The following is a 53,234-nucleotide window of genomic DNA, read 5'->3' as shown; positions in this document are numbered from 1 at the left end:
ACTGTACAAACAACAAAGACCCCGAAGGGCCTTTGCTTAACTTACTGGCATTGCCTCTTTCGAAGCCCTTGCATCCCATCAATCCTCACCTCGCGCCCGTGACTCGCGCGCCTTGCGCGCCCAGTAGCGGGACTTGGCCGCATCGCGGGCCACGCCTTCGCCGCGTGCGTACATGACAGACAGGTTTTGTTGCGCATCGGCATCGCCTTGCTCGGCGGCCTTGGTGTACCAGTGCACGGCCTGCTTCTTGTCTTGAGCCACGCCCTCGCCGTCGTCATAAGAAACCGCCAGGTTGAACTGTGCGCGCACATGGTTTTGTGCAGCCGCCTTGCGGTACCAGGCCACGGCCTGCTGGTGGTCTTGCGGCACGCCTTCGCCTTCGTCGTACGCCACACCCAGGTTGTATTGCGCGTCAGAGTCGCCCTGGTCCGCCGCCTTGCGGTACCACTGCGCGGCCATCTGGTGGTCCTTGGCTACGCCTTCGCCCTTGTCGTACGAAACGCCCAGGTTGTACTGGGCCTTGGCCAGCCCCTGGTTGGCGGCCTGGGTGTACCAGTACACCGCCTGTTCAAAGTCCTGCGGCACGCCCTCGCCGTCGTCGTACGAAACGGCCAGGTGGTATTGCGCATCGGCATGGCCTTGTTCGGCGGCTTTGCGGTACAGCGCGGCGGCCTTGGCGTGGTCTAGCTGAACGCCTTTGCCAAAGTCGTGCATCAGCCCCAGGTGAAATTGCGCCTCGGGGTCGCCTGCCTGTGCGGCGGGCTGCAGTTCTTTGGCCGCCAGGGCGAACTGGCCCCGGTCGTAGGCGCGCACGCCTTCGGCGGTGTCGGCCCAGGCCGCGCCGGCCAGCAGCGCGGCGCCCAGGCAGGCTGCAGAAATCCAGGGAAGAAAACGTGAACGTTGGAAGTGCATGGTTTGAAGCGGCTTGGCGCTCCTCGCGCTGCCGCGTTGTTGTGAAGGATGTGAACGCCCTGGTGTTGCCACCCGCGCACGCTGGCAGGGCCCTGTGGCTGCGGCGTGGTGGAAGTGTGCCCGCGCCGTGGCGTGGCGGCGCAGCGGTTGCCAACCGTTACATGCGCAGAAGCGCCCTGTGTTGCCCGGGCGCAGCGCATGGCGTGGTTTGACGTGCATGGATGTGCTCCCTACGATGGCCCTTCTTCCCGCACCCAGGAGCCGCTCCCATGCCTTCACCCCATTGGATTCCCCCTGCCGCCAGGCGCTGGGCCTGTACCGGAATCGCGCTGGCCGCCGCCGCCTGCGCACCCTTGTCGCCCAAGCCTGAGAAAACGTCAGAAGCCCCGCCCGTGGCTGCGGCCTGCCCACCGGCGCTCGCGGCCCTGGCCCGCTGCCTGGCGGGGCAGGATTCTGCGGGGGCCTACTACCTTATTGCCATGCCCCGCCAGTGGAACGGCCACCTGGTGCTGCACGCCCACGGTGGGCCAGCCCTGGGCGCGCCTCGGCCCGAACGCTCGGCGGCAGACCTGGAGCGCTGGGCCATCATGGTCAAGGCCGGTTATGCATGGGCGGGCAGCACCTTCCGCCAGGGCGGCGTGGAAGTGCGCGCTGCGGCGGAAGACACCGAACGCCTGCGGCAGATCTTTGTGGGCCATGTGGCGCAGCCGCGCCGCACCATCCTGCACGGGCAGTCGTGGGGTGCCAGCGTGGCGGCGCGGGGGGCCGAGATGTTCACTTCCACAACCCAAGGCCAGCGCCCGTATGACGCCGTGTTGCTCACCAGCGGTGTGCTGGCCGGGGGCTCGCGCTCGTACGACTTTCGCACCGACCTGCGCGTGGTCTACCAGTACCTCTGCAACAACCACCCCCGGCCCACTGAGGTGCAGTACCCGCTGAACATCGGCCTGCCCGCTGATGCCACCCTGACCCAGGCCGACTTGACTGCGCGCGTGAACGAATGTCTGGGGCTGGACAAGCCCGCATCTGCCCGCACGCCAGAGCAACAGCGCCGTGTGAAGGTGATCACCGACGTCATCCGTATTCCGGCCAGTTCCATCCAGGGCCACATGAATTGGGCGACGTTCCACTTCCGCGACGTGGTGCAGCACCGCACCGGGGGCGCCAGCCCGTTTGGCAACGAAGGCGTGCGCTACCGGGGCTCTGATGACGATGCAGCGCTGAACGCCGGTGTGCTGCGCTACCGGGCTCACCCGTCAGCGCTGGCCCGCTTTGCGCAAGACACCGACCCCACTGGCCGCATTCCGGTGCCGGTGCTCACCGCTAAAGGCATCGACGACGCGACCGCGTTCGTGGAACTGGATGCCGCTTTCAAAACCACGATGGAGCAGGCGGGCACCAGCGGCCATCTGGTGCAGACCTTCACGCGGCACAGCAGCCACAGTTACCTGAGCGACCCGACTTACCCCACGCTGATGGCGGCCCTGCTGCGCTGGGTGGAAGAGGGCACCCGGCCGACGCCCGCCAGCATTGCCAGCGAATGCCCGGCGCTGGAGGCCACCTTTGGCAAGGGCTGCGCTTTTGTGCCGGAATACCGCCCTGCGGCGCTGAACACCCGCGTGCCCGAAAGGACGTCGCAGTAATCCATCAACCGCCGGGCACCTGCACCACCCGCGTGCCGGCAATGGCATAGGCCTGTGCGCCCGCGGGCAGGGCGTTGGCGTGCGTTCCGGTGAAGGCGCCGAATGCGGGCAGTACCAGCAGCCCTGGTGGCCCCGGCAGCCATGCAAAACAGGGTAGGCGCATGCGGTCTCGCGCCGGGCCGTGCAGCACCACCGAGGGGTGCAAATGCCCCGCCAGCACGGTGTGCCCCGCCACGGCCTGCGGGTGGTGCGCTGCCCGCAAGGGCACGCCAGGCACTGGGGCCCAGGGCTCTTCCTGCAAGGCAATGTTCAGGTCAGCGGGCGGGGTGCCCGCATGGCGGTCATGGTTGCCCAGCACCAGGTCCATGGCCACTTGCGTGTGCCGCACCCGCCAGGCGCGCAGTTGCTGCCACAGGGCGGGTTGCGCGCCGCCGCGTGCATGCAAAAAGTCGCCCAAAAACACCAGCCGTTGTGCGCCGGTGGTGGTGAGCAGCGCATCCAGCCGGGCGATGTTGTCGGCCGTGGTACCCGTGGGCACGGGCTGGCCCGCATGGCGAAAGCTGGCTGCCTTGCCAAAGTGCACATCGGCCACGAACAGGCTGCGGGCCTCGGGCCACCACACGGCGCGCCCTGGCAGCAGCCACAGCACTGTGCCGCAGGGCAGCGTCAGGGGGCACGCGCCCGCTGGATTGGCATGTGTGGGCGGGCTGGGCGTGGTGGTGTGCGATGTCAGGGCAGCCATGGAGCGCCGAGCATACCGACGGCGGTGGCTGTGTGTGCCGGGGTGGCGCAATGGCCCCGGCTGCAGGGTCAGAACCCGTGCCGCCCCCGGCGTGGGCGTTTGGGGCGGGCGCGGGCGGGCAGCTCGGGCGCATCGCGGTGCAGGTCCCAGTGGGTGGTGTCGCGCGTTGGTGCCAGGTGCGTGCCCATGGTGTTGTCTGCGGCCACTTCCAGCGCCTGCACCATGCGCTCCAGCCGGTCGCCCAGGCTCTCGGTGCTCAGCCGCTCGCGAAAGCGCTCCACCATCAGCGGCAGGGCAAAGGGCGTGGGGCGCTCCAGCGTGTGCACCGACAGTTGCTGGCCCTTCATGCGTTGCAGGGTCTGGGCCAGGCGGTCAATGTCCAGCTCCTGCACCAGCAGCTCGGCGCGGGCCTGGGCCAGTAGCAGGTTGTCCGGGTCGTACTGCGCGAACACGTCGTAGTAAAGGGACGACGAGGCTTGCAATTGCCGGCTGCTGCGCTGCTCGCCGGGGTGGCTTTGAAAGATAAGCCCGGCGATGCGCGCAATTTCGCGAAAGCGCCGGCGCGCCATCTCGGTGGCGTTCAGGCTGGCCAGCACCTCGGCTTCCAGTCCTTCCCCCACGGCGCTGTGCGTGGCCTTGCCAATCAGGTGTGGCAGCAATGCGGGCCAGTCCACGGGTTTGGCCGACAGCAGCTCCAGCCCGTAGTCGTTGACGGCAATCGAAAATGTGTTGGGCACCTGCTGCGATGCGCGCCACGCCAGCAGGCCCGCCAGCCCCAGGTGCACCAGCCGCCCGGCCAGCGGGTACAGGTACAGGTGCCAGCCCTCGCGCGTGTGCAGCACCTCAGCCACCAGGCGGCTGGGTGTGGGCAGGGCCGACCACGCATCCTGCAACGCCAGCAAGGGCTGCGCGCAGCGCATCTCGGGCGATGCGAACACGCCGCGCTCGGCCTGCTCCAGCTGGCGCAGCATGGCATCGGCCAGCGTGTTGGACAGCGGCATGCGCCCGCCGTTCCAGCGCGGCAGCGCAGCGCTGCCTTTGGGGGCCGTGCGCACATAGGCCGTCATCTGCTGCGTGCGCACCAGCTCCAGCAAGCGGCCGGCAAACATGAACACATCGCCGGGTTTGAGGCGCGCGATGAAGCTCTCTTCCACCGAGCCCAGCTTTCCGCCACTGACGAACTGCACCTGCATGCTCGCATCGCTCACGATGGTGCCGATGTTGCTGCGATGCCGCCGCGCCAGCCGCGCATCGGGCATGCGCCACACACCGTCCTCATCCGGCACCACCCGATGAAAGTCCGGGTAGTTGGCCAGCGATGCGCCGCCCTGGCGCACAAACTGCAGCGCCCATTGCCAGTCGTTGTCGGCCAGTGTGGCGTAGGCCGGGGCACGGCGCACCTCGGCCAGCAGCGCATCGGGCACAAAGCCGCCACCCAGGGCAATGGTGACCAGGTGCTGTACCAGCACGTCCAGCGGCGCGCGGGGCGTGTGCCGGTCTTCAATGCGGCCTTCGGCCAGCGCCTGGCGGGCGGCGGCGGCCTCCACCAACTCCAGACTGTGCGTGGGCACCAGCGTGATGCTGCTGGTGCGCCCCGGCGCGTGGCCCGACCGGCCCGCGCGCTGCACCAGCCGCGCGACGCCCTTGGCCGACCCGATCTGCAGCACCTGCTCCACCGGCAGAAAGTCCACGCCCAGGTCCAGGCTCGATGTGCACACCACGGCCTTCAAGGTGCCAGCCTTGAGCCCTGCCTCGACCCAGCCGCGCACTTCGCCGCTGAGCGAGCCGTGGTGCAGGGCAATGGTGCCCGCCCAGTCGGGCCGCGCCTCCAGCAGCGCCTGGTACCAGCGCTCGGCCTGCGAACGGGTGTTGGTGAAGAGAAGTGTTGCACCACCCCTCGCATGCCGGTTGCCACTTGCCATCGCCCCACCTCGCGGCGTTGCAGTCCTTGCCAATACTTGCGGTATTGGCGGCGGACTGCGCCTTGCGCCGTGGGCCGGTGGCGGCGTGCCATCTTCGGCATCCGAAGGGTGCTGCAACACCAGCGTCGACGCGGTGGCTTCGATCGATTGCACCACCTGCGGCAGCAGCGACAGGCCCATGTGCCCGGCCCAGGCAAAACGCTCCACGCGTTCGGGCAGCAGCACCTGCACCTGCAGCGCTTTGTCGATGCGGCCCTGCACCAGCAGCGGCTTGGCGCGGCGCGGCGCACGCGGGGGCAGGGCGGGCACCAGGGTGGCCAGTGCTTCGGGCAGGTTGCCCAGCGTGGCCGACATGCCCCACACCAGCAGGCGCGGGTTCCAGCCCGACAGGCGCGCCAGCGCCAGTTGCACTTGCACGCCGCGCTTGTTGCCCACCAGCTCGTGCCATTCGTCCACCACCACCAGTTGTACGTGGGCCAGGCGCTCGTGCGCGTCGGCGCGGGCCAGCAGCAGCGACACGCTTTCAGGCGTGGTGACCAGCACCGTGGGCAGGCGCCGGTCTTGCGCGGCGCGCTCGCCGCTGGCGGTGTCTCCTGTGCGCAGGCCGCTGCTCCAGTGCGGGGCCAGGTCGGGCAGGGGCTCTTGCAGGGCGCGCAGCGAATCGGCCGCCAGCGCGCGCATGGGGGTGATCCACAGCACCGTGAGCGCCGGGGGCTTGTTTGCTTCTTTTTTAGGAGCTGCTTGCGCACTATCCACGGGCGCCAGAGCCGAAAAACGCTCCAAAGCGCCGAGCCACACCGCATAAGTCTTACCCGCGCCGGTGGTGGCGTGCAGCAGGCCCGAGCGGCCCTCGGCCATGGCCTGCCACACCTGTTGCTGGAAGGCGAACGGCTGCCAGCCACGGGCGGCCATCCAGCGCTTTGCGGCCCCTTCGCTCATGCGCTGCTTTCTGGCAGCAGCGCGGCCAGCGTCTGCAAGGTGTCGGCCTCAGCCACGGGTTTGTCTTGCCGCCAGCGCAGCATGCGCGGAAAGCGCACGGCAATGCCGCTTTTGTGGCGCGGGCTCTTCGCAATGCCTTCAAAGCCCAGCTCGAAGACCTGCGTGGCCTCCACGCTGCGCACGGGGCCAAAGCTCTCGCGCGTGGTCTTGCGGATGATGGCGTCCACCTGCGCAATCTCGGCGTCCGTCAGGCCCGAGTACGCCTTGGCAAAGGGCACCAGTTGCCGGTCGGGGTCGCCCGGTGGGCCGTTCCACACGGCAAAGGTGTAGTCGGTGTACAGGCTGGCGCGTCGCCCGTGGCCGCGCTGGACGTAGATGAGCACCGCGTCCACGCTCATGGGGTCGATCTTCCACTTCCACCACACGCCCACGTCTTTGGTGCGGCCCACGCCGTAGTGGGCGTCGCGGTGCTTGAGCATGAAGCCCTCGGTGCCCAGACTGCGCGCAGCCTCGCGCTGGCGGGCCAGGTCTTGCCAGTCAGCGCCTTGCAGCAGCGGGCTCAGGCGCAGCGCAACCGCAGGGGTTTCGCCGATGGTGGTGGAGGGCGGCTGCAGCAAGGCCTCCAGATGCGCACGCCGGGCTTGCTGGGGCTGCTCACGCACATCGTGCCCCGCATGTTCCAGTAGGTCATAGGCCACCAGCACCACGGGCAGTTCGCGCAGCAGCTTGGGCGTTAGCGTCTTGCGGCCCAGGCGTTTTTGCAGGTCTGCAAAGGCGCGCGGAGCGGGTTCGCCGGGCAGCCACACGAGGATTTCGCCGTCGATCACCGTGCCGTCTGGAAGGCTTTGCAGCGCGGCGCTGGCCAGTTCCGGGAAGCGGTCGGTCACCAGTTCTTCGCCGCGCGACCACACCCATACGGCCCCGGCGCGCCGCACGATCTGCGCGCGGATGCCGTCCCACTTCCACTCTACCTGCCAGTCTGCCACCGGGCCCAGCAGTGGGGGCATGTCGGCCACTGGCTGGTTGAACGGGTGCGCCAGAAAAAACGGGTAAGGGTGCCCGGCAGCGCCATCGGTGGCTTGGCCTGCATCGCCTTCGGCTGGCGCCACCAGCGCGGCGTAGTCGGCGGCCTGCGGCTGGCGGCCGATTTGCGTGTAGCCCATCAGCCGGTGGGCGATGCGCTTGGCGTCCAGCCCGCTCACGGTGGCCAGTGCCTGCGTGACCTGCAGGCGCGACACCCCCACGCGGAAGTTGCCGGTGATGAGCTTGAAGTACACCAACCGCTGCTCGGGCGCGAGCATGTTCCACTGCGCGCGCAGGTGGGCGTCGGCTTCATCGGGCGGCAGTGCGCGCAGTGGCAGCAGCTGTGCCATCCACTCGGCCAGCGGCACATCAGCGGGCGCGGCGGGCGGGGGCAGCAGCAGGGCGATGGTTTCGGCCAGGTCGCCCACGGCCTCGTAGCTTTCGTCAAACAGCCATTCGGGCAGACCCGCAGCCTGTTGCGCCAGGGCTTTGAGGCGCTTGGTGGGCACCATCTGGCGCGGCTTGCCACCGGCCAGAAAGTACACGGCCCAGGCCGCATCGCCAGGGGCGGCCACCCGCAGGTAGGCCACCAGCGCGGCCAGCTTGGCCGACTGGGCGGTGGTCGCATCCAGCGCCTGGAAGAGGGCGGCGAACTGCTTCATGGCGCGGCCTCGGCGGCAGTGGCGCTGGCCGGCTGCTCGGCCGCAGCGTCCGTGTCGTCTTCGTTGTCGTCCCCACCGTACTCGGTGGCGAACACCTGCGCATCCAGGCCTTGCTCGCACAGCCAGCGCACCATCACCTCGGTGCTGCCGTGGGTGACGATGATGCGCTCTGCCCCCGTGGCGCCAATGGCCTTTTGCAGGCCGGGCCAGTCGGCGTGGTCGCTCATCACGAAGCCGCGGTCCACACCCCGGCGGCGGCGGGCGCCGCGCACCAGCATCCAGCCGCTGGCAAACGCGTCGGAGTGTTCGCCAAAGCGCTTGAGCCACGGTGTGCCAGCGGCCGAGGGTGGGGCGATCACCAGAGCGCGGCGCAGGTCGGCCTTGGTGATTTGCGGGTCCGTCACGCGGTGCGTGGGCGGCAGCGGCACACCGGCTGCGCGGTACACGGCGTTGAGCGGCTCTACCGCGCCGTGAACCACGATGGGGCCAATGCTGCTATCCACCCCGTACAGCAGGCGCTGTGCTTTGCCAAACGCATAGGCGTAGAGCACGCTGGCCTTGCCCGCCGCGGCATTTGCGGCCCACCAGGCGTTGATGTCGGCAAACAGCACGGGCTGCGCAGGCCAGCGGTAGATGGGCAGGCCAAAGGTGGATTCGGTGATGAAGGTGTGGCAGCGCACGGGTTCAAACGGCGGGCAGGTGCCGTCGTCTTCGAGCTTGTAGTCGCCCGAGGCCACCCACACCTGGCCTGCATGCTCAATGCGCACCTGGGCCGAGCCCAGCACATGCCCGGCCGGGTGCAGCGACACCGTCACGCCCTGGTGCGTGATGGCTTCGCCGTAGGCCAGGGTCTGCAGGGTGATGTCTGCGCCCAGCCGGTTGCGCAACGTGCCCGCGCTGTCGGTGTGGGCCAGGTAATGGGCCGAACCGCGCCGGGCGTGGTCCGAATGCGCGTGGGTGAGCACGGCGCGTTCCACCGGCCGCCAGGGGTCGATGTAGAAATCACCCGCTGGGCAGTACAGCCCCTCTGGGCGCAGGACGACAAGATCGTTGGGCATGGTGACGGGGCGCAGCGCGCAGCCGCGCGGGGCATGGCCGGGCAAGGCTGCAACCGGCCAAGCCATCGTAGCCGCCGCTGCGCCGCCGCGTGTGGGCCAGCGCCGATTCTTGGTGAAGGTGCGCGGATATGTACGCGAACAGGTACGCGCACAGCCCCCGTGGGTCCCTCGCTTGCCTCAGGCGGGGGAGGGAGTCTGGTTCGCGGCGTTTATTGGCTGTCAGCGGCCGAGGCAGCGGCTTCCGTGCGCTGCGTGGCCTCGGCCAGGCCCGCTTTGATCTTTTCGGCCTGCGCTGTGGCCTGCTTGGCTTGCTCGGCCTGCAACTTGGTGGCCGTGACGGCGGTGCTGGCCACCTCGGCCCCGCAGGCGGTGAGCACGCCGCACAGAAGGGCCAGGAAAGCGCTGCGGTGCAAGCTCAGGGGTGTCATGCGTAACTCCGTGGAAAAAAGCGGTGTGGATTGTGTTGCGGATTGTTGCTACTGTTTTAATAGCTGCCTGCGCAATCAGGGTAAGCGCTACAGGGTATTTTGGTGCATAAGCCCTGCACGCCGCTCGCCCTGCGGTGTGCAGTGTAGCCGGGGGCGCAGCGCAGCGGTGGCGCCTACCCCAGCGTGGGTTTGCGTGCAATCAGCTACCTTGCCAAGACACATTCTTGCCACACTGGGCGTGCAGGGGCTTGGGCGCTGGGGCGGGCTGCTGCATATTCAGCGTTCCTTTCATTCAATCCTCCTTACCAAGGAATTGAGGCTATGCAATTCAAGCGCTCTGTGCTGACGGCGGCGACCGTCGCCCTGGCAGCCAGTGTTCTGCCCGCCATGGCAAAACCGTTCAAGTGGGCTGGTTCCAGCGATATCCAGACCATGGACATCCATTCGCAAAACAGTGCCCTGGGCAACGGCATCCACGGCGCGGTGTACGAGTCGCTGGTCATGTTCAACAGCCGCACGTTGAAGGTGGAACCGGTGCTGGCCACCTCGTGGCAGCAGGTCAGCCCCACGCAGATGCGCTTCAAGCTGCGCCAGGGCGTGAAGTTCAGCGACGGCTCTGCCATGACGGCGGACGACGTGGTCTATTCGCTGCAACGCGCGATGAGCAAGACCTCCACCTACGCCATCTACACCCAGGGCATGGACCGCATTGCCAAGGTGGATGGCGAGACCATCGACATCTTCTTGAAGAACCCCAACCCCGTGCTGCTCAACCAGCTGACCGAGCTGCGCGTGATGAGCCGTGCCTGGGCCGAGAAGCACAACTCGGTGGAGCCCAAGGACATCAAGGGCAAGGAAGAAACCTACTCTCACCGCCACGCCATGGGCACCGGCCCGTTTGTGCTGAAGGAATGGGTGCCTGACCAGAAAATCGTCTTGACCGCCAACCCCCACTGGTGGAACGCGGGCAAGACCGAAGGCAACGTCACCGAAATCACCTACACCCCCATCAAGTCCGAAGCCACGCGCATTGCCGCGCTGCTGTCGGGCGAGGTGGACATGGTGCGCGACACCAGCATCCAGGACCTGGCGCGCATCAAGGCCAACCCCCAGCTCAAGGTGATGGAGATGGTGGAAAACCGCACCGTGTACCTGGCGCTGGACCAGTTCCGCGACGAGCTGCCCGGCAGCAACATCAAGGGCAAGAACCCGCTCAAGGACCTGCGCGTGCGCAAGGCGCTGTACCAGGCCATCGACACCGCCGCGCTGCAGCGCGTGACGATGCGGGGGCTGTCCAAACCCACCGGCGCCATCGTCTCGCCCCTGGTCAACGGCTGGACAGAAGCCGTGGACAAGCGCCTGCCTTTCGACGCCAATGCCGCCAAGGCGCTGCTGGCCGAGGCGGGCTACAAAGACGGCTTTGAGGTGGACTTTGCCTGCAGCAACAACGCCATCATCCAGGACGAAGAGCTGTGCCAGGCCATCACCTCGATGTGGTCGCGCATCGGCGTCAAGGCCAAGCTGCGCACGCTGCCCGCCGTGACCTACTACCCCATGGCCCAGCGGCACGAGGCCAGCATTGCGCTGCTGAGCTGGGGCGTGCCCACGTTCGATGCGCTGTACACCCTGCAGTCGCTGGCGCGCACCAAGACCACCGGTGCCGATGGCAGCTACAACCTGGGCCGCTACAGCAACCAGCGCATGGACTACATCGTGGACCGCGTGAAGACCGAAACCGACCTGCCCGTGCGCAACCGCCTGCTCACCGAAGGCCTGCAACTGCACAACGACGAGGTGGTCCACATCCCGCTGCACAACCAGATGCTGGCCTGGGCCATGAAGAAAAACGTGGAGCTGGTGCAGCGGCCGGACAACCGCATTGACTGGCGGCTGATAAAAGTGAACTGAGGCTGTAGTCCACGCAGCCTTTGCGGCGTGCGCTGCCCCGACCAGCGCACCCGTGGAACCGGCTCTGCCGGGCCACCGGGTGCGTCCCCTTGGGGGGAAGGCGCCGAAGGCGACTCAGGGGGGCTCTCAATACTCTGGCTGCAGCATGATGATCGCCATGCCTGCCAGCGCCACCAGCACCCCCGCCACATCCCACGCCGTGGGGCGGATGCCGTCCACCGCCCACAGCCAGGCCAGCGCCACACCGATATACACCCCGCCATAGGCCGCATACACCCGGCCTGCGCCCGCCGTGTCGTGCAGGGTGAGCAGCCAGGCAAACAGCGCCAGGCTGGCCGCCGCAGGCAGCAGCAGCCACACCGGCTTGCCCTGCTTGAGCCACAGCCAGGGCAGGTAGCAGCCGATGATTTCGGCCAAAGCCGTGGCGATGAAAAGCAGCAAGGTCTTCATGGAGGAACGGGGGGAGCAGGGAGGGCGCGGAGAGAGGGCGCTGCGCTGCGCGCCCCCAGCGCAGGCTCAGCGCCGCGCGTGTTTGGTTTTGTACATCAGCGAATCGCCCTCGCTGATCAAGGCGCCAATCGTGTGGTGGCGCTTCGGGTCGAACTCTACCAACCCGTGGGAGAACGAAATGTCGTAGCCTCGCGCTTCGGCTTCGTTGGTGGCGTCCAGCGCCTGCTGCAGGCGTGCCATGGCGCTTTCGGCCGCGGCTTCGCTGTGGTTGGTGAGCAGCACCAGAAACTCGTCGCCCCCGAGCCGCGCCACCACGTCCGAGCCACGGAAGGCCTTCATCAGATGCTGCGCAAAGGTGACCAGCACCCAGTCGCCCTCGGCATGGCCCAGCTGGTCGTTCACTTGCTTGAGGTGGTCCAGGTCAATGAACACCAGCGCTGCCGGAATGTTCTGGCGCATGCACAACTGCAGGCTGTGCTGGGCCAGCATCATGAAACCCCGGCGGTTGGACAGGCCGGTGAGTTCGTCCACCGTGGCCCACTCAATGGCGGAAAACTCCCGCTCCACCATCAGGGCCAGGTCCACCAGCATCTCCACGTCTTCGTCGCTGAAGGCGCGGGGCTTGGAGTCGATGATGCACAGCGTGCCCAGCTTGCGCCCGCCGGGGCCGCGCAGGGGGCAGCCCGCATAGAACCGCACATGCGGTGGGCCGGCGACCAGGGGGTTGTCGCAAAAGCGCTCGTCTTGCAGCGCATCGGGGATGACAAAGGCGCCATCGCCCAGGATGGCGTGGCCGCAAAAAGAGATATCGCGCGGCGTCTCGCTCAGCTCCATGCCCGCGCAGGATTTGAACCACTGGCGGTTTTCGTCCACCAGGCTCACCAGCGCAACGTCCACCCCGAACAAGCGCCTGGCCATGCGCGTGAGGCGGTCAAACCGCTCCTCGGCGATGGTGTCCAGCACATTGAGTGAGCGCAACTCCGCCAGGCGAGCATCCTCATCCGGCGGGATATCGGGGGGTTTCAAGGCGATTCCTCCTGGCCAAGACTGTAACGCGTGTGCGCCGAAAGTGCATGCCCTGGGCTACGCAGCAGCAGGGTTGATGGGCAAGGCGCGCACCCGCCATCAGCCTTGCAGGAAAATAGGCCTCTAGCGCTTGCTGGATAAGCGCTACCAGCTATCAAATCAGGAGTGAAAGCGGGGTGGCAGCGGCCCTGTGGTCACAGCGCAAAGATTTTCCCTGGGTTCAGGATGTTCTTCGGGTCCAGCGCGCGCTTGATGGCGCGCATCATGTCCACCGCGCCTGCGCCGGCTTCGTCCAGCAAAAAGCCCATCTTGTGCACGCCCACACCATGCTCGCCGGTGCAGGTGCCGCCCATGGACAGGGCCCGGGCCACCAGCTTGTGGTTCAGGGCTTCGGCGGTGACGCGTTCTTCGGGGATGTTCGGGTCCAGCAGGTAGCCGAAGTGGAAGTTGCCGTCGCCCACATGGCCCACCAGAAAGTAAGGCAGGCCGCTGGCCTCGGCCTCGTCCACCGATTCGAGCAGGCAGTCTGCCAGGCGGCTGATGGGCACGCAGGTGTCGGTGCTGATGGCTTTGCAGCCGGGGCGGCTTTGCACGGCGGCAAAGTAGGCGTTGTGCCGCGCCGTCCACAGCCGGGTGCGCTCTTCGGGGGTGCTGGCCCATTCAAAGGCGTTGCCGCCAAATTCGCTGGCAATGTCCTGCACGGTTTCGGCCTGCTCCTTCACGCTGGCGGGCGAGCCGTGGAACTCCATCAGCAGCATGGGTTCTTCGCGCAGGGTGAGCTTGCTGTGCGCGTTGACCATGCGCACGCTGTGGCGGTCGATCAGCTCCACGCGCGCAATCGGCACGCCCAGTTGAATGATCTGGATGGTGGTGCGCACGGCCGCTTCAATGCTGGGGAAGGAGCAGATGGCGGCGCTCACTGCTTCAGGCAGCGGGTACAGGCGCACCGTCACTTCGGTGATCACGCCCAGCGTGCCTTCGCTGCCCACCATCAGGCGCGTCAGGTCGTAGCCCGCGCTGCTCTTTTTGGCGCGCGTGCCGGTGCGGATGATTTCGCCGCTGGCCGTGACCACTTCCAGCGCCAGCACGTTCTCGCGCATGGTGCCGTAGCGCACGGCGTTGGTGCCGCTGGCGCGCGTGGCGCACATGCCGCCAATGCTGGCGTCGGCGCCGGGGTCGATGGGGAAGAACAGGCCGGTGTCTTTGATGGCCTCGTTGAGTTGCTTGCGCGTGATGCCCGGCTGCACCGTCACCGTGAGGTCATCTGCGTTGATGCTGAGCACCCGGTTCATGCGGCTCACGTCGATGCTGATGCCGCCCTGCACGGCCAGCAGGTGGCCTTCGAGCGAGGAGCCCGCGCCGTACGGAATCACCGGCACTTCGTACTGGCTGGCCAGCTTCACGGCATCGGCCACATCTTGGGTGCTTTCAGCAAACACCACGGCGCTGGGCGGGGGCGCCTGCAGCGAGCCCTCGTCGCGCCCGTGCTGTTCACGCACGGCCTGGGCCAGCGAGCACTGCGCGCCAAAGCGGGCCTGCAGCGCATCAATGAGCGCCTGGGGCACATCGCGCAGTTGGATTTGCGGGAGCAGGTGGGCAGCGGCGGTGGGGGCGTTCATCGGTGTCTCCAGGGGCAGTGGGCCAGTGGCATTGATTCTAGGGGGGCTGCCGCCAGCTTGCAGGGGCGCCACCTTTGCCGCACGCAGCGCCCCCTGCCCACTGGAGAGGGCAGGGGGCGCTGTGCGCTTACCAACGACTGGAGATCGTGGAAGGGCTCTTAGGACTTGGCGCCCGCTTCAAACTCCTCGCGCGAGAGCATCTTGTCCTGGTTCTTGTCCAGCGCCTGGAAGCGCTCGCCAATCGCCGGGAAGGTCGATGCCTCCTGGGGGCTGAGCATGCCGTTGCGGTCGGCATCAGCGCGGTCAAAAGCCGCCGCTGCGCTGCTGGTGGGGGTCTTGCCGCCGCCAAAGGTGGCCTGGGGTGCGGCGGGGTTGCTGCTGGCTGGCCCGATGACGGACTTGGATGCTTGGGACGGGCTGCTGGTGCTGCTGCTTTGCGCCTGCACGGCGCCTGCGGCACCAAACGTCAGGGCGGCAAACAGCAAGACGCTGCTGGCTTCGAAATGGTGTGCCCAGGTGCGAGCGTGGGCGGGGGCAGTTCGTTGCGTCGTCTTCATGGATGCAGAGCTCCGGAAAGTTGAACAAGCCTGCATTGCAGCGCAGCATGGGCATGCAGGCCAGCACTTTTGCCGGCTGTTGCCCTCACCAACATTTGCCAGCGCCGTGTAACGGGTTCTGCTGCGGTGTGTGGTGCGCGTGTAAGCCCTTGTGAAGAGGGGTTGATGTTAAATTGGCCTGCAGCGCTTGATGGATAAGCGCAGGCAGCTATGAATAGCGTAGCAACATGGCTGACGCCAAGGGCAGGGCCGCAGGGGCACAATCGGGCTTTGTGTTCACCGGTGCTGCCATGACCCAAGCCTCTAAAGCCCTTCAAGCCCTCGCAGCCGTGGCTGTGCTCGTGGCAGCGGCCGCGTTGCTCAACCCGTCTGCCGAGCGCCACCGCAGCGAGATTCAGAAAACCCTGGCCGAGCGCAGTCCGCTGGCGGGTGCCCTAGGCCTGGGCGCGCTGGCGGCGTTTGTGTCCAACTACCATTCGTTGGGCGTGGCGTCGTACACCAGCATCCGGGGGCGCACCGTGTCGGTGGGCGTCATGGGCATGGTGTTCGTGCTCGATTCGCGCCAGGACCTGTGAGCCCGGCAGCGCCGCACTCTCATTCCCTACCCCCTTCAGGAGTTATTGCATGGGCAACCGCCTCACCGAAATTGCCACCCGCACCGGAGACGCCGGCACCACGGGCCTGGGCAACAACCAGCGGGTTTCCAAAAACAGCCTGCGCATTCACGCCATGGGCGATGTGGATGAGCTGAACTCGCACATCGGCCTGCTGCTGTGCGAGCCCCTGCCCGACGCTGTGCGCGAGCTGCTGGTGCAGGTGCAGCACCAGTTGTTCAACCTGGGCGGAGAGCTGTCGATTCCGGGCTTTGAACTGCTGAAGAAAGAAGCCGTGCTGCAACTGGACGAGGCGCTGGAAGAGCACAACGCGGCTTTGCCGCGCCTGCAGGAATTCATCCTGCCCGCAGGCACCCGCGCGGCGGCGCAGGCCCATGTCTGCCGCACCGTGGCCCGCAGGGCCGAGCGCGCCGTGGTGGCGCTGGGCAATGAAGAGGCGCTCAACGATGCGCCGCGCCAGTACCTCAACCGCCTGTCAGACCTGATGTTTGTGCTGGCCCGTGTGCTCAACCGCATGAACGGCGGTGACGACGTTTACTGGAAAAGCGAGCGGCTGGCGCGGCAAGAAGCATCGGAATAATTCCGCAAATGCCAGTAAGGCCCAGGGCTTGGTGAAAGGCCTGGGCTACAGCATCAAACCACCATGGGCGTGGCTGCGCCATCCATGGTGAGCACCACCCCTGTCACGTAGCTGGCGCGCCCGGATGCCAGGAACAGCACCACGTCTGCCACTTCTTCGGGCCGCGCCAGGCGCCCCAGGGGTACCTTGCGTGTGGCCTGCGCCAGCGCTTCTTCCTCGGAAATATGGAGCATGCGGGCTGTGGCCTGCATTCCCGATTGCAGGCGCTCGGTGTGCGTGGCGCCGGGGTTGACTGCGTTCACGCGCACGCCCATGGGGCCGTAGGCCGCCGCCATGCCCGCACTCACCAGCATCAGCGCCGCATTGGCTGCGCCGCCCGGCATGTGAATGGGGCTGGCCACTTTGCCACCGGCGCCCACCACGTTGACGATGGCCCCTTGCCCGCGCGCGCCCATCTTTTTGACCACCAGATCCAGCATGTGCACGTAGGTGAAGAATTTGGCGTTCATCGCGTCGTGCCAGGCCTGGGCGTTCAGCTCTTCTGGCGGCGTGCGGCGCGCCGCGCCAGCGGAGTTGACCAGTACGTCTACAGCACCAAAGGCGGCTTCGGCAGAGGCCAGGGCCGCGCTGGCCCCTTGCGGGTCTTGCAGATCAGCCGCGTGCAGATGGATGCGATCGTGGCTGCCTGCCACCGCTGCGCCCAGCCGCTGGCGTGCGGCTTCCAGGTGCTCCAGGCTGCGTGAGACCAGGCTCACGCGGGCGCCTTCGGCCAGAAAGGCTGCCGCACAGGCGTAGCCGATGCCCTTGCTCCCCCCGGTGATGAGAACGTGCTTGTCTTGCAGATTCAGTTCCATGCGTTGGCCTTCTTGTACTGGGATGCGTTATTCCACCGAGATGCCTGCAGACTTGACCACGGCGCCGTAGCGGTCCAGGTCGCGCCGGATTTCATCGCGGTATTGCTCGGGCGTTCCTGGGGCGGGCTCGATGCCCATCACGCGCAGCTTTTCGCGCACGGTGGCGTCGTTGAGCACGGCGTTCAACTCGGTGTTGAGGCGTGTGACCACCGCTGCAGGTGTGCCAGCGGGTGCCAGCAGGCCAACCCATGAATTGACCACGAAGTCTGGCACGCCGCTTTCCACGAAGGTGGGCACATCGGGCAGGGCGCTGGTGCGCTGCGCACTGGACACCGCCAGCGCCTTGAGCTTGCCCGACTTCACATGCCCGTGGGCCCCGGCCACGGCGGTGTAGACCAGCGGAATGGTGCCGCCCAGCACATCGGTCATGGCCTGACCGCCGCCCTTGTACGGAACATGCGTGAGGTTGGCGCCCGTGCGCAGTTTGAGCAGCTCGCCCGCAATGTGCGGCGTTCCGCCAGTGCCCGAGGTGCCAAACGACAGCCCGCCGGGGCGCGACTTGGACAGCGCGATCACATCTGCCAGGCCCTTGACGGGCACGTCGGGGTTGGCCACCAGAATGAGGGTGGCATCACCGATCTTGCCCACCGGCGTGAAGTCCTTGACCGTGTCGAAGGGCAGCTTCGAGAACACATGCGGGTTGATGACCATGGTGCCGTCAAAGCCCAGCACCAGCGTGTAGCCGTCGGCGGGGGCGGCCTTGGCCAGTGCGGTGCCGATGTTGCCGGAGGCGCCCGGCTTGTTGTCCACCACCACTTGCTGCCCCAGCCGCTTGCCCAGGTTCTCTGCAATGAGGCGGCCGCTGGTGTCGGTCACGCCCCCAGGCGTGAAGGGCACGATGAGGCGGATGGGCTTGCTGGGCCACTGGTCTTGCGCGTGCACCGTAGTGTGCAGCAGGGGGCCTGCGCACAGGGCGGCAGCCACGGCGATCATGTGGCGCCGGCGGTTCGAGAGGGGCAAAAGCTTCATGGTTGTCTCCTGATGTATTTATGGGAATGGGGTGCGCGGTGTGCGGCGCGGCAGTCAGTGCCGTGAGCGCCTCAGGGCGTTTCGGCGTACTGGCGTTCAAAGGCCCAGACGTCTTCAAAGCCCATCAGCTGGGTCAGCTCTGAAAACGGCATCAGCGCGGTGCTGCCCGCTGCCGAGGAGCCCTGGCGCTGCAACTGGGTGTAGACCTGCTTCATGGCCTGGGTGGCCGCGAGCAGTGCCGTCACCGGGAAAATGGCGAGCTTGTAGCCAATCGCCTGCAGTTCCTCGTGGGGGAGCACCGGGGTGCGCCCGCCTTCGACCATGTTGGCCAGCAAGGGCTTGTCCACGCTGCGGCCAATCTGGCGCATCTCTTCCTCGCTTTCGGGCGACTCCACAAACAGAATGTCAGCCCCGGCGCGTGCGTAGGCCTCGGCGCGGCGCAGGGCCTCGTCCAGGCCCAGGCTGCTGCGCGCATCGGTGCGGGCGATGATGAGGAAGTCGGGCGATTGGCGGCTCTCCACCGCCACGCGGATCTTGCGCACCATGTCTTCCATGGGGATGACCCGCCGGCCGGGGGTGTGCCCGCATTTTTTGGGGTACTCCTGATCTTCAAGCTGGATGGCCTGCGCCCCTGCAGCTTCGTAGCCTTGCACGGTGTGGCGAACATTCAGCAGGCCGCCGTAGCCTGTGTCGCCATCGGCGATGAGCGGGGTGCGCGCCATGCCTGCCATGGCTTTGACGCGGCCCACCATGTCCGAATAGGTGGCCAGGCCCGCATCGGGCAGGCCCAGGTGCGATGCGACTGTGCCGAAGCCGGTCATGTACAGCGCATCGAACCCAAAGGTGTCCGCCAGCCGCAGGGACACCATGTCGTACACGCCCGGCGCCGTGACCAGGCCGGGTTGGGACAGGCGCTCGCGCAGCGTGCGGGGCGCGGCAGCTGTGGGTTGGGAAGAAGCAAGGTGTTGGGTCATGAAGAAAAACGTAAAGGTTGCGGGGGCACCGGAATCGGCAATGTTGTGTCCAGCCCTACGCACGAGCCATGCCAAGCCTGGATGGGGCTTGAAACGGCGTTTTGAAACGCTTTTTGTCTCGTGGCGTTTCATTGTGAGGGTGATGTGAAACAATCGGCACAGTGAGTCACCTAAAAAATGAAACATCTGGCGGCACCATGCAATCTGTGTTGAATCTCAGGGCGGCTAACGCCCGTTGTTCCCATGAGGGCTGACCTGTACCCCGCGACGGGGCTGCCCCGGTTGTGTTTTGTCAGCTATCGGCAGATTCGGCAGATGGCGATGCCGATCATTGCGGAGTACAGGGACCGCGCCGACATCGAGGTGGTGGACGGCAGTTTCGATGTGGCCCTGGACCTGGCCCGGGAGCGCCTGGAGCGCGGGCAGGTGGACGCTTTCGTCAGTGCCGGATCCAATGCCAGTCTGCTGCGCCGGGGGTTGAGTGCGCCGGTGGCCACCATCCAGCTCAGCGGCTTTGACATCCTGCAAGCCTTGATCCGCGCCCGAGAAAAGGCCAGCCGTGTGGGCATCGTGATGTACGGCCAGACGCTGCCAGAGCTGGAGGCCGTGAAGAGCCTGCTGAATGTGGACCTGCGGCAGTACGCCTATCACACGCCCGATTCGGCGCGCGCCTGCATTCAGCAGTTGCGCGCTGACGGCATCGAAGTGGTGGTGGGCTCCAGCCTGGTGGTGGAGCTGGCCGAAAACGCGGGGTTGGTGGGCTTGCTGGCGTATTCGCGCGCCAGCATCCGGCAGGGGTTTGAGGATGCGCTGGAACTGGCGCGCGTGGCGCGGCTGGAGGCCGGGCGGTATGAGCAACTCAACACCGTGCTGCGCACGCTGCAAGACGCGGTGCTGGCGGTGAATCAGTCCGAGCAGATCATCGCCATCAACCCTGCCATGCAGCGCATCCTGGGGCTTTCGCAAGCCCCGCGCCTGGGCACGCCGCTGAGCGCGGTGACTTCTGATATCTCGCTGCAACCCACGCTGGAGCGGGGGCAGGCCGAGCATGGGGTGGTGTTGCGCCTGAAGGGCCGCGACTGGATTGCCAATCGCACCCCCATCCAGGAACATGGCCGCACCATGGGTGCGGCGCTGACGCTGTACGACGCGAGCACCATCCACGAAGCGGACAACAGCCTGCGCATTCAGCATCGCCGAGCGGACCATGCCGCGCGCTACCACTTCGAGAGCCTCCGGGGCTCCAGCCCGGCCCTGCTGCGCGCAGTGGCCAGCGCGCGCAGGTATGCAGCCACGCCCTTGAATGTGTTGATCACGGGCGAGAGTGGCACCGGCAAGGAGTTGTTCGCACAAGCCATCCACAACGCCAGCCCCCGTGCCACCCGACCGTTCGTGGCCATCAACTGCGCGGCTTTCCCGGAGACTTTGCTGGAGAGCGAGCTGTTTGGGCATGAGGAGGGCGCCTTCACGGGGGCTCGCCGTGGCGGCAGGCGCGGCCTGTTCGAGGCGGCCCACACGGGCACCCTGTTTCTCGACGAAATTGGCGACATGCCGTTGACGCTGCAAACACGGCTGCTTCGTGTGCTGCAGGAACGCCGGATCACACGCCTGGGCGCCAATCACGCCATTCCGGTCGATGTGCGCGTGATTGCCGCCACCCACCAGGACCTGACAGATCTGGTGGCCCAGCGCAGCTTCCGCCAGGATTTGTACTACCGGCTCAACACCCTCCGATTGCAGCTCCCCGCGTTGCGGGACCGCAGGGAAGACATCCCAGCGTTGGCGCAGCACCTGCTACGCCAAAGCCTGGCCCGGCTGGGTGTGACGCACACCCCCGCAGAGGCCGTGCTGCATCGCCTGGGCGACGCCCTGCAACGCCACGGCTGGCCCGGTAACGTGCGCGAGCTGGAAAACCTGTGCGACCGCTTGGCGGCGCATCTGGCATCGCACCGCAGCATGGACACCGTGGATTGGAGCGAGCTGCAAAGCGAGTGCCCCGAGCTGCTGATGGCACCCAGCGACCTGGCGGCCCAGCCCGAGCGTGCATCCTCAGGCGCTGCAGCGCTCACACCCACCCTCTCGCCTCCGACTGACAAGCACCAGCGCCGCCGCGAGCAGGCGCTGGCGGCCCTGGAGGCGCATGGAGGCCACCCGGGCGCAGCGGCGGCCGCTCTGGGCGTGAGCCGCGCGACGTTCTGGCGCTGGTGTCGTTGGCAGGCCTGACCATATCGGCAGTGCGCCATCGTCCTGGGGCGGCGCCGACCCGCGCGAGCCCGTGCCCCTTCGCCGCTCGGGCATTCATGGCACCCGTGTTGACGACATCACGGGCTTGGTGTCCAATGCGCCGGTCTTCACTCATCTCCGTCCAACCATGCGTTTATCTCGTCTTTCCAGCGCGCTTGTCGCGAGTGCCACGTTGGGTCTGGCAGCCAGCGCCCATGCGCAAAACGGTGCATGGCAGCCCTTTGTTTCGGTCAGCCCGGTGTACCAGGGAAACAGCGATGTGGACGACGGCGGCCGCTTCAAGGTGGACGGCGTGACCGTGCGCGGTGGCGCTTCCACCACCTGGGGCGCGGGCAACCGCATCGGCGTGACGCTGAGTTACGACCAGTACGACTATTCGTTTGACAACGTGAGCGCCTTTGGGGCGCAAGCCCCCTGGGGCGACGTGCGGCGCTACGGCGTATCGGTGCCGGTGTCCTGGGCGTTGTCCAACGACTGGAGCCTGACCGTCGCCCCTTCTGTGGACTGGTTTGGCGAGAAAAGTGCCAGCAACAGCGAGTCCCGGGTCTGGGGCGCCATGGTGTCGGGGGTGAAGCAGTTTGGCGGCGGCAACCGCTTGGGGGTGGGCCTGGGGGTGTACGACCAGATCGAGAAGACCAGCGTCTTCCCGGTGGTGATCGTGGACTGGCGCCTGAACGACCGCTGGCGCTTGGTCAATCCGCTGCCCAGCAGCCCGGCCGGCATAGCGGGGCTGGAGCTGGACTACCGCTTCGACGGCGACTGGACCGCAGGCGTAGGCGTTGCCTACCGCAGCGTGCGTTTTCGGTTGAATGACCGTGCCTCGGCCCCTGGGGGTGTGGGTGAGGAAAGCGGGGTGCCGCTGTTCTTGCGCGTCACGCGCAATCTAGGCCCGCAAATGGCGCTGCACCTGTACGGCGGTGCCGTGGTGGGCGGCAAGCTGCGGCTGGAAGATGCCTCCGGCAATTTGATCAAGAAGCAGAGTTTCAAGACCGCCCCGCTGGTCGGGGTCTCTTTGGTGGGGCGTTTTTAGGCGCCAGAGCGACTGGCTGATGTGAATCACGCCACCCCGTGCGCTGGTTGCACGGGGTGGCGTTTTTCATTCAGTTCGATGCGTATGCCCTGTCTTTCTGGGGGGCTCAGTGCTTTGTCTGCACATGGTCTCGCATGTCTGTCTTGCGGTGCGTTGCAACGGCGCGCCGTTGACTTTGGATGGCTGGCATGGCTTACCACAGCCCTGTTGCCCACAGTGGAGGTGGGTATTTATCCATGTTGAAAATGGATCGAATCAGAAAGTTCCTGATGAATTATTTCAGTATTGTGAACATTTAGTTCCGCGGGAGGCGGTTTATCTCCGTAGTAACCCTAGATACAGTCACTCCCATCGATGAGCGACACGTTCAACTGCCACTCATCGACGCAGGTCGAAACCGGCGGCTTCCGCGAAAGTGGAACGCCGGGGACCGCATCTGAATGTTGATCTGTAAGACAGGATTTTGATCATGAAGAACTTCCGCACTATCGCCGCTCTCTCCTTGTTTGCCCTGGGCTCTGTGGCTGCCCATGCCCAATCTTCCGGTGCCTTTGGCGACAACTCCAACTACCCTGCTGCAGCATCCACTGCCAGCGCACTGACCCGCCACGCCGTGATCGCTGACTTGCAAGCAGCGCGTGTCAATGGCGGCATGCCCCACGATGCAGAAGGCTCTGACGTGGCCTACAGCGCTGCCGCCGTGAACAGCGCCCGCAGCCGTGCTGAAGTTCGAGCCGAAGCCATTGCCGCCCACAAGGCTGACCAGACCGTTCAAGGCGAACACTGATCTATTGCCGCCCCAGGCGGCACATGGCAAAACAAAGCCCGCAGACCTTTCGGCCTGCGGGCTTTGTTGCATGGGGCAGCAGGGGCGGCCCCCAGCGCGTCAGCCTTTGGGTGCGAGCACGGCCATGGTGATGCGTGACACGCAGGTCAGCTCACCCGCATCGTTCACCATGTCGATTTGCCACACCTGTGTGGTGCGGCCAATGTGCACCGGGCGGGCCGTGCCGGTGACCCAGCCGCTGGTAGCGGCACGCAAATGGTTGGCATTGATGTCCAGCCCCACGGCGCGGTGGCCCTCAGGGCTGGCATAAAAGGCGCCCATGGAACCCAGAGTTTCAGCCAGCACCACGCTGACTCCACCGTGCAGCAGCCCGAAAGGCTGACGCGTGCGCTCGTCCACCGGCACGCGGCCCCGCAGGAAGTCGTCGCCCACTTCTGTCAATTCGATCCCCAGGTGGCTGACGGCAGTGTTGGCGCCGCTCGCGGTCAGTTGCTCAACAGAGATGGGTTTCTTCCAGATGGACATGGTGTGTGGGGCTCCAGCGAGGGGGATGAAAGGACAGATGCCCGCAGTAACTGTGCCTGGGGCGACGCAAAGATTATCAGCAGGCTCGAAGAACCTGTTCAAAGTCTTTTTGGAGTTGCACAAGTGTCTGGCGGGGATGGGCTGCTAGGCGCAGCGCGCGGCCCACATTCATCCAAGGTGGCCCGTGCTATTGGCAAGCGGTGTAACACCGCAGACCGCCCGGCAAGCCGCTTGCCCGAAGGGTTGGAGTGAAATCGGGCCGATGAACTTGGAGCTTTGGCGCCCCGGCTGCTTGCATGGGCACCAGCCCATGCGGCGCATCCGTTGCATCCACTCATCCCGATTGCACTCCAATGCAATCTCCAAAAAGACTGTGAACAGGTTCTAAGGGTTGGCTCGGTGGTGCGAGGGGAAACCCCCCACGTACACTGATTAGTTGCTCCAAAAAGGGAGCGAGCCTTTGCGTTGAATTCTCGGGAGTTTGTTTTTTATGCAGCGTCGCCAATTTGTCACTATTGCCCCTCGCCTGGCCGCCGGCCTGGCTGCTCCTGCGCTGGTGCGCCATGCTTTTGCGCAAGACGCAGGCATCAGCAGCAAGAGCCTGACGATTGGGTGCTCGGCCTCCCTCACGGGCCCCCTGGCCGGGTTTGGGCGCGACATCAAGCAAGGCGCAGAAGCTGCGCTGGCGCAGATCAACGCGCGTGGCGGCATCCACGGCCGCATGGTGCAACTGCAGATTCTGGATGACGGCTACGTGCCGCAGCGCACCACCGAAAACGTCCAGCAGATGATCAGCCAGGGCAGTGCCTTTGCGCTGATGTCCTGCGTGGGCACGCCCAACAACGCGGGCATTCTGCCGATGATTGAGGACGCGGGCATCCCGTATGTGGCGCCATTCACCGGGGCTTCATCCCTGCGCAAGGGCGCCCGCAACGTGTTCCATGTGCGCGCCAGCTATACCGACGAAGTACGCCGCCTGGTGCAACGTCTGGCCGGCATGGGCCTCAAGGACATCGGCGTCGTTTACCTGGACAACGCCTACGGCCGCGAAATGCTGGAGGACTCCACCCGTTTCCTGGCGGAGCAAGGCCTCAAGCCTCTGGTGCAAGTCGCGTTGGCCACCGATGGCAAGAACCTGAGCGATGTGCTGGCCAAGGTGGGCCAGGCCCGACCTGCCGCCGTGTTGCTGGCCACGGCAGGTGCCGTTTCGGTGGAGCTGGTACGCGGGCTCAAGACGAACAACCCCGGTGTGCTCATGGCGGGCCTGAGCGTCACGCTGACCAGTGAAGGTCTCAAGCAGCTGGGCGATGCGGGCAGTGGGCTGGCCCTCACCATGGTCATGCCCGATCCCACTCGCGCCAAGACAGCCCTGGTGCGTGACTACCAGGCCGCCATGCGGGCGCGCGGTATTCAGGAGTTCAACCTGGGTACGCTCGAGTCTTACACCAACACCCGCGTGCTGGCCGAGGGGCTGGAGCGCGCCGGGGCCGACCCTACCCGCAGCAAGCTGCGCACCGCACTGGCCGGGATTCGCAACCTGGACTTGGGTGGACTGGTGATTGATTACTCCGGCCAGGCCCCCTACGTAGGTTCGCGTTTTGTGGACATGGGCGTGTTGAATGGAGCCGGGCGGTTTGTGGGTTAAGGGCTGCTGACACAGCGCCCCTGGCGCCGTTGTTCCGTCTTGTCGTAGCCATGTGCTACCTGAGACGGAACGCCCACCCGGCACGCATTCCGTTAACCGACCATGCGGCCGTTGGCTCCGAGAATTCCCAAGTCCACAAACCGTGAGCCGACATACGGCGCGCCGTTGCTGTAGTCCACGGTCATCCCGCCCATGTCGTGGCTGCGCACACTGGCGAGTGTCGCGCGCAGCTTGCCGCGGGTAAGTTCACGGCCGGCACGCTCCAGGCCTGCGTCCAGGCCCTGCTTCAGTTCGCGAGCCAGGCTGGCCAGAGGGCCCGTAGCGCCCAGCGAGCAGCCGACCGAAACCGTTTTGCTGTCCATGGGGTCTTGCAAACCCACTGCGCGGGAAGAGGTTGCCCAGAAAAGGCCTGTGCTGGCGGCCACCAGCGATTGGGTGAATTGACGGCGTTGCATGGTTTGTATCCGCAAAGAAAAAGAGCCGGCCTCTGATGGAGGCCGGCCTGTGTCGTAAAAGAATCGGAGAGCTTGAAAAGCCACAAGCCCAATAGAACTAGGGTTAACCCTTGCTTTACAAAATGACTGAGCTTTTCATTAAGCCCCTTTGCAGACCCTGCGTTCGCCTTGGATCAAGCGTTCAGCGCATCGACCCTGTTTCCACGTACTTCTGATGCCAGGACAGCGCCTCACCCAGCAGGTGGGGGGTGTGCTGACCCAGGGCGCTTTTGCGCGCCCGTGCCAGATAGTCGCGCAGGGCGGGGCGGAAGTCCGGGTGGGCGCATTTTTCAATGATGATTTCAGCCCGCTGTGTGGGCGAGTGCCCGCGCAGGTCGGCCAAGCCTTGTTCGGTGACCAGAACCTGCACGTCGTGCTCGGTGTGGTCCACGTGCGAAGCCATGGGCACGATGCAGGAGATGGCGCCGTCCTTGGCCAGCGAAGGCGTCATGAAGATCGACAGGTAGGCGTTGCGCGCGAAGTCGCCTGAGCCCCCAATACCGTTCATGATGGCCGAGCCCATGATGTGCGTGGAGTTCACGTTGCCGTAGATGTCGGCCTCGATCATGCCGTTCATGGCGATCAGGCCCATGCGGCGAATCAGCTCGGGGTGGTTGCTGATCTCCTGCGGGCGCAGCACGATGCGCTCTTTGTAGTAGTCGATGCGGTCGTTGAAGTCCTGCATTGCGGCGGGGCTCAGCGACAGGGCCGTGGCCGAGGCGCTGGCCAGCTTGCCCGAGCGCAGCATGTCCAGCATGCCGTCCTGCAGCACTTCGGTGTAGGCGGTGAGGTTTTCGAAAGGCCCGGCGTTCAGGCCTGCCAGCACGGCATTGGCAATGTTGCCCACGCCCGACTGCAGCGGCAGCAGGTCAGCGGGCAGGCGGCCCAGCTTCACTTCTTGCTGCAGGAAATTGATGATGTGGCCGGCAATGCGGTTGGACGTGTCGTCAGGCGCGGCATACACCGAGTTGCGGTCGGGCTGGTGGGTTTTGACCACCGCAATCACCCTGGAGGGGTCACAGCGCAGGTAGGGCTCGCCAATGCGCTGGTGCGGCTCCGTCATCTGGATGGGCCTCCGGTTGGGCGGAACATCTGTGCCGTAGTAGATGTCGTGCATGCCCTCCAGACCCGGGTTGTGCCAGGTGTTCACTTCCAGAATGATCTTGTCCGCCTGGTCGAGCCAGGTCTTGTTGTTGCCCACGGACGAGGACGGAATCAGGCGCCCGTCGGGCAGCACCCCCGCCACTTCCACCACCGCCACATCCAGCTTGCCCAGAAAGCCGAACCAGACGAACTGGGCCACGTGCGACAGGTGGATGTCCACGTACTGCATTTGCCCGGCATTGATCTGCTTGCGGCAGGTGGGGTCGGACTGGTAGGGTAGGCGCATGTCAATGCCGTCCACCTGGGCCAGCGCTCCATCCAGCTCGGGGGCAGTGGAAGCACCCGTCCACAGCCCGATCTTGAAGGGCTTGCCCTGAGCGTTTTGCTGCTGGATGAGCCGCGCCAAGGCCTGCGGAACCGCCTTGGGGTACCCCGCCCCGGTGAAGCCGCTCATGCCCACATGGGCACCTGCGGGGATCTTGGCAGCCGCTTCGTCTGCAGTAACGATGCGCGAAAGAAAGTCTGGGTACAAAACCCGGTCGGCAAGTGACATGGGAGAGAGCGAAGAAAGGGTGGGGGGAGGTGGGGCAATCGAACAGGGCTCACGTACCGTGAGCACCCGTGCGTCGCTTCAAAGAAGCGGAATGCTAACAAAAAGCCTCGCCTTGTTTAGGGGTTAACCCGAGTGGGTGGGTCAACCCTTGGCACTTGCTTCAAAGTCAGTTGCCCCCACCGCGCCAGGTTCCGGTGGTCCCTCATTCCCTCACCAAGGCTGCCGATGGCGCTCAAGCCTTGGCCGCGTGGGCCAGAAAATCCAGCACGGCTTGCTCAAAGGCCTGTGGCGCTTCCAGGTTGGAGAGGTGCGACGCAGGCACGACAGCCAGCGAAGAACCGGCGATGCTGGCCTGCATGGCCTGGGCGTCGGCCACTGTGGTCACCGGGTCATCTGCGCCGGCCAGAAGCAACGTGGGCACTGCAATGCGGCCAATGCTCTCCCGCAGGTCCGACGTGGCCAGGGCTTCGCAGCAGGCGGCGTAGCCTTCGGGAGCGATGCCTGCAATCCATGCCTGCGCGCGTTGGACGATGTCTGGATGGGTTTGGGTAAAGCCTGGGGTGAACCAGCGGCCGGGTGCGGAATCGGCCAGCGCCTGCATGGCGGCGGCACCCTGGCTGCGCACGGTGGCGGCACGCTCTTGCCATGCCTGTGCGGTGCCGATCTTGGCAGCGCTGTTGCACACGGCAATGCCGCGCATGCGTGCGCCAGCGTGCACCCCCAGCCACAGCCCGGTGTGGCCGCCCATCGAGATACCGCAGAAATATGCTTGGTCGATGTTCAGCGCATCGAGCAGCGCCAGCACATCCTGACCCAGGTCGTCCATGCGGTAGGGGCCTGGGGTGACAAGGCTGCCGCCATGGCCGCGCGTGTCGTTGCGGATCAAGCGGTGGCTGGCGGACAGCGCGGCCACTTGCGCATCCCACATCTCCAGCGTGGTGCCCAATGAATTGCTCAACACCAAGGCAGGTGCGTCAGGGCTGCCGTCGATGGCAACGCGGAAGGTGCCACGGCTTGTGGTGAGGAGGCTTGGGGGATTGCTCATGGTTTCTCCAGTTTCTTAGGGGGTGGCAAACGCCAAAAATCCCCGGCGCCAGGGGCGCTGGGGATTTCATGCATGGGCGCGGAATACTTTGCGCTCAGCCAGAGACGGCCGTTGGCGCTCGTCGGCTCGCAGGGTTTGCAACAGGTGCCACCAAGGGGGTAGCGCTGCGGCGGTTGAACAGAATAAAGCAACCCATGGCCAACGCGGCGACCAAGCCAGGGATTGCGAACACCAGGAAGTTCATTTGCAGGGGCAAAGCAGCAGCCAGCAACGAGCCGCCCAACAACGGCCCCACGATGGCGCCGGTGCGGCCCACGCCCGAAGCCCAGCCCAGACCGGTGGAGCGCATGGCCAGCGGGTAGAACTGCGCCGTGTTGGCGTACAGCAGGATCTGCGTGCCGATGGTGGTGGCGCCTGCGATGAAGATCAGCAGATACAGCACAGGCATGGGGCTCTTGAAGCCGAGCAGCGCAATCGCCAGGGTGCCTGCTGTGAAGAAGGCCACCACCCCCGCGCGTGCGGCGCGGTTTTCAAAGGGGGCGCTAAAGGGCGAAGCCGGCGGTAGTGCACCGTGGCGCTACCGCCGCAGGAGGGTCAGGCCGCCAGGCGTGGGCGGTCGACCAGCTGGTTGTCAACGCCGTTGACCAGGCTGCTGAGCCTGAAGTCGAACACGATCTCTGCGAAAGGACCGTTCAGGCCGTTGGCCTGGATGGAGGCTGCGTCCGTGCGCTCCACCAGTGCGGGCACCAGGCCTTCACGCGTGGCGCAGGCGAAGTCATCGTTCAACAGTGGGTCGCTGTCGATGTTGATCTGTGTAGTCAGCTTGCGGTGGCCCTCAGCCGTGACAAAGAAGTGGATGTGGGCGGGGCGGTTGCCGTGGCGACCCAGCTGATTCAGCAGTGCTTGTGTGGGGCCATCGGGCGGGCAGCCATAGCCTTGGGGCACGATGCTCTGGAACTTGTAGCGGCCCTGGTCGTCGGTGATGATGGTGCGGCGCATGTTGAAGGCCTTTTGCTCACCAGTGGGGTCGTAGTGTGAGTAGAAGCCTTTGGTGTTGGCGTGCCAGACTTCAACCTTGGCGTTGGGCATGGGCTTGCCGTCCGCGCTGTACACCGTGCCGTGCATGATCAGCGTGTGGCCTGCCTTATCACTGCCGTCGTCCAGGCGGGCAAAGCCCTTGGCTTCCGGCGCGCCGGCCACGTACAGAGGGCCTTCGATGGTGCGGGGCGTGCCATTTTCAACGCCCAGTTCCTTGTCCTTGGCGTCCATGCGCATGTCCAGGAAATGGTCCAGGCCCAGGCCGGGGGAGAGCAGACCGGCTTCGCCACGAGCGCCCAGGGTGTTCAGGTACGCGATACCCGCCCAGTATTCGTCCGAGGTGATGTCCAGATCGTCAATGGCTTTGAACAGGTCGGACAGCAGGCGGTGCACGATCTGCTTGGCGCGTGGGTTGCCGCCGCTCTGGTTCAGGCCGCTGGCCAGACGCAGGAAGTCCTGGACTTCAGGGGTGTTGAAAATTTGGATGGCCATGGGGAGATCTCCTGGGGGTCGTTGTGAAAGGTAAAGCGGGCCAGCGGTGACGGGGCCCATCCGTCATGCAATCTGTGGTTGCGGTGTGGGTTGGGCAGCGGCTATCAGGCCGCTGCGTTTCTTGTCGCGTCGGAAGTACTGCACGCGCTCTTCGTCCAGGGCAATGCCCAGGCCGGGCGCCGTGGGCACCGCCAGTTCGAAATCCCGGTATTGCAGGGGCTCTGCCAGGATCTCTTCCGTCAGCAGCAGCGGGCCGAACAGTTCGGTGCCCCACTGCAGGTGCTTGAAGGTGGCAAACACGTGGGCGGAAGCGATCGTTCCCACAGCGCCTTCGAGCATGGTGCCGCCGTACAGCTCAATGCCTGCTGCGTCGGCAATGGCCGCCACCTGTTGTGCGGCCTGCAGCCCGCCGGATTGCTCGGTCTTGACGGCGAAGACATCGGCGGCCGCATCGCGTGCCAGTGCAAATGCCGAAGCGGGGCCGGTGAGTGATTCGTCGGCCATCACGGCAATGGGATGGCGCCCCTTGAGGCGTCCCATGGCTTCGGCAGACGCCACGGGCTGCTCTACCAGTTCGCAGCCTGCGTCTGCCAAGCCGGCCAGGCCTTGCTGGGCCTCCAGCTCGCTCCATGCCATGTTCACATCCACGCGCACCGCGCCGCGGTCGCCCAGGGCTTTCTTGATGGCAGCCACGTGGGCCACATCAGCGGCCACGCTGCGGCGGCCAATCTTCAGCTTGAAGGTCTTGTGCCGGCGCAGCGCCAGCATGCGCTCGGCTTCATCAATGTCTTTGGCGGTATCGCCGGAGGCCAGCGTCCACGCTACGGGCAGGCTGTCGCGCACACGCCCGCCCAGCAGTTGCGACACGGGCAGCCCGGTGCGGTGGCCCAGAGCGTCGAACAAGGCGGTTTCCACCGCGCACTTGGCGAAGCGGTTTTCCTTGATGGCTTTGTTGAGCCTAGCCATGAGGGCCGGCACGTGGTTGGCGTCGGCACCCACGAGCAACGGCGCGAAGTAGGTGTCGATGGCCAGTTTCATGCCCTCTGGCGATTCCGCCCCGTAGGCCAGCCCGCCAATGGTGGTGCCTTCGCCCACGCCCACGGTGCCGTCGGAGCAGTAGAGGCGCACCAGCATGAGCGTTTGCCCGTTCATGGTGGTCATGGACAACTGGTGTGGCCGGATCGTGGGCAGGTCTACCAGGAAGGTTTCCACCCGTTCAATCACGGCCGCACTGGCTGGAAGAGGGAGGCTGGGGCTGTGTTGCATGGTGCGAATTGAACAGCTTGGCCTTCCCCCAATCCAACACCAAATTGGTCTTATTGCATACCTAAAAGATATAGTTCTGCGTTACACCAATAAAAATCAACCACTTGCAGGGTGATCTGCCTGCATTTGTATGGTTTACCCTTATGGACATCCGTCAGCTCAAATATTTCGTGGCTGTGGCCAACGAGCGCAATTTCACCCGCGCCTCTGAAGTGCTGCACATCGCCCAGCCGCCGCTGAGTCGGCAGATCCAGTTGCTGGAGGAGGAGTTGGGCGTGCAGCTCATCCTGCGCAATAGCCGCCCGCTGCGGCTCACGGAAGCGGGGCGCGTTTTTTACGAGCAGGCGCTGCAAATCATCAATCGGCTGGACCAGCTCAAGACGGCCACCCGCCAAATTGGCCTGCAGCAGCGAGAGACCGTGTCCATCGGGTTCGTGCCCTCTACCTTGTACGGTGGTCTCCCGATGCTGGTGCGCAAGCTGCGCCAGCATTACCCCGATGTGGACATCCAGCCGGTGGAGCTGACGTCCACCCAGCAGATTGGGGCCCTGAAGTCAGGCCGCATTGATGTGGGCTTTGGCCGCATCCGGGGCAACGATTCCTCGGTGGCCCGCACGGTGCTGCGCGAAGAACGGCTGGTGCTGGCCATTCCTCCCGATTCGCCCCTGGCTGCCAACGCTGGCCACATCAGCCTGAGCGAGCTCAATGGGCAAAAGCTCATCGTCTACCCCAAGGAGCCCCGCCCCAGTTTTGCAGACCATGTGCTGAGCTTTCTGAACGACCAGGACATTCGCCCCTCAGAAATCCACGAGGTTCGGGAGATCCAGACCGCCCTGGGCCTGGTGGCGGCGGAGTATGGGCTGTGCCTGATTCCGTCGTCAGCGCGTTTGCGCAGCGATCTGCACTACCGCCTGATCGATGACCCGCGCATCACCTCGCCCATCATCCTGAGCCACCGGCTCAACGACAACGCCTGGTACATCGCCGCCATCAAGCAGCTCGTCAGTGACATGTACGCGGAAAACCCGCCATGGCTGGATGTGGAGCACAACGTGTTGCCCGGCACGGGCCTGCCCCCGTCCAGGAAGGCTGCCAAGGAAAAGAAGGCCCAGAAAAAAGCGCCCTGAGATCGGGCGCTTGGGGTGAGCCTGCCGCGCAGGCGGCGGCAGGCTGGTAAACGCTCAACCCTTGCGGTTGAGCAATGCGTACAGAATGATCGCGCCAAAGGTGGCGGTGCCGATGCCGCCCAGGGCAAATTCACCAAACTTCAGCGTGAAGTCGCCCGTGCCCAGGATCAGGGTGATGGCCGCCACGATGAGGTTCTTGTTCTGCGAGAAGTCCACCTTGTTGTCCACCCAGATCTTGGCGCCCGCCACGGCGATCAGGCCAAACACCACGATGGAGACACCACCCATCACCGGCAGCGGAATGGTCTGGATCAGCGCGCCAAACTTGGGCGAAAAGCCCAGCACCAGAGCGAACACGCCAGCGAGCAGGAACACCGCGGTCGAGTAGATCTTGGTGGCGGCCATCACGCCGATGTTTTCGGCGTAGGTGGTCACGCCCGTGCCGCCAGCGCTGCCGCTGACCATGGTGGCAATGCCGTCGCCAATGAAAGCGCGGCCCATGTAGCGGTCCAGGTCCTGGCCGGTCATGGCTGTCACGGCCTTGATGTGGCCCAGGTTCTCCGCCACCAGGATGATGGCCACCGGGGCGATGAGCAGCATGGCGCTGCCGCTGAACACCGGGGCCGCAAAGCTGGGCATGCCAAACCAGGGCGCATTGGCCAGGGCCGACAGGTCCATGGGTTTGCCCAGGCCCATGCCGTTGGTCAGCACGGCATAGACGATGCTGGCGGCAATCAGCCCCACCAGAATCAACAGGCGCTGCACCATGCCGCGTGTGAGCACAGCCACCAGGCCCACGCACACGAAGGTGACGGCCTGCATCCAGCTGTCAAAGTTGCTCGCGGCCATGTTCTTGATGGGGATGCCTGCCAGGTTCAGGCCGATCACCGCCACCACCGAGCCCGTGACCACGGGGGGCATGCAGCGCTCAATCCACCGTGTGCCAATGGCCTGCACCAGTGCGCCGATCAGCGTGTACAGCAGGCCGCAGGCAATGATGCCGCCCAGTGCCACGCCGATATTGGCGTTGGCACCCTTGCCCGCGTAGCCCGTGGCCGCAATCACCACGCCAATGAAGGCAAAGCTGGAGCCCAGGTAGCTGGGCACCTTGCCGCCGGTGACCAGAAAGAAGATGAGCGTGCCCAGCCCGCTCATGAGAATGGCCACGTTGGGGTCGAACCCCATCAGGATGGGGGCCAGCACCGTGGCGCCAAACATGGCAATCACGTGTTGCACACCCATCACCGCCGTTTGCGGCCACGGCAGGCGCTCGTCCGGGCCAACGACACCGCCTTGCTGCAGCACGTCGGGGCTTTTGACTTTCCAGTCCATCAATCCCATGGTGTATTCCTTGTAAAAATTCGTGTGCTGGATGCTAGTGGATTTCTGCCTGTTGTTGCGTCGTGTGAAGGCGCTGCCTGGCCGGCTGTTGGCGCCCAGGCCGCTTCGGGGCAGCAGTTAGGATGCGGGGCGTTGCGCCCGCTTCGGGCGCGAGACGAGTCATCTGCCACCCTGCCCGCCATGAAGCCCACGCCCCTGTGCCCCTCTTGCCGCCTGCCCATGGAGGTTCACCAGCTCGACGGCCACGACCATGGGTTGGGCCATGGCGTGGTGGAGCTGGACATTTGCTTTGCGTGCCAGGGCATCTGGTTTGACCACCGCGAAAACCTCAAGCTCAGCCCCCAGGCCGTGGTAGAGCTGTTTACGCTGCTGCACCAGCACCGCACGGACGAGCGCCGCCCCCTGCAGCGCCAGCTGGCCTGCCCGCGCTGCGTGCGACCGCTGGCGCCGTCGTTCGACGTGGTGCGCAGCGGCCGCTACATGGTGTACCGCTGCGCGCAGCAGCACGGGCGCTTCAGCGCGTTTTCGTCTTTCATGGTCGAAAAGGGCTTTGTGCGCCACCTCACGCGCGCGGAGGTGGATGATTTGGCCCGGCGCGTGGACGCCATCTACTGCACCGGCTGCGGCTCGCCGGTGGACATTCGCAAAGACCACGCCTGCCCGTACTGCCGCGCCGCGTTCTCGCTGATTGACCCCGAGGCCGTGAAAAAAGCGCTGGAAGGCTACCGGGTGGCGGCGGCGCCCGCTGCAGCGCCCTCCGCCCCCGACCTGGCCGACGCCCTGGTGATGCTGGAGCGGGACCGCAACCGCGCGCAGCGCGAACAGCAGAGAAAACGCTTTTCCGGCGAAGCGGAAGATTCCATCACTGGCGACCTCTTCGCTGCCGGGGTGGCCGCGGTGGTGGGCATGCTGATGGGCAAGTGACTGCCCCGGTCTTTTGACGGGTTCTCAGGCCTTGGCGGGCTTGCGGCTGCTTCTGCTGGCCTTCTTCTTGCCCGAGCCCGCTTTCTTGCCGCGCAGGTGCAGCCCCCAGCTCACCAGCACCCAGAGGTAGGACGCCAGCACCGAATACGCCGCGATGGCGGGCAGTGACAGGGGAGGAGCGGCGATGGAGCGCGGGTTGCTCAGCGTCTCCAGCAGTTGCTTGGTGCCTGCGCCCAGCACCGGGACGGCCTGCGCCGTGCCAGGGCGCGCCATGCGGGCGGCCATGAAGACGAAGAACTCCATGAGCAGGGCACCCACCAGGTAGCAGGCCAGCAGCGCCATCAGGTACGAAAAAGACCGGCGGTCGCCTTTGGCAAGGAACACAACGGCCGACAGCAGCACCAGTGCGGGCAGCAGCAGGGCCACGGCGGGCCAGGCAGACATCAGGGTGGGCATGGCAGTGAAAGCAGTGAAGTAAGGCGAGGAAGACCGAGGGCAGGGCGGCGGAACCGCAGCGCAACGGCCGGGCAGAAGCCCTGCCCGCGCGGCTGCCGATCATAGTGGCCCGTGCGCGCCGCCTTCGCGGGCTACCGCGCCATCAACGTAACCGGGCTTTACCAAGTGCCGGCCCGGCGAGCCCTTCAGCGCCCTGGCCTGGCAGCCGCCAGGGCTGTGCCCAGCCGTGCCAGCGGCGTTTGCCAGGCCGGTGTTTTGCCGGTGAGCTGCCCCACGATGGCCGCCTTGAGCGGCGGCAGGTGCCGCGCGCCTTGCAGCACCGCTTGCCGCAACAGGCGGGGCAGGGGGCGGGCGTCGGTGTACAGCCGCACGATGGCGTTGGTGCCTTGATAGATAGGCCAGGCGTGCAGGTGGTGGGCGCGGGCATAAGGCGCCAGCGCGGCGGCGTCGCCCAGGTCCTGCCCTCGCTGGCGGGCGGCCTCCAGCGCTTGCGTCAACCGCTCCACCCCCGCCAGGCCCAGGTTGTAGCCATGGGCGGTGACCGGGTGCATGCCCACTGCGGCGTCGCCCAGCAGGGCGCAGCGCGGCCCGGTGAAGCGCTGTGCGTACACGGCGACCAGCGGGTAGGCGTGGCGCTGCTCGATCAGCTCCATGTCGCCCAGCCGGTGCTGGAACTGCGCCTGCACCTCGGCCGTGAATGCGGTGGGCTCCAGCGCCATCAGGCGTGCGGCGTCGGCGGCCTGCGCCGTGACCACGACCGAGCATTGCGGGCGGCCCGCTGCGTCGTCAGGCAGGGGCAGCACGGCCAGCGTGCGTTCGTAGCCAAAGCATTCGTGGGCGGTGTCTGCGTGGGGCTCGGTGTGGCGCATGCGGCAGACGATGACGGTGCGCCCAAAGTCGGTCATCTGGGCGCCAATGCCCAGCTGGCGGCGTGCGGCAGAAAAGCGGCTGTCGGCCGCCACCACCAGCGGTGCGCACAGGCGCTGGCTGGCCTGGCCGGGGGCGGCAGCGTCGGTGTAATCGACCTCTGCGTGCGTGGGCAGGGTGGCCACCCGGTGCACTTGCGCACCCGGCACGATGCGCACGCCCGGCGTGCTGGCGGCCACGCCATAGGCCGTGCGCCGCAGGGCGTGGTTGGGCACGATGAAGCCCAGTGGCATCGATGGCGCGGGTGCAGCGCCAGCGCCGTGCGCCGCCTGCAATTGCATGGCGCTGTGTGCGCCCACCGGGCCGTCGTGCACATGGGCGGCGCGGATGTGCCCCATCTCGCTGGCGGCCAGGCCCGCCCACGAACCCAGGCGCTGCAAGGTGGCCACGCTGGGGTGGGTGAGCGCGATCTCGCGGCCGTCGGGCGCGGGCTGCTCCAGCGCGGCGGTGGGGTTCTGGTCCAGCACGGTGGCGGTAAAGCCCGCTTTTGCCAAAGAGATGGCCAGCGACAGGCCCGCTGGCCCGGCGCCCACGATGAGTACGTCGCTGTGCATGTGCATGAGAGGGTGTGCCATTGGCGCAAAAAAGGAGCAGGCATTGTGGGCCGGGGTATGCGGCCGTGCCTTGCAATGCATCAAAGGGGCCCGGAAAAACGCTGTGGTGCGGGTGCACACGGTTCACCCGCAAAGCGTGACATATGTAACGTAACATGAGCTGACTGGGGGTGTTTCCCTCCCAATCCACCCATCTGGTGTTACAAAAGGCGACGCGTTGCACACCATAGGCGAAAGATACGAACGGTTGCAATTGCCTGGGGTGGGAAGTCGTTTGGCACGGGTGCATGGAACAATGGTGCGCCGTTCTGACAACAACATCCCACCGCACCACGGTGAGCGCGCCCTGCCATGACCACCGTGGCAGTGGCAGTGGCAGCGCCCGTGGCGGTGCTTATTTCAACGAGGGAATCAACATGAAAAAAATGACGTACACGCCCTGGCGTGCGCGCTGGCGCTCACCGGCTGTGTGACCACCGAGGGGGGCTCGGCCAGCGGGCTGTCGGCCGTGGTTTCGGCCTTGAACACCACGGGTGCAGTGGGTTCGGGCGGCTCCAAGACAGAAAACCAGGTTGGCGCGGCGGTGGATATGTTCAAGGCCGTGACAGTCTCGGACGAGGAACTCAAGTCGGTGGCACTGCAGTACCGCGCCTATGGAGACCGCACCGAAAAGCTGGCGCCGCCTAACAACAAATACGCCCAGCGCCTCGAGCGCCTGACGCGCAAGCACGTCAATGAAGACGGCCTGCAGCTCAACTTCAAGGTGTACCTGAGCAAGGATGTGAACGCCAACGCGACGGCCGACGGCTCCATCCGTGTGTACGCAGGTTTGATGGACATGATGAACGACCAGGAGCTGCTGGGCGTCATCGGCCACGAAATCGGCCACGTCAAGCACGCCCACACCATGAGCGCCATGCGCACCGCCTACATGGCCTCCGCTGGCCGCAAGGCTGTGGCGGCCTCCAGCGGCACGGCAGCCAAGCTGGCCGATTCCGAACTGGGCGCGCTGGGCGAAAAGATGTTCAACAGCCAGTTCTCGCAAAGCCAGGAAACCGAGTCGGATGACTACGGCCTGGCCTTCATGCAAAAGCACAAGTACAACGTCAAGGCGCTGGAGTCGGCCTTCCGCAAGCTGGCGTCGCTCAGCGGCAAACAGGGCGGGCTCGACCAGATGCTGTCCTCCCACCCCGATCCAGGCTCGCGTGCCGACCGCATGCGCGACAAGACCGGTGGCAAGAAGTGATGCTATGAAAATAATAGCTGCTGGCGCTTTCTGAATAAGCGCTGGAGGCCAATTCCATTCAAAGAGCCCCGCATTGCGGGGCTCTTTTTTTTGGGCGCCGCCGCGCCGCACCAAGGCAACCCTCTGCCTGCCAGATGCCCTGGTCAGCCGTCAACCGCGTGACTGCCCCGGGTGGCTACTTCACAGCGGCGCTGCTACGCTGGCGGCATGGAGACAAAACACATTCCCCACGGCCGGGGCACATCGGCCCAGGGCACCGCGCCGCCCTACGTTCCGCAAATCCGCCTGTACCAGCAATGGCTGCACGCAACCCGCGGCCTGCAGTTCGACAGCTACGACGCGCTGTGGCGCTGGTCGGTCACCGATCTGGATGCCTTCTGGCAAAGCGTGTGGGACTACTTTGACCTGCAGTCGCCCACGCCCCACACGGGCGTGCTGGCCAAAAACACCATGCCCGGTGCGCAGTGGTTTCCGGGCGCCCAGGTGAACTATGTGCGCCAGGTGATGCGCCACGTCGATGCGGCGCACGCCGCAGGCCTGCCCGCCATCATCAGCCGCAATGAAAAAGGCAACCACCGCGAACTGGCCTGGCCCGAGTTGCGCCGCCAGGTCGCGTCGCTGGCGCTGCACCTCAAGGCCCAGGACGTGCAGCCGGGCGACCGTGTGGCCGCCTACCTGCCCAACGTGCCCGAAGCCATGATCGCCTTCCTGGCCACTGCCAGCATTGGCGCGGTGTGGAGCATCTGCGCGCCCGACATGGGCACGCACGCGGTGCTCGACCGCTTCCGCCAGATCGAGCCCAAGGTGCTCATCAGCGTGGACGGCGTGAGCTACGGCGGGCGCGACCACGACCGCACCGGCGTGCTGGCCGAGCTGCGTGCCGGGCTGCCCAGCCTGCAGCACGTGCTGCTGCTGGGCAATCTGGATGCTTCAATTTCCATAGCTGGCTGCGCAAACTGGGCGAGCGCTACAGCCAGAAATGACGCAGAAACTGCGGCCTTTGAGCCGATGTGGCTGGCGTTTGACCACCCGCTGTGGATCGTCTATTCCAGCGGCACCACCGGCCTGCCCAAACCCATCGTGCACGGCCACGGCGGCAGCATGCTGGTGGCGCTGCAATTGAAGGTGTTGCACAACGACATTGGCTGCAGCTATGAGGCCAACAGCTTCGGCGAGCGTTACCACTGGTACAGCTCCACCGGCTGGGTGATGTGGAACGCGCAGATGAGCGGCCTGCTCTCGGGCACCACCTGCGTCATCTTTGACGGCAACCCCGGTGGCAGCAAAGAGCACCCCGACTGGGGCGTGCTGTGGCGCTTTGCGGCCGACACCGGCGTGACCTTCTTCGGCGCGGGCGCGGCATTCTTTGCCAATTGCATGAAGGCGGGCATCACGCTGAGTGACTATGGCGACCTCACGCGCATCCGTGCGCTGGGCACCACCGGCTCGCCGCTGTCGCCCGAGGTGCAGCAATGGGGCACGGCGCAGTTTGAGGCGCTGGGCACGCGCGACAACGCCGCAGCGCCGGGCCGCCCCAAGCAAGGCGCGGCCCCCCGCACCGGCCAAGCCGGGGGCCCTTCCCCAGCCGGGGGCAGCGACCCACACGCAGTGGGGGAGCGTGGGGGCGAACCAATATGGTGGAACAACATCTCTGGTGGCACGGATTTCTGCGGCGCCTTCATCGGCGGCAACCGCGAGATGCCCCAGGTGCCCGGCGAGATGCAATGCCGCATGCTGGGCGCAGCGGTGGAAGCCTGGAACGCCGAGGGCCAGCCGGTGACGGACGAGGTGGGCGAGCTGGTGTGTGCGCAGCCCCTGCCGTCCATGCCGCTGTACCTGTGGGGCGACAAGGACGGTTCGCGTTATCTCTCGAGCTACTTTGACATGTACCCCGCAGGCCACGGCCGCCAGCCGGGCGGTGGCGACGGCCCCGCCAGCATGGGCGCGGTGTGGCGGCACGGCGACTGGCTCAAGATCGGCACCAACGGCGGCTGCACCATCTATGGCCGCTCTGATGCCACCATCAACCGCCATGGCCTGCGCATGGGCACGAGCGAGATCTACAGCGCTGTCGAGGCCTTGCCCGAGGTGCTGGACAGCATGGTGGTGGACCTGGAATACCTGGGCCGCGAGAGCTACATGCCCCTGTTTGTGGTGTTGCGCCCCGGCCAGGCGCTGGATGAGGCCCTGCGCGCGCGCATCAACGCGGCGGTGCGCACCGCGCTCAGCCCCCGCTTTGTGCCCGACGACATCTTTGCCGTGGCTGAAGTGCCCCGCACCCTGAGCGGCAAGAAGCAAGAGCTGCCCATCAAGAAGCTGCTGCTGGGCCAGCCCATCGAGAAGGTGGTGAACAAGGACGCGATGGCCAACCCGGGCTGCCTGGATTGGTACGTGGCCTTTGCGGCCGAGCGGGCGCAGACCTTGCCAACGGCCTAGCCGTACGCTGCGACACCAGGCGTATCGACTGGCTGTGGTGAAGAAAGCCGTGCCGGGCGTGGGGCAGCGGCTGGGGGACTCGTCCAGCTGTTAACCTGCAGGGTGGCCGCCTGAAACCCGCTGCGCCGCCACAGATACCGGGGCGTTGGCGACCTGCACGCCCATAATTGAACTTTGCTTTGACTGTGCTCCACAGACGCACTTCCCATGAACACACCCCAGCACCCCAAACGTTTTTCCATGATCCGCGAATTCCATCTGGCGGACTGGTTCACCCTTGGCAACGCGGTTTGTGGCGTCGGGGCACTGTTTTCAGCCATGTCGTACCTGGCCACGCAGGATGTGGTGCACATCTACTTTGCCGCCGCCCTGGTGCTGGCGGCGCTGATTTTTGATGTGCTGGACGGCCGCATCGCCCGCTGGCGCCAGAAAAGCTCGGCCATGGGGCGCGAGCTGGATTCGCTGGCCGACGTGATCTCGTTTGGCGTGGCGCCCGCCATCATTGCCTACGGCTGCGGCATGCAGGGCCTGTATGACCGCGTGGTGCTGGCCTACTTCGTGGCCTGCGGGGTGTCGCGCCTGGCGCGCTACAACGTCACGGCCGAAAACCTCTCGGGCGATGATGGCAAGGTGAAATACTTTGAGGGCACGCCCATTCCCACCTCCATCGTGCTGGTGGGCCTGCTCGCGCTGGCCGCCGCCCAGGGGGCCGTGGGCCCCAACCTGTGGGGCGGCAACATGGTGTTGGCGGGCTTCACGCTGCACCCGCTGGTGCTGCTGTTTGCTGCGTCCGGCTCGCTGATGATCAGCCGCATCCGCATTCCCAAGCTCTGATTTGCTATTGAAAATATAGCTGCTGACGCTTGCTATATAAGCGCTAGAGGCTGTTTTTAGGCTCTTCTAGCGAATAGTAGTGATGGAAATCGCCGCACGTCTGTAAACGACGATTTCGACGTACGACATTTATCGAGTGCATCACTAGCATTCGCTAGAAGAGCCTGTTTTTACTCAATTTTCAGAAGATTCAGGCTGCCGTGGGCTTGCGGTTCACCAGCACAATGCCCACCGCCACCAGGCCCAGCGCCGCCACCAGGCCTGCGGTGATGGGCTCGCCCAGCCAGCCCGCGCCAAACAGCAGTGCAAACACCGGCGTCAGAAACACAAACGAAGACATCTTGGTGGCCGGGTAGCGCGCCAGCATCCACATCCAGGCCAGGTAGCTCGCAAACGCCCCCACCAGAGCCTGAACTAGGAGAGATGCCCAGGCAAACGCGCTGAAGTCCCACGACCAGGTCTCGCCCAGCGCCAGCGACAACAGGGGCAACAGGGCGGTGCTCACTGCCACCTGGTAGAGCAACTGGTGCTCTGGTGCCACCCGGGCCAGGGCCGTGCTGCGGATGACCACCGTGGTCAGTGCCCACATCAGCCCCGCCGCCAGCCCCAGCGCATCGCCCAGCCAGGCCAGCGGGTGCGCGCCAGCAGCGCGGCCTGCCAGCCCGTCGCCCAGTGCCAGCCCCACGCCGACAAACGCCGCCGCCAGGCCCAGCCATTGCCAGGTGTACAGCCGCTCGCCGGGAATAAAGCGCGGCAGCAGCAACGCCACCCAGAAGGGCGAGCTGTACAAAAACACCGTTAGCCGCGAGGCAGAGGTGTATTGCAAACCTACGTAGATGCACGCGAACTCGCCCGCAAACAGCGCCCCGGCCAGCAGGCCGGCCCGCCAACTGCCGGGCGGCGCTGCAGCGCCAGGGGCGACCCGCCCGCGCCACAGGCACCAGGCGCCGATGGCCGCCGTGGCCATGGCAAAGCGCACAAAGGCCTGGAACACCGGCGGCACCTCGGCCACCGTGGCCTTGAGCAGCACCTGCTGGAACCCCCAGAACATGCAGCAAGCCAGCAGCAGGGTGATGGCGAAAGTGTCGAGGTGGGCTTTGCGGGTGGGGCTCATCGCTTGATTATGGTCAAGTGACAGCCGAGCCGCTTCGGGTTTCAATAGCGGAATGCCTCACGCCCCTTCCAGCCCCGACACCCCAGGCACCGACACCGCTTTGCAGGGCTGGCGCCTGCGCCTGTACACCATCATTTTTGAAGCCGACACGCGCGCGGGGCGGTGGTTTGATGTGGCGCTGATCGTGCTCATTCTGGCCAGCGTGGCCGTGGTGGTGGCTGACAGCGTACCTGCCCTGCAGGCCCGTTGGCACCAGGTGTTCTGGGCCGCCGAATGGGTGTTCACGCTGCTGTTCACCATCGAATACGTGGCGCGCCTGCTGTGCGTGCGCCAGCCACTGCGCTACGCCACCAGCTTTTTTGGCATCGTGGATCTGCTGGCGCTGCTGCCCACTTATCTGGCGCTGCTGCTGCCCGAGGCCCATGTGCTCATCGACGTGCGTGTGTTGCGGTTGCTGCGCATCTTCCGGGTGTTCAAGCTCACGGCGTACATGACCGAATACAGCAGCCTGGGGCAGGCGCTGCGGGCCAGCCGCCGCAAGATCACTGTGTTTCTGACGGCGGTGCTCATGATCGTGCTGGTAATGGGCACCCTGATGTACGTGGTGGAAGGCCCCAGCAACGGGTTTGAGTCCATCCCCACGGCCGTGTACAGGGCCATCACCACCATGACCACGGTGGGCTTTGGCGATATCACGCCCAAGACGGACATGGGCCGCTTCATCGCCTCCGTCATGATGCTGCTGGGCTGGGGAACGCTGGCCGTGCCCACGGGCATCGTGACGGCCGAAATGGCGTCGCAGCGGGGGGTGGCGCCGCAGGTGCCCACCACCCGCACTTGCCCCGAGTGCCTGACCGAAGGCCACCTGCCCGAGGCGCGCTACTGCCTGCACTGCGGAGCGCATTTGTCGCCCTGGCAGCGCGAGGGCGCCTGAGCGTCCATTCCAGGGCAACTTCTCATGCAAGCGAATGTGAGCGGTCGCCCCGCCGTGCACCGCCGGGCCATGCGCTGCCGCTACACTCAGGCCTTTGGGTTGCGCCCGGTGGTGCAGCCATTGAACCTTCCCCTCCATGGCCACTGAAACGGCGGCGCAATCCCGCACCAGTTTTGACCTCAAAAGTGCTTCACTGCCCGTGGTGGCGGTGGTGCTTAAGACCACGGACGCGGCGCAGTTTGCCGTGGACCTGGCCGAGCGCGTGGCCGATGCGCCCGGTTTTTTCGACTTTGACCCCGTGCTGATCGACCTTGCGCCCGTGCGCGAGGCCGAAGATCCCATCGACTTTGCCGCGATTGCCGAGCAACTGCGCCAGCAGCGCACCTTGCCCGTGGCTGTGCGCGGTGGCAGCCCCGCCCAGATGGAAGCCGCCCGCGCCGCCGGTCTGGCCGCTGCCCCCGACGCTCCTCCCGCCCGTGCAGAAGCCCCCGCCCCCGTGGAAGTGGTGCGTGAAGTGATCCGCGAGGTGGAGGTGGTGCGCGAAGTGCCCATGCCCGGCCCCGGCACGGTGGTGGTGGACAAGCCCTTGCGCTCAGGTCAGCAGGTGTATGCGCGCGGCGCCGACCTGGTGGTGATGGCCGTGGTGAGCTTTGGCGCCGAGGTGATTGCCGACGGCAACATCCACGTCTATGCCCCGCTGCGCGGCCGCGCCATTGCTGGCGCCCGGGGCAACACCGAGGCCCGCATTTTCAGCACCTGCCTGGAGCCGCAGCTGGTTTCCATTGCAGGCATCTACCGCACCACAGAAACCGCCTTGCCCGACAACGTGGCAGGCAAGCCCGCCCAGGTTCGCCTGGACGGTGAAAAACTCATCATTGAGCCTCTGGCTTGATGGGCCCCATCCGATTCGTATCAACCCACTGAGAACTAACAAGACATGGCCAAAATCGTCGTCGTGACCTCCGGCAAAGGTGGCGTGGGCAAGACCACCACCAGCGCCAGCTTTGCCTCCGGCCTCGCCCTGCGCGGCCACAAGACTGCCGTGATCGACTTCGACGTCGGTCTGCGCAACCTGGACCTCATCATGGGCTGCGAACGCCGCGTGGTGTATGACCTGATCAACGTCATCCACGGCGAGGCCAACCTGAATCAGGCCCTGATCAAGGACAAGCAGTGCGACAACCTGTTTGTGCTGGCCGCCAGCCAGACCCGCGACAAGGACGCCCTCACGCAAGACGGCGTGGGCAAGGTGCTGTCGGACCTGGCCGGCATGGGCTTTGAATACATCGTTTGCGATTCGCCCGCCGGCATTGAAAGTGGCGCCCTCATGGCCATGCACTTTGCCGACGAGGCGCTGCTGGTGACCAACCCCGAGGTGTCCTCCGTGCGCGACTCCGACCGCATCCTGGGCATGCTGGGCAGCAAGACCAAGCGCGCCATCGAAGGCGGCGAGCCCGTCAAGGAGCACCTGCTCATCACGCGCTACAACCCCAGCCGCGTGGAAGACGGCCAGATGCTGAGCCTGGAAGACATCCAGGACATCCTGCGCATCAAGCTCATCGGCGTGATTCCTGAATCTGAAGTGGTGCTGCAGTCGTCCAACCAGGGCACGCCCGCCATCCACGCGCAGGGCAGTGATGTGTCTGAGGCGTACAAGGACGTGATCGACCGCTTCCTGGGCCAGGAAAAGCCCCTGCGCTTCATCGAGGCAGAAAAGCCCGGCTTCTTCAAACGCCTTTTCGGGAGCAAATAAGCCATGGCTTCGTTCCTCTCCTTTCTCCTGGGTGAGAAGAAAAAAACCGCCAGCGTTGCCAAAGAACGTCTGCAGATCATCCTGGCGCACGAGCGCAATGGCCGCAGCGCCGCCGAGCCCGACTACCTGCCCGCCCTGCAGCGCGAGCTGGTCGCCGTCATCTCCAAGTACGTGAAGATCAACCCCGAAGACCTCAAGGTGCAACTGGAGCGCCAGGACAACCTGGAAGTGCTCGAAGTGAAGATTGAGTTGCCCGACACCGTGCGCTAAGGCGCGCGGGGCTCGTGCCCGCTGCAACGGTTGGTGTAACAATGCGTCAACCATTGCGGAGGGCTTATGAACCACCCAAAGCGCAAGAGCTGGACGGCCTTAGCTCTGGTGTGCGCCACCCTGGCAGCCTGCGGCGGCTCGGCCGAAAACGACGGCGTCACCATTCCGTTTGGCGGCCCGGGGGCGCCGCCCGCCGTAGCAGAGGTTCCCCAGCCTAAAGCCATGGGCAAGGCCATGGCGCTGGCCTCCACCGCCCCGCTGGCCGAAGTCAGCCTCTCCCCGTCCGACCAGGACTTCCCCAACCCCGAGCGCGGCTTCTACCGCTTTGCGACCGACCCCTCCAAGATCACCGCCACCTCGCTCGCCTACGTGGTGGCAGACGGCCAGCGGCTCGTCTACACCCCGGGCGATTTGAGCGCCTACCGCACGCGGGATTTGCCCAGCACCTACCTCACCAAGCTGAACACGGGCTTTGCCAACCTGCGCAAGCAGGGCCTCAAGGCCGTGGTGCGGTTTGCCTACAACTACCCTGAAACCGAGTCCGACTATCTCAACGCGCAGGACGCCACGCTCTCGCGCGTCAAGCGCCACATCACCCAGCTGCAGCCGGTGCTGCAGGCCAATGCGGATGTGATTGCCGCGGTGCAGGGCGGCTTCATCGGGGCCTGGGGCGAGTGGCATACCTCGTCCAACAAGCTCACCACTCCGGCCAACAAGGCGGCCGTGCGCGATGCGTTGCTGCAGGCCGTGCCCGCCAGCCGCCAGCTGCAGGTGCGCTACCCCGGTGATCTGGCGGCGTGGTACCCCACGCCACCCACGCTGGAACAATTGCTGGCGCCCAGCCCCACCGCTGCGGCGCGCATTGGCCAGCACAACGACTGCTTCCTGGCCAGCCCCGACGACGTGGGCACCTATTGGGCCGACACGCCCGCCCAGTCGGCCACGCTGCGCACCTACGCCCAGCAGTCCAGCGCAGTGACGAGCGCTGGGGGCGAGACCTGCGCCCCACCCGTGGCGGCCCAGGCCCGCATGGCCTGCGAAGACATCCTGCGCGAAGGCGCGGCGTACCACATGACCTACCTGAACCGCGACTACTACGAAGGCTTCTTCGCCCAGTGGCAGGCGGGCGGCTGCATGGCTGAGGTGTCGCGCAAGCTGGGCTACCGGTTGCAGCTGCAGACCGTGACACACGGTGCCGTGGCCACGCCGGGCGGTTCGCTGGCCTGGCAGGTGTCCCTCAGCAACCAGGGCTGGGCCCGCCCGATGAATGCGCGCAACCTGGCGCTGACCCTGGTCAGCGCCACCAACGAGGCGACGGTGCTGCCCCTGGCGGGCACCGACCTGCGGCAGGCCAGCCCGGGCGAGGCGCTGCAATGGGCTGGCGAGGTCACGCTGCCCGCCACCCAGGCCCCCGGCAGCTACCGCGTGCACATCGGTGCACCCGATGCCGCCAGCGCTCTGGCGGCCACTCCCGCCTACGCGGTGCGCTTTGCCAATGCCGACAGCGCCGTGACGGGCGTGCAGTGGCAGGCAAGCACGGGGTGGCTCGTGTTGGGGACCACGCTGCAGGTGCAGTGATGGGGTTTGAAACAAAAATAGCTGCTAGCGCTTATGGAATAAGCGCTAGCAGCTATTAAATCCGTAGCGTCAGGCGCTGCGAAGACGAGCCCTACAACGGGTGCTCGGTGTAAAACTTGCCCCCGTGGTACAGCAGCGGCGACGCACCTTCGCGGTGTTCGCAGTGCTCGACCTCGCCCACGAAGATGGTGTGGTCGCCTTCCTTGTACTGGCTGCGGTTGAAGCATTCAAACGTGGCAGCAGCGCCGGCCAGCAACGGGGCGCCGTTGATGCCGGGGCAGTGTTCCACGCCGGCCCAGCGGTCAATGCCGCGCGTGGCAAAGCGTTCGGCCAGGGCTTTTTGGTCAGCAGCCAGCACATGGATGGCGTAGTGTGAGCCATTGGCAAACGCGGGCATGCTGCTGGCGCCATGCGACAGGCTCCACAGCACCAGCGGGGGCTCCAGCGACACCGAGTTGAACGAGCTGGCCGTGAGCCCGACCAGCTCGCCCGCCGCATTGCGGGCGGTGACGATGGTCACGCCCGTGGCAAACATGCCCAGCGCGTTTCGAAATTCGCGCGAGGAGAAGCTGGGCGGCAGTGCCAGGGCAGGGCGGGGCAGGGGGCTGTTCACAAAGTTCGGGCGCGGGGCCGGCATCAAAGGGGGATGGAACTATTATGGAGTGCCACCTGCGCGCGCGTGCGGCGCAGGCAACCCGGCACTCTTTTTTGTATGGCTTTGCTTCCCACTTTCTCTATCCTGGGCTCCGGCCCCACGGTGCTGATGCTGCACGACGCCGACGGCGATTACCTGACCTTTGCCCCCCAAGTGGAGATGCTGGCCAGCGCAGGCTACCGCGCCGTGGCGTGGAACATGCCCGGTTATGGGCACAGCGCGCCGATTGAGCCCTACACCTTCAAAGGCCTGGCGCAAAGCTGCGTGGCACTCATCGATGCCCTGCAGTGCGGCCCCGTCACCCTGGTGGGCCACGGCATGGGCGCCATGCTGGCCCTGGAAGTGGCCGTGCGCCGCGCCGAGGTGGTGAACCGCCTGGTGCTGTGCGCCGGTGGCCCGGCGCTGGATGCCCAGGCCGTACAGGACTGGCTGGCCCCGCGCGAGCGGGCGCTGGACGCCGCGCAGCAGCCGGGCGGCAGCATGCAGCAACTGGCGCAGACCCTGGTGCCCCAGTGCATAGGCCCCGGCGCCTTGCCCGAAGGCGTGCGTCTGGCCGAACACGCGCTGGCGCAAGTGCACCCCGCCACCTACCGCCGCGCCTTGCAGGCCATGCAGGGTTTTGACCGCTGGGCCCAGGCCTGGGTGAACGTGCACACCCCCACCTTGCTGGTGGGTGGTGAGGCTGACCATTGCACACCGCCCGCCGCGCTGGAGGCCCTGGCCCAGCTGATGCCCGATGCCCGGCACCTGAGCCTGCCGCACGTTGGCCACTGGCCGCAGCTGGAAAACCCCGAAGCGTTCGACGCGGCACTGCTCGACTTCCTGGCCACGCAGCGGGTGCTGCATTGAACGCCGCCGCACCAACGCCAGCCCCCGCATCTGCCGTGCGCTGGCTGGGTTTCTCCTTGCTGGCCGCAGGCTGCGTGGCCGCCGCGTGGTGGGGGCCTGCCCAACTGTGGCCCACCACGGCGGCGCCCGATGGGGTGTATGGCCGGGCGGGCGATGGGCCCTCGGGCCTGGCGCTGCTGTCTGCCCAGGCTGAGAAGGGGGCCTTGCAGGCCGACGTGCCACGCCCGGCCAGCCCAGCTTCCCCGCCGGTCACTGCGGTCGCAGAGCCTTTTTTGCCCGAGGTGGCTGAGGCCGCCTGCACCACGCTGCTGCCGCGCTTGCCTGGGCTGTCGCGCGCGCAGTGCGTGGCCACCCGGTTGCAGGCCAGTGGTACCTTGTCACGCCAGGGGGCGCCGCTGTATTGGCGGGATGTACCGACGCACGCCGGTGCTGCCGCCAAAGGCCAGCCCGACGCAGAGCCGCTGCGCGTGCTGGTGGTGGGCGCCATGCATGGCGACGAGCTCACCGCCGCATCGCTGGCCCTGCGCTGGATTGGCATGGCGGCGGCCGAGGGGGCGGTGGACGCGGACGAGCCAGCGCCCGTGCACTGGCGCTTCATCCCTGTGCTGAACCCCGACGGCCTGCTGGCCCCCAAACCCACGCGTGTGAACGCAGGCGGTGTGGACCTGAACCGCAACTTCCCCACGCCCGGCTGGGCCGAGGAAGCCCCGGTGTACTGGGAAAAGCGCACCCGCAACGACCCGCGCCGCTGGCCCGGCCACACGCCGCTGTCCGAGCCCGAATCGCGCTTTTTGCACCAGCAGATGGACCAGTTTCAGCCGCAACTGGTGGTCAGCATCCACGCGCCCTATGGGGTGCTGGACTTTGACGGCCCCCACGACCCGCCGCTGCGGCTGGGCCGCCTGCGCATGGACAAGCTGGGCGTGTTCCCCGGCTCGCTGGGGCATTACGGCGGCCTGCACCGGGGCGTGCCGGTGTTCACCATCGAGCTGGAGCACGCCCTGCGCATGCCGCCGGATGCCGAGGTGCGCGCCATGTGGCGTGACCTGCGCCACTGGATGAACACCCGGCTGCTGGAGGGCGCCGACGCTGTGGCCGGGGTGAAGCCACCTGGCCTGCAGCGTTGATCGGGCCTGGCTTTGAATGAAATCGGGCTCTGGCGCTGATATGGAAAGCGCTAGCAGCTCTTATTTTGATAGCAAAAAGTGCGCGGCCTGTGCCACGGCCTGCGCATCTGCCTGCACCGCACCGGGCGGCCCGCCCTTGCCCCACAGGGCGCCGCCCCAGGGCATGGAGAGGAACTTGGCGCACAGCTCTACCGAGTCGATCATCGGCTGGGCCTTGGCGCGGTCGCCGCTGGTGGTGATGAGGTGTAGCGACTTGGCGGCCATCTGTTCCTTGAAGGGCAGCCCGGGCACGCGCATCCAGCCGCTCCAGTGGTCCAGATAGGTCTTGAGCGGCGAAGGAATGCTGAACCAGTACACGGGCGACACGAACACGATGTGCGTGGCCGCCAGCGTCGCGTCGAGCAGCGTCTTCAGGTCGCCCTCGGGCGCGGGGTAGGTGCCCACGGTGTGGCGCAGGTCCACAAACGGCGGCAGGTGCATGCGCGCCAGGTGGTGCCAGGTTTGCACCGTGCCCGCAGGCAGCGCAGCGGCGGCCTGCTGGGCCAGCCATTCGGTGTTGCCCAGGTGGCCGCTTTCGCGGGTGGATGTGGTGAGAAAGAGGTAATGCGGTGTGGTGTTCGACATGCCGCCGATGGTAGCTGCGGCATGCCGGGTGCGTCGTCGCTAGGCCGCCACGGCGCCGCGCACCGCGCGCGGGGCCTGCACGCCCAAAAAGCCGAAGTTCATCGCGGGCACTTCGCCGCTCAGCAGCTCGGCCATGGCCTTGCCCGAGCCTGCGCCGTGCGTCCAGCCCAGCGTGCCGTGGCCTGCATTCACCCACAGCTTGCCCACGCGGGTTTGGCCAATGAAGGGGATATTGGTGGGCGTAGCGGGGCGCAGGCCCGTCCAGTACTGGGGGTTGCCGCCTTCTTCGGGTGTGCGGGTGTCGCACACGCCGGGCAAAATTTCGGCAATCCGGCGCGACAGCATGTGGCAGCGGGCGCGGGCCACGGGGCTGTCCAGGCTCATGTCAAAGCCGCCCAGCTCGATGGTGCCGGCCACGCGCAGGACGTTGCCCAGGCGGCTCATGGCGATCTTCTTGCCGTCGTCGATGGTGGAGACCATGGGCGCGCCTTCGGGCTTGAGTAGCGGGAAGGTGGCGCTGTAGCCCTTGCCGGGGTAAATGGGCAAGTCCACGCCCACGGTGCGCAGCAGCGGCGCGCTGTACGAGCCGCAGGCCACCACAAAGGCATCGGCCTTGAGGATGAAGTCTTTTTGGCCGCTAGCGCCCGTGTTGCGAGCGATAACAGCTACAGAATCAATAGCATCACCAATCTTGTTCAGGCGCAGCACATCGTGCCCGTACAGGAACTGCGCACCCCGCGCGGCGCAGCGGCGGGCCAGTTCTTGCGTGAACACGCGGGCGTCGCCGCTTTCGTCGGTGCTGGTGTAGGTGCCGCCGGTGATCTTGTCGCCATAGGCCTTGAAGGCTGGCTCGATCTTCAGCAGCTCATCGCGGCTGACCAGGCGGCGCTGCACGCCGAATTTGCGCATCAGCTCCACCGCGTGGCCTGCGGCGTCAAACGATTTCTGGTCGGTGTAGAAGTGGGCGATGCCGCGTTCGAGGCGGTTGTATTCAATGCCGGTGCTGGCCACCAGGTCCTTGAGGGCCGCGTGGCTGTAGGCGCCCAGCGCCACAATCTGCTGCACGTTGCGCTCAAACGCCGTGTCGTTGCACTGCGCCAGAAACTTCAGGCCCCAGCGCCATTGGTCCCAGTCGAACTGCGGGCGAAACAGCAGCGGTGCCTCTTTGTCGAACATCCACTTGAGCGCCTTGAGCGGCGCTTCGCGGTTGGCCCACGGCTCGCAATAGCTCACCGAGATCTGTGCCGCGTTGGCAAAGCTGGTTTCAAGGGCAGCGTCGGGTTGGCGATCGACGACGACCACCTCATGCCCGCGTTCGAGCAGGTGCCACGCTGTGCTGATGCCGATGATGCCGGCGCCGAGGACAATGGTTTTCATGAGGGCGCAGTGTGCGGCACATTGCGCTGAACAAAAAGCAAAATTAAACTTAATCAAAATTCATCAGGGCAGCTAATGTTGGGCCGCCTGTTTTCCGTCCCTTTTGCAGCGTTTCAGCCATGAGCACTTACGACCCCGCCGCCCTCGAATGCCTTGCCGCCATCGTGGAGGAGGGCGGCTTTGAGCGCGCCGCCCAGCGCCTGAACGTGACCCAATCCGCCGTGTCGCAACGCCTGCGCGCGCTGGAGGCGCAGGTGGGCTCGGTGCTCATCGTGCGCAGCCGCCCGCTCAAGCCCACCAGCGCGGGGCAGTTGCTGCTCAAGCACACCAAGCAGCTGCGCCTGCTGCGCGCCGACCTGGAGCGCGACCTGCAGGAGCTGGCCCCCAGCGCCCCGGGGGGCTCACGCGAAGACGAGCGCATCTCCATCGCCATCAATGCCGACAGCATTGCCACCTGGGCCATGGGCGCGCTGCACGACCTGGTGCGCCAGCGCCTGCCGCTCGAAATCATCACCGACGACCAGGATTTCACCCAGGAATGGCTGCGCTCGGGCCAGGTGCTGGGCTGCGTCACCACGCTCAAGCAGGCGCTGCGCGGCTGCAAGATGGTGCCGCTGGGCGCCATGCACTACGTGGCGGTGGCCTCAGCCGACTTTGCCCGCAAGCACCTGCCCCAGGGGCTGACGCCGCACAACTTTCGCGATGTGTCGTTTCTGTCGTTCAACCGCAAGGACGATATGGCCGCCGAATTCGTGGCGCGCACCTTTGGGCTCAAGCGCGTGGCGCTGAACCACCTGTTCGTGCCCAGCACCGAAGGGCAGATGCGCGCCGTGTCGGCAGGCTGGGGCGTGGGTGTGATGCCCGAACTGCTGGCCCGGGGCCCGATTGCCGATGGCAGCCTGGTGGATTTGGTGCCGGGGCATTTCCTGCCCATTCAGCTGTACTGGCACTGCTGGAATCTGGAGTCGGAGCTGCTGGACGCACTGACGGAAGCCCTGAAGGCGACGGCGGCCAACACGCTGGTGACCTGAGCGGCTGGCCTGCACTGGCTCGCATCCGTACGCATGGGTCTGTCGGCGAAACGACGGTAAAGACGTGAACGTAGTAGTTGTAATGCAACTACTGCATTTGTTTTTTTACCGTAATGGATAAGATGCGTGCCATGTCGACGCCGCCCACCAAAGTTTCTTTCAAAGAGCAGATGCACCTCGCCCGCGAGGAGGCCATTCTGCAAGCCACCTGCCGCCTGCTGGGCGAAAAGGCGTATGACGCCATGACCATGGACGACGTGGCCAACGCGGTCGGCATCGCCAAGGCCAGCCTCTACAAGCACTTCAGCAGCAAGGAAGAGTTGTGCAGTGCAGCCATGGTGCAGATTCTGGCGAGAGTGCGTACTTACCTTGATGGGCTTGCTGCAGAGATGCCGCCTCTGGAAAAGCTGCAGGCGCTGGTGCGCTGGTCGCTGGAGCGGCTCATCACCAACGAGATGCCACTGCTGCCCAGCCGCAACTCCAGCCTGCGCGCCGTGCTCATGGCCAACAAGGATTACCTCAATGGGCTGGTCACTGTCAGCGACCAGATCGGGGAATGGATCGTGCAGGCCCAGGGCCAGGGCTTGATCAACCCCACCTTGCCGCCCCTGGTGGTGCTGTACACCCTGTACGCCCGCGCGTGCGACCCGGTCGTCACCTTCCTCAAGGATGGCGGCCAGTACTCGGACGCCGAGATCGTGGAGCTGGTGGTGCGCACCTGTTTTGACGGGCTGTCGGCGCGCTGATCCTTGGGCCGCCGCATGGCGGCTGCGTTCTCGCACCGGGCAAAAAAAAGCCCCGCCAGGGCCCAATGCCAGTCAGTTAAGCCCGCAGGCGGCTTGATCCAGTAAAAAGGGGACGTGTTCAACACGTTCCCTTTTTTGCTTGATGAGCCTGCTTGCAAACGCCTTGCG

At 65.9% G+C, this 53,234-nt stretch carries 48 protein-coding genes and 1 pseudogene; 22 read left to right on the top strand and 27 right to left on the bottom strand.

The features are described 5' to 3' along the window. Nucleotides 1–78: 78 nt before the first annotated feature. On the bottom strand, nt 79–912 hold the full coding sequence (locus tag IHV84_RS14380; RefSeq protein ID WP_198847372.1) for a tetratricopeptide repeat protein: 834 nt from the start codon (nt 910–912) through the stop codon (nt 79–81). Between the two features lie 269 nt (nt 913–1,181). Between IHV84_RS14380 and IHV84_RS14375 the strand changes: the two genes are divergently transcribed. After that, nucleotides 1,182–2,555, top strand: coding sequence for a hypothetical protein (locus IHV84_RS14375; RefSeq protein WP_233100030.1), 1,374 nt, complete (start codon nt 1,182–1,184; stop codon nt 2,553–2,555). Between the two features lie 4 nt (nt 2,556–2,559). Here the strand turns inward: IHV84_RS14375 and pdeM are convergent, their stop codons facing one another. From pdeM to IHV84_RS14350, 5 genes are all read right to left on the bottom strand, one after another. Next, nucleotides 2,560–3,297, bottom strand: coding sequence for a ligase-associated DNA damage response endonuclease PdeM (gene pdeM, locus IHV84_RS14370; protein ID WP_198847371.1), 738 nt, complete (start codon nt 3,295–3,297; stop codon nt 2,560–2,562). Between the two features lie 68 nt (nt 3,298–3,365). After that, nucleotides 3,366–6,158, bottom strand: a complete 2,793-nt coding sequence (locus tag IHV84_RS14365; RefSeq protein WP_198847370.1) for a ligase-associated DNA damage response DEXH box helicase — start codon at nt 6,156–6,158, stop codon at nt 3,366–3,368. After that, complete coding sequence (locus tag IHV84_RS14360; protein ID WP_198847369.1) at nt 6,155–7,843, bottom strand: ATP-dependent DNA ligase; 1,689 nt, start codon at nt 7,841–7,843, stop codon at nt 6,155–6,157. Before IHV84_RS14360 ends, IHV84_RS14365 begins: the two co-directional genes overlap by 4 nt. After that, nucleotides 7,840–8,901, bottom strand: coding sequence for a ligase-associated DNA damage response exonuclease (locus tag IHV84_RS14355; RefSeq protein WP_198847368.1), 1,062 nt, complete (start codon nt 8,899–8,901; stop codon nt 7,840–7,842). The genes IHV84_RS14360 and IHV84_RS14355 overlap by 4 nt, the downstream gene beginning before the upstream one ends. Nucleotides 8,902–9,110: 209 nt before the next feature. Next, nucleotides 9,111–9,329, bottom strand: coding sequence for a hypothetical protein (locus IHV84_RS14350; RefSeq protein ID WP_198847367.1), 219 nt, complete (start codon nt 9,327–9,329; stop codon nt 9,111–9,113). A gap of 321 nt (nt 9,330–9,650) precedes the next feature. Between IHV84_RS14350 and IHV84_RS14345 the strand changes: the two genes are divergently transcribed. Then, nucleotides 9,651–11,237 carry an ABC transporter substrate-binding protein gene (locus IHV84_RS14345; protein WP_198847366.1) on the top strand — a complete coding sequence of 529 codons (1,587 nt, stop codon included), beginning with the start codon at nt 9,651–9,653 and terminating at the stop codon, nt 11,235–11,237. A gap of 126 nt (nt 11,238–11,363) precedes the next feature. Here IHV84_RS14345 and IHV84_RS14340 read toward each other — a convergent pair whose 3' ends face one another. From IHV84_RS14340 to IHV84_RS14325, 4 genes are all read right to left on the bottom strand, one after another. Continuing rightward, nucleotides 11,364–11,687, bottom strand: a complete 324-nt coding sequence (locus IHV84_RS14340; RefSeq protein WP_198847365.1) for a YnfA family protein — start codon at nt 11,685–11,687, stop codon at nt 11,364–11,366. Between the two features lie 66 nt (nt 11,688–11,753). Beyond that, a complete protein-coding gene (locus IHV84_RS14335) occupies nt 11,754–12,713 on the bottom strand; it encodes a diguanylate cyclase (protein WP_198847364.1) in 960 nt (319 codons plus the stop codon). A 194-nt stretch (nt 12,714–12,907) separates the two neighbouring features. Continuing rightward, the gene (locus IHV84_RS14330; protein WP_198847363.1) at nt 12,908–14,332 is read right to left on the bottom strand and encodes an FAD-binding oxidoreductase; all 1,425 of its coding nucleotides are present in this window, start codon (nt 14,330–14,332) and stop codon (nt 12,908–12,910) included. 158 nt (nt 14,333–14,490) lie between these two features. After that, the gene (locus IHV84_RS14325) at nt 14,491–14,889 is read right to left on the bottom strand and encodes an EF-hand domain-containing protein (RefSeq protein ID WP_198847362.1); all 399 of its coding nucleotides are present in this window, start codon (nt 14,887–14,889) and stop codon (nt 14,491–14,493) included. Between the two features lie 290 nt (nt 14,890–15,179). Here IHV84_RS14325 and IHV84_RS14320 point away from each other — a divergent pair, with 290 nt between their 5' ends. Together IHV84_RS14320 and IHV84_RS14315 are read left to right on the top strand one after the other, a co-directional pair. Then, nucleotides 15,180–15,464, top strand: coding sequence for a hypothetical protein (locus IHV84_RS14320; RefSeq protein WP_198847376.1), 285 nt, complete (start codon nt 15,180–15,182; stop codon nt 15,462–15,464). 49 nt (nt 15,465–15,513) lie between these two features. Further along, on the top strand, nt 15,514–16,083 hold the full coding sequence (locus tag IHV84_RS14315) for a cob(I)yrinic acid a,c-diamide adenosyltransferase (protein WP_044397232.1): 570 nt from the start codon (nt 15,514–15,516) through the stop codon (nt 16,081–16,083). A gap of 53 nt (nt 16,084–16,136) precedes the next feature. On the opposite strand, the gene IHV84_RS14310 is transcribed toward IHV84_RS14315, so the two are convergent. From IHV84_RS14310 to IHV84_RS14300, 3 genes are all read right to left on the bottom strand, one after another. Next, nucleotides 16,137–16,937 (bottom strand): SDR family oxidoreductase, encoded by an 801-nt coding sequence (locus tag IHV84_RS14310; RefSeq protein WP_198847361.1) that lies wholly within the window; start codon nt 16,935–16,937, stop codon nt 16,137–16,139. Between the two features lie 27 nt (nt 16,938–16,964). Continuing rightward, nucleotides 16,965–17,966, bottom strand: coding sequence for a tripartite tricarboxylate transporter substrate binding protein (locus IHV84_RS14305; RefSeq protein WP_198847360.1), 1,002 nt, complete (start codon nt 17,964–17,966; stop codon nt 16,965–16,967). Between the two features lie 71 nt (nt 17,967–18,037). Further along, entirely contained in the window at nt 18,038–18,940 is a 903-nt protein-coding gene (locus IHV84_RS14300; protein ID WP_198847359.1) for an oxaloacetate decarboxylase, read from the bottom strand. 243 nt (nt 18,941–19,183) lie between these two features. Between IHV84_RS14300 and prpR the strand changes: the two genes are divergently transcribed. The 3 genes from prpR (at nt 19,184) to IHV84_RS14285 (ending at nt 23,001) form a co-directional block, all read left to right on the top strand. Beyond that, on the top strand, nt 19,184–21,163 hold the full coding sequence (gene prpR, locus IHV84_RS14295) for a propionate catabolism operon regulatory protein PrpR (RefSeq protein ID WP_198847358.1): 1,980 nt from the start codon (nt 19,184–19,186) through the stop codon (nt 21,161–21,163). Nucleotides 21,164–21,311: 148 nt separating this feature from the next. Beyond that, nucleotides 21,312–22,214, top strand: a complete 903-nt coding sequence (locus IHV84_RS14290; protein WP_198847357.1) for a DUF6268 family outer membrane beta-barrel protein — start codon at nt 21,312–21,314, stop codon at nt 22,212–22,214. Nucleotides 22,215–22,683: 469 nt separating this feature from the next. Further along, complete coding sequence (locus tag IHV84_RS14285; protein WP_198847356.1) at nt 22,684–23,001, top strand: DUF4148 domain-containing protein; 318 nt, start codon at nt 22,684–22,686, stop codon at nt 22,999–23,001. 99 nt (nt 23,002–23,100) lie between these two features. On the opposite strand, the gene IHV84_RS14280 is transcribed toward IHV84_RS14285, so the two are convergent. Then, nucleotides 23,101–23,526 carry a hotdog fold thioesterase gene (locus tag IHV84_RS14280; RefSeq protein WP_044397243.1) on the bottom strand — a complete coding sequence of 142 codons (426 nt, stop codon included), beginning with the start codon at nt 23,524–23,526 and terminating at the stop codon, nt 23,101–23,103. 490 nt (nt 23,527–24,016) lie between these two features. Between IHV84_RS14280 and IHV84_RS14275 the strand changes: the two genes are divergently transcribed. Further along, on the top strand, nt 24,017–25,171 hold the full coding sequence (locus IHV84_RS14275) for an ABC transporter substrate-binding protein (protein ID WP_198847355.1): 1,155 nt from the start codon (nt 24,017–24,019) through the stop codon (nt 25,169–25,171). A gap of 92 nt (nt 25,172–25,263) precedes the next feature. On the opposite strand, the gene IHV84_RS20815 is transcribed toward IHV84_RS14275, so the two are convergent. The 6 genes and pseudogenes from IHV84_RS20815 to IHV84_RS14245 all read right to left on the bottom strand — a co-directional run bounded on the left by IHV84_RS20815 (nt 25,264) and on the right by IHV84_RS14245 (nt 31,163). Continuing rightward, on the bottom strand, nt 25,264–25,626 hold the full coding sequence (locus IHV84_RS20815; RefSeq protein WP_370541289.1) for a hypothetical protein: 363 nt from the start codon (nt 25,624–25,626) through the stop codon (nt 25,264–25,266). Between the two features lie 181 nt (nt 25,627–25,807). Then, a complete protein-coding gene (locus IHV84_RS14265; protein ID WP_198847354.1) occupies nt 25,808–27,322 on the bottom strand; it encodes an acetyl-CoA hydrolase/transferase family protein in 1,515 nt (504 codons plus the stop codon). Nucleotides 27,323–27,554: 232 nt separating this feature from the next. Then, nucleotides 27,555–28,367, bottom strand: a complete 813-nt coding sequence (gene pcaD, locus IHV84_RS14260; RefSeq protein ID WP_198847353.1) for a 3-oxoadipate enol-lactonase — start codon at nt 28,365–28,367, stop codon at nt 27,555–27,557. Between the two features lie 94 nt (nt 28,368–28,461). Further along, nucleotides 28,462–28,911: pseudogene (locus IHV84_RS14255) on the bottom strand (MFS transporter); the annotation flags it as partial. Nucleotides 28,912–28,961: 50 nt separating this feature from the next. After that, on the bottom strand, nt 28,962–29,897 hold the full coding sequence (catA, locus tag IHV84_RS14250; RefSeq protein ID WP_198847352.1) for a catechol 1,2-dioxygenase: 936 nt from the start codon (nt 29,895–29,897) through the stop codon (nt 28,962–28,964). 63 nt (nt 29,898–29,960) lie between these two features. Further along, nucleotides 29,961–31,163, bottom strand: coding sequence for a muconate/chloromuconate family cycloisomerase (locus IHV84_RS14245; RefSeq protein WP_198847351.1), 1,203 nt, complete (start codon nt 31,161–31,163; stop codon nt 29,961–29,963). Nucleotides 31,164–31,306: 143 nt separating this feature from the next. Between IHV84_RS14245 and IHV84_RS14240 the strand changes: the two genes are divergently transcribed. Further along, nucleotides 31,307–32,290, top strand: coding sequence for a LysR family transcriptional regulator (locus tag IHV84_RS14240; protein ID WP_198847350.1), 984 nt, complete (start codon nt 31,307–31,309; stop codon nt 32,288–32,290). A 54-nt stretch (nt 32,291–32,344) separates the two neighbouring features. Here IHV84_RS14240 and IHV84_RS14235 read toward each other — a convergent pair whose 3' ends face one another. Then, a complete protein-coding gene (locus tag IHV84_RS14235) occupies nt 32,345–33,631 on the bottom strand; it encodes a solute carrier family 23 protein (RefSeq protein WP_066696626.1) in 1,287 nt (428 codons plus the stop codon). A gap of 180 nt (nt 33,632–33,811) precedes the next feature. Between IHV84_RS14235 and IHV84_RS14230 the strand changes: the two genes are divergently transcribed. After that, nucleotides 33,812–34,555, top strand: a complete 744-nt coding sequence (locus IHV84_RS14230) for a zf-TFIIB domain-containing protein (RefSeq protein WP_198847349.1) — start codon at nt 33,812–33,814, stop codon at nt 34,553–34,555. 24 nt (nt 34,556–34,579) lie between these two features. Here IHV84_RS14230 and IHV84_RS14225 read toward each other — a convergent pair whose 3' ends face one another. Both IHV84_RS14225 and ubiM read right to left on the bottom strand, forming a co-directional pair. Then, nucleotides 34,580–35,011, bottom strand: a complete 432-nt coding sequence (locus IHV84_RS14225) for a hypothetical protein (protein WP_044397253.1) — start codon at nt 35,009–35,011, stop codon at nt 34,580–34,582. 185 nt (nt 35,012–35,196) lie between these two features. Next, entirely contained in the window at nt 35,197–36,498 is a 1,302-nt protein-coding gene (ubiM, locus tag IHV84_RS14220) for a 5-demethoxyubiquinol-8 5-hydroxylase UbiM (protein ID WP_233100029.1), read from the bottom strand. 463 nt (nt 36,499–36,961) lie between these two features. On the opposite strand from ubiM, the gene IHV84_RS14215 reads away from it, so the two are divergent. The 3 genes from IHV84_RS14215 to pssA all read left to right on the top strand — a co-directional run bounded on the left by IHV84_RS14215 (nt 36,962) and on the right by pssA (nt 41,008). Further along, a complete protein-coding gene (locus tag IHV84_RS14215) occupies nt 36,962–37,738 on the top strand; it encodes a M48 family metallopeptidase (protein WP_370541288.1) in 777 nt (258 codons plus the stop codon). Between the two features lie 207 nt (nt 37,739–37,945). Beyond that, nucleotides 37,946–40,174 carry an acetoacetate--CoA ligase gene (locus tag IHV84_RS14210; protein WP_198847347.1) on the top strand — a complete coding sequence of 743 codons (2,229 nt, stop codon included), beginning with the start codon at nt 37,946–37,948 and terminating at the stop codon, nt 40,172–40,174. A 207-nt stretch (nt 40,175–40,381) separates the two neighbouring features. Further along, nucleotides 40,382–41,008: a CDP-diacylglycerol--serine O-phosphatidyltransferase gene (pssA, locus tag IHV84_RS14205; RefSeq protein ID WP_198847346.1), complete on the top strand. Its 627-nt coding sequence runs from the start codon at nt 40,382–40,384 to the stop codon at nt 41,006–41,008. A 190-nt stretch (nt 41,009–41,198) separates the two neighbouring features. On the opposite strand, the gene IHV84_RS14200 is transcribed toward pssA, so the two are convergent. Continuing rightward, nucleotides 41,199–42,122: a DMT family transporter gene (locus IHV84_RS14200; RefSeq protein ID WP_198847345.1), complete on the bottom strand. Its 924-nt coding sequence runs from the start codon at nt 42,120–42,122 to the stop codon at nt 41,199–41,201. Between the two features lie 52 nt (nt 42,123–42,174). Here IHV84_RS14200 and IHV84_RS14195 point away from each other — a divergent pair, with 52 nt between their 5' ends. The 5 genes from IHV84_RS14195 (at nt 42,175) to IHV84_RS14175 (ending at nt 46,657) form a co-directional block, all read left to right on the top strand. Beyond that, complete coding sequence (locus IHV84_RS14195) at nt 42,175–43,056, top strand: ion transporter (RefSeq protein ID WP_198847344.1); 882 nt, start codon at nt 42,175–42,177, stop codon at nt 43,054–43,056. 136 nt (nt 43,057–43,192) lie between these two features. Next, nucleotides 43,193–43,948 (top strand): septum site-determining protein MinC, encoded by a 756-nt coding sequence (gene minC / locus IHV84_RS14190; RefSeq protein ID WP_198847343.1) that lies wholly within the window; start codon nt 43,193–43,195, stop codon nt 43,946–43,948. A gap of 45 nt (nt 43,949–43,993) precedes the next feature. Beyond that, nucleotides 43,994–44,809, top strand: a complete 816-nt coding sequence (minD, locus tag IHV84_RS14185) for a septum site-determining protein MinD (RefSeq protein ID WP_044397093.1) — start codon at nt 43,994–43,996, stop codon at nt 44,807–44,809. A 3-nt stretch (nt 44,810–44,812) separates the two neighbouring features. Then, a complete protein-coding gene (minE, locus tag IHV84_RS14180; RefSeq protein ID WP_044397094.1) occupies nt 44,813–45,079 on the top strand; it encodes a cell division topological specificity factor MinE in 267 nt (88 codons plus the stop codon). Nucleotides 45,080–45,145: 66 nt separating this feature from the next. Continuing rightward, the gene (locus IHV84_RS14175) at nt 45,146–46,657 is read left to right on the top strand and encodes a DUF4832 domain-containing protein (protein ID WP_198847342.1); all 1,512 of its coding nucleotides are present in this window, start codon (nt 45,146–45,148) and stop codon (nt 46,655–46,657) included. Nucleotides 46,658–46,748: 91 nt separating this feature from the next. Here the strand turns inward: IHV84_RS14175 and IHV84_RS14170 are convergent, their stop codons facing one another. Further along, entirely contained in the window at nt 46,749–47,270 is a 522-nt protein-coding gene (locus IHV84_RS14170; RefSeq protein ID WP_198847374.1) for a flavin reductase family protein, read from the bottom strand. A 99-nt stretch (nt 47,271–47,369) separates the two neighbouring features. Between IHV84_RS14170 and IHV84_RS14165 the strand changes: the two genes are divergently transcribed. Together IHV84_RS14165 and IHV84_RS14160 are read left to right on the top strand one after the other, a co-directional pair. Continuing rightward, nucleotides 47,370–48,161, top strand: coding sequence for an alpha/beta fold hydrolase (locus tag IHV84_RS14165; protein ID WP_198847341.1), 792 nt, complete (start codon nt 47,370–47,372; stop codon nt 48,159–48,161). Continuing rightward, on the top strand, nt 48,158–49,288 hold the full coding sequence (locus IHV84_RS14160) for a M14 family zinc carboxypeptidase (RefSeq protein WP_233100027.1): 1,131 nt from the start codon (nt 48,158–48,160) through the stop codon (nt 49,286–49,288). Before IHV84_RS14165 ends, IHV84_RS14160 begins: the two co-directional genes overlap by 4 nt. A 60-nt stretch (nt 49,289–49,348) precedes the next feature. On the opposite strand, the gene IHV84_RS14155 is transcribed toward IHV84_RS14160, so the two are convergent. Next, nucleotides 49,349–49,912 carry an NAD(P)H-dependent oxidoreductase gene (locus tag IHV84_RS14155; RefSeq protein ID WP_198847340.1) on the bottom strand — a complete coding sequence of 188 codons (564 nt, stop codon included), beginning with the start codon at nt 49,910–49,912 and terminating at the stop codon, nt 49,349–49,351. Nucleotides 49,913–49,951: 39 nt separating this feature from the next. Next, the gene (locus tag IHV84_RS14150) at nt 49,952–51,289 is read right to left on the bottom strand and encodes a D-amino acid dehydrogenase (protein WP_198847339.1); all 1,338 of its coding nucleotides are present in this window, start codon (nt 51,287–51,289) and stop codon (nt 49,952–49,954) included. Between the two features lie 119 nt (nt 51,290–51,408). Between IHV84_RS14150 and IHV84_RS14145 the strand changes: the two genes are divergently transcribed. Beyond that, the gene (locus tag IHV84_RS14145; RefSeq protein ID WP_044397099.1) at nt 51,409–52,320 is read left to right on the top strand and encodes a LysR family transcriptional regulator ArgP; all 912 of its coding nucleotides are present in this window, start codon (nt 51,409–51,411) and stop codon (nt 52,318–52,320) included. A gap of 122 nt (nt 52,321–52,442) precedes the next feature. Beyond that, a complete protein-coding gene (locus tag IHV84_RS14140) occupies nt 52,443–53,066 on the top strand; it encodes a TetR/AcrR family transcriptional regulator (RefSeq protein ID WP_370541290.1) in 624 nt (207 codons plus the stop codon). Nucleotides 53,067–53,234: the final 168 nt, after the last annotated feature.

The sequence above is a fragment of the Acidovorax sp. IB03 genome, assembly GCF_016406015.1.
GTDB classification, from domain to species: Bacteria; Pseudomonadota; Gammaproteobacteria; order Burkholderiales; family Burkholderiaceae_C; genus Acidovorax; species Acidovorax temperans.
The sequence above is the reverse complement of the archived record's forward strand: the minus strand, read 5'-3'. Positions and strand labels throughout refer to the sequence as shown.

Excerpts from the sequence above, each read along its gene's own strand:
- minC (WP_198847343.1), top strand. The coding sequence starts at position 43,193 with ATGGCCACTGAAACGGCGGCGCAATCCCGCACCAGTTTTGACCTCAAA.
- IHV84_RS14245 (WP_198847351.1), bottom strand. The coding sequence starts at position 31,163 with ATGCAACACAGCCCCAGCCTCCCTCTTCCAGCCAGTGCGGCCGTGATT.
- pdeM (WP_198847371.1), bottom strand. The coding sequence starts at position 3,297 with ATGGCTGCCCTGACATCGCACACCACCACGCCCAGCCCGCCCACACAT.
- IHV84_RS14280 (WP_044397243.1), bottom strand. The coding sequence starts at position 23,526 with ATGTCCATCTGGAAGAAACCCATCTCTGTTGAGCAACTGACCGCGAGC.
- IHV84_RS14240 (WP_198847350.1), top strand. The coding sequence starts at position 31,307 with ATGGACATCCGTCAGCTCAAATATTTCGTGGCTGTGGCCAACGAGCGC.
- catA (WP_198847352.1), bottom strand. The coding sequence starts at position 29,897 with ATGGCCATCCAAATTTTCAACACCCCTGAAGTCCAGGACTTCCTGCGT.
- IHV84_RS14165 (WP_198847341.1), top strand. The coding sequence starts at position 47,370 with ATGGCTTTGCTTCCCACTTTCTCTATCCTGGGCTCCGGCCCCACGGTG.
- IHV84_RS14275 (WP_198847355.1), top strand. The coding sequence starts at position 24,017 with ATGCAGCGTCGCCAATTTGTCACTATTGCCCCTCGCCTGGCCGCCGGC.
- IHV84_RS14375 (WP_233100030.1), top strand. The coding sequence starts at position 1,182 with ATGCCTTCACCCCATTGGATTCCCCCTGCCGCCAGGCGCTGGGCCTGT.
- IHV84_RS14210 (WP_198847347.1), top strand. The coding sequence starts at position 37,946 with ATGGAGACAAAACACATTCCCCACGGCCGGGGCACATCGGCCCAGGGC.
- IHV84_RS14365 (WP_198847370.1), bottom strand. The coding sequence starts at position 6,158 with ATGAGCGAAGGGGCCGCAAAGCGCTGGATGGCCGCCCGTGGCTGGCAG.
- minE (WP_044397094.1), top strand. The coding sequence starts at position 44,813 with ATGGCTTCGTTCCTCTCCTTTCTCCTGGGTGAGAAGAAAAAAACCGCC.
- minD (WP_044397093.1), top strand. The coding sequence starts at position 43,994 with ATGGCCAAAATCGTCGTCGTGACCTCCGGCAAAGGTGGCGTGGGCAAG.
- pcaD (WP_198847353.1), bottom strand. The coding sequence starts at position 28,367 with ATGAGCAATCCCCCAAGCCTCCTCACCACAAGCCGTGGCACCTTCCGC.
- IHV84_RS14290 (WP_198847357.1), top strand. The coding sequence starts at position 21,312 with ATGCGTTTATCTCGTCTTTCCAGCGCGCTTGTCGCGAGTGCCACGTTG.
- IHV84_RS14360 (WP_198847369.1), bottom strand. The coding sequence starts at position 7,843 with ATGAAGCAGTTCGCCGCCCTCTTCCAGGCGCTGGATGCGACCACCGCC.
- pssA (WP_198847346.1), top strand. The coding sequence starts at position 40,382 with ATGAACACACCCCAGCACCCCAAACGTTTTTCCATGATCCGCGAATTC.
- IHV84_RS14300 (WP_198847359.1), bottom strand. The coding sequence starts at position 18,940 with ATGACCCAACACCTTGCTTCTTCCCAACCCACAGCTGCCGCGCCCCGC.
- IHV84_RS14340 (WP_198847365.1), bottom strand. The coding sequence starts at position 11,687 with ATGAAGACCTTGCTGCTTTTCATCGCCACGGCTTTGGCCGAAATCATC.
- IHV84_RS14175 (WP_198847342.1), top strand. The coding sequence starts at position 45,146 with ATGAACCACCCAAAGCGCAAGAGCTGGACGGCCTTAGCTCTGGTGTGC.
- IHV84_RS14140 (WP_370541290.1), top strand. The coding sequence starts at position 52,443 with ATGCGTGCCATGTCGACGCCGCCCACCAAAGTTTCTTTCAAAGAGCAG.
- IHV84_RS14225 (WP_044397253.1), bottom strand. The coding sequence starts at position 35,011 with ATGCCCACCCTGATGTCTGCCTGGCCCGCCGTGGCCCTGCTGCTGCCC.
- IHV84_RS14145 (WP_044397099.1), top strand. The coding sequence starts at position 51,409 with ATGAGCACTTACGACCCCGCCGCCCTCGAATGCCTTGCCGCCATCGTG.
- IHV84_RS14325 (WP_198847362.1), bottom strand. The coding sequence starts at position 14,889 with ATGAAGACGACGCAACGAACTGCCCCCGCCCACGCTCGCACCTGGGCA.
- IHV84_RS14380 (WP_198847372.1), bottom strand. The coding sequence starts at position 912 with ATGCACTTCCAACGTTCACGTTTTCTTCCCTGGATTTCTGCAGCCTGC.
- IHV84_RS14150 (WP_198847339.1), bottom strand. The coding sequence starts at position 51,289 with ATGAAAACCATTGTCCTCGGCGCCGGCATCATCGGCATCAGCACAGCG.
- IHV84_RS14315 (WP_044397232.1), top strand. The coding sequence starts at position 15,514 with ATGGGCAACCGCCTCACCGAAATTGCCACCCGCACCGGAGACGCCGGC.
- ubiM (WP_233100029.1), bottom strand. The coding sequence starts at position 36,498 with ATGCACATGCACAGCGACGTACTCATCGTGGGCGCCGGGCCAGCGGGC.
- IHV84_RS14330 (WP_198847363.1), bottom strand. The coding sequence starts at position 14,332 with ATGAACGCCCCCACCGCCGCTGCCCACCTGCTCCCGCAAATCCAACTG.
- IHV84_RS14350 (WP_198847367.1), bottom strand. The coding sequence starts at position 9,329 with ATGACACCCCTGAGCTTGCACCGCAGCGCTTTCCTGGCCCTTCTGTGC.
- IHV84_RS14355 (WP_198847368.1), bottom strand. The coding sequence starts at position 8,901 with ATGCCCAACGATCTTGTCGTCCTGCGCCCAGAGGGGCTGTACTGCCCA.
- IHV84_RS14230 (WP_198847349.1), top strand. The coding sequence starts at position 33,812 with ATGAAGCCCACGCCCCTGTGCCCCTCTTGCCGCCTGCCCATGGAGGTT.
- IHV84_RS14195 (WP_198847344.1), top strand. The coding sequence starts at position 42,175 with ATGCCTCACGCCCCTTCCAGCCCCGACACCCCAGGCACCGACACCGCT.
- IHV84_RS14265 (WP_198847354.1), bottom strand. The coding sequence starts at position 27,322 with ATGTCACTTGCCGACCGGGTTTTGTACCCAGACTTTCTTTCGCGCATC.
- IHV84_RS14320 (WP_198847376.1), top strand. The coding sequence starts at position 15,180 with ATGACCCAAGCCTCTAAAGCCCTTCAAGCCCTCGCAGCCGTGGCTGTG.
- IHV84_RS14235 (WP_066696626.1), bottom strand. The coding sequence starts at position 33,631 with ATGGGATTGATGGACTGGAAAGTCAAAAGCCCCGACGTGCTGCAGCAA.
- prpR (WP_198847358.1), top strand. The coding sequence starts at position 19,184 with ATGAGGGCTGACCTGTACCCCGCGACGGGGCTGCCCCGGTTGTGTTTT.
- IHV84_RS14310 (WP_198847361.1), bottom strand. The coding sequence starts at position 16,937 with ATGGAACTGAATCTGCAAGACAAGCACGTTCTCATCACCGGGGGGAGC.
- IHV84_RS14155 (WP_198847340.1), bottom strand. The coding sequence starts at position 49,912 with ATGTCGAACACCACACCGCATTACCTCTTTCTCACCACATCCACCCGC.
- IHV84_RS14200 (WP_198847345.1), bottom strand. The coding sequence starts at position 42,122 with ATGAGCCCCACCCGCAAAGCCCACCTCGACACTTTCGCCATCACCCTG.
- IHV84_RS14345 (WP_198847366.1), top strand. The coding sequence starts at position 9,651 with ATGCAATTCAAGCGCTCTGTGCTGACGGCGGCGACCGTCGCCCTGGCA.
- IHV84_RS14305 (WP_198847360.1), bottom strand. The coding sequence starts at position 17,966 with ATGAAGCTTTTGCCCCTCTCGAACCGCCGGCGCCACATGATCGCCGTG.
- IHV84_RS14285 (WP_198847356.1), top strand. The coding sequence starts at position 22,684 with ATGAAGAACTTCCGCACTATCGCCGCTCTCTCCTTGTTTGCCCTGGGC.
- IHV84_RS20815 (WP_370541289.1), bottom strand. The coding sequence starts at position 25,626 with ATGCAACGCCGTCAATTCACCCAATCGCTGGTGGCCGCCAGCACAGGC.